This window comes from Fictibacillus sp. 7GRE50 (genome assembly GCF_015903875.1).
Lineage (GTDB): Bacteria > Bacillota > Bacilli > Bacillales > Fictibacillaceae > Fictibacillus > Fictibacillus phosphorivorans.
In genome coordinates this window covers 513,024-570,152 of sequence record NZ_JACZDW010000004.1, presented here as the reverse complement: position 1 = coordinate 570,152, position 57,129 = coordinate 513,024, and the positions used below count along the sequence as shown (strand labels likewise).

Genomic DNA, 57,129 nt, shown 5'->3' with positions numbered 1-57,129 from the left:
ATTAAATGGAATATAATGTTAGAATAAATTCATGCAGTTAAAGTGGATTTTTTGTACCGGAAAGTAAAGGATTGACCACATATTATGAAAAGGATGAGGAGCAAATATGAAGAATACACCTTCAAGCATTACGGGTGAAACATTTGGGGCTAGCTTATTAAAAGGCGATTTTCAAGAGATCTATGAACAAACTTTAAAGAGCTTCAAAGAAATGGTTACGTTAGAACAATTTATTGATTTATCGTCTTCGTTTAATTTAGATGTCCAACACTACACTCTTGAAAACAATACACTTCTTACCAATCATCTAAGGCACTTTTTATGGGTAGACAACGAAAGAGAAAAAGCGATCAGTGTTGTTTTTGATGAAGAAAATATCATCCATGGTATTCTACTTGCACCATTTATCACCTTCCCTGAAACGGACGACGAACTAACTAAAAACACTTACATGATGCCAATAAATGAAGAATGGTTTGTTTTTTGGGGAGGTGCTAACCAATTTATCAATTATCACTATGAGGTTGAAGAACAGCGCTATGCTTACGATCTCGTCATTGTTAAAGATGGACAATCTTTTAAAGACGTATCAACATCCAATGATAATTTTTACGCGTTTAATAAAGAAGTAATTGCTCCACTTGAAGGAAGAGTTGTAAAAGTAGTAAACTCTATCGATGATAATATTCCAGAGAAAACGAATGCTTCTAAACCTGAGGGGAACTATGTGATCATTCAACATGCAAACGATGAGTATAGCCTGATTGCTCATTTTAAACAGTATTCAATCGTAGTTGAGGAAGATCAAGTTATCAAACAAGGTCAATTGCTAGGGTTATGCGGAAATTCCGGAAACTCTTCTGAGGCTCATATCCATTTCCAGGTCATGAACTCACGCGATCATAACAACGGTAAGTCTATTCGAATTCGGTTTCATGGTGATTATGAACCGATACAAGGAAATCTTGTTACCCCTATACAACGGTACTCTGCTACACAAAAATAGATTCTTGATATAAGTAAGTGGATGGATTTTCAATCATCCACTTTTTTGCGTTTTAGAAGCAACATTGCTCCTCTTTTCAATTACCAATACACTTTCTTCAAAATCAATTAATATTGAACATTATAGAGATATTATGGTAACATTTATAAAAATAAACAAATAAGTATAAGTATACATAATTTGGAATTTATTTAAGGGGTGACACGATGTCAGTTGTACTAAATAAATTTTACGACAACAAGAAAGGATATTTTCACCTCCCTGTTGTATGGCGAGAAGAGTTTCAGTTTCAAATTGGAGAAAAAGTAGGCGTAGATGTTGAAGACGGAAGAATTATCATTGATAAAACGGATGCAAGACGGTTTACTCCAATAATCGGAGTCAAAGGAAGACTTACAATTCCGATTGAAATTAGACAAGAATTAAAAAGCCATACATATCAATTAATCGCGATACAAGAAACCGAACAGTTTGTTTTAATACCAGCATAGTAAAAGCTACATCGCTAATATAGGATCGTAAAAAGTACATAGAAATACAAAACGGTTTCTATTATTGAAATCGTTTTTAGTTTGAACTATTTTGTAAACAAATTTTACTAATTAACGCGTGAGTATATTTTTGAAGTTTTGTATATCAACTATTCAATGATTGACCTTTCTCTCATTAAGTTTTAAAATCCGTTCACCAACGGAAAATAATTTTGCTTATTATCCGCATTCTATTGGTATAGTGTAAGAGTGGGAGTTGAAAGAATGTTTAACTTAGAATTGTTTAACAAGTTACCTGTGAAAATTTTAATTGTAGCCGTTTTAATTGTAGTAACCGCTTATTTTATCCGAAAATCTGTTCAGCTTTTCTTTGACAAGACGAGTTTTCTAGATGAAAACCGTGAAGAAACGTTAATGCATTTTACAGATCAAGTTCTGAAAGTCATCGGTTTGGTGTTCTTCTTCATTTATGTCCTAAGCCATTTTTATGATCTAACTAGACTTGTTACTGGTTCGGTCGTTGTAGCCGGTGCCCTGGCATTGATCTTCCAGCATATTATCCGTGATTATATTATGGGACTTGCTTATCTGTTTGAGAGACAGATCAACCTTGGCGATTATGTCATCATCAACGGCAACAGACAAGGGAAAATAGAAGAGATCAGCATGCGTCACCTGAAGATTCGTCAATACGACGGTTATCTCTATACCGTTTCCTACGGAAGTATCAATGAACTTCAGAACGGAAACCGTGGCATGCGCCGTGTGAACGAAAGTCTTATTCTAAACTATAGACAAAACCCTGACGAGGCTTTTAAAGTGATGGAAGAAGTCGCAAGAACGTGCAACGAGAAATATAGTGATTACCTCTTAAAGGATTTGAACGGTGAACCCGTTGAGGGTTTTAAGTTCAACCAAATTACCGAATTAAATGTAGATTATAAAGGACACCGATATTCACTTTCTGGTCTCGTAAAGGAAGCTTATTTTGTGGATGCAAGTAAGCGAGTAAGGTATGAATTAGCACTTGCCGCATATGTAAATCAGTTGGCGATGGCTGAGAACGGTGAAATGGAATTGGATAAACGCACCGATTCCCAAGCATCTCATTAAGAAAAAAGTTTAATGAATGCAGGCCTTAAGGATTGCAGCCTGCATTCATACCTATTAAATTTATATATCCTCATCATTAATAATGGCAAGTACCTGATGATCTTCCCACCTGCCATTAATCTTCACATTTTTCTTAGAAACTCCTTCTTTATGAAATCCGTTTTTCATTAATAATTTGATTGAGCCGATATTGTGAGGCATCACTTCTGCTTCTAGCCGATGAAGTTTAAGCTCTTTAAACGCAAAGTCTATAATAAGCGGAAGAGCTTCTGTCATATAACCTTTACCGTTATGAACCTTATCAAGAGAATAACCTACCATTCCTTTTTGCGCAGGTCCTCTTTCAATCTTGAACAGACCAATCTGTCCGATTAGTTCATGAGTTTCATGAAGAAAAATTCCAAAAGAGTACCCAAGACCGCTTTCTCTTCGTTCCTCAATTTCTTTTAAGCGTCTTTCTTGCCCATTTAACGAATAAAAATCTGAATCCCGCTCTGGTGCGTATTGTTGAAAAAATTCCTTGTTCCTACTTTCAATATCAAATAAAGCTTGTAGATTAATTATTGTTAGAGGCTTAATATATATGTTCTTCATCATGTGTCCCCCATGCTTGGTAGTTACCTTATTTACGTTCAACTTAGCTTAAATAAATCCTCTTAGTTTGAAGTTGATGCTTCGATGTTTAACACATGTACAAAATATGTAGAAGTTTAATTAAAGTAATGATATATTATTATAAACATAAAGACTCTATAGGAGAGACAATGATGACTACAAAATTAAATACGTGGATACTAAAACACAATCTAGATCTACAATGGCTGCAAGAAGCTAGTAAGTTTCCTTCCTATCAAGTGCAGAAACTGTTAAATGACCCCCTTTATAAACCAGACGGTACTACGATGAGAATTGTACTAAGTATTGTAAAAAAGAAAGAGGACACAGCGAAATTAAGTGATTTTTGGGATGTTTAAATAAATTTCTAACACATTTTGAGTAAAATAGTGACTTGTCTAGATCATTTTACCCTCCAACTGCATCTACTAAAGTATGAAATGTAGGAGGTGCTATCTTGGGTAAAGACAAGCATTGTAAGAAAAAGAAGAAAAAAGTAATCTGTTGTGATCCTGTTTATATCATTGAGGATTCATATACAGAGAAAGAAGTTACTTTCGTTCATCCGATCATACGTGTAAAACGTGAACACATTAAGTATGTTCGCCGTGACGTGTATGAGGAGAAAGTAATCAACGAAGTAATCGATCCTGGTTCTCCAACTAAATGCGATTGCAATAAAAAACACAAAAAATGTAAGAAAAAAAGCAAAAAGAAGTAATTTCTAAGTATAATTACTCTTTCTGAATGGAACCCCCGACATTATGTTTCGGGGGTTTTGCTTTGTTTTGAGATAGAAGTTTTTACGGTACGTGTTTTTATAAGTCTTACACGTTCGCCGATAAATGAGTTGTTACCACCTGTAAAATTGTCCCCATCACCTACGTTGTACAAAACTTCACCGGCAAATAAATCTTAACCACCTAGGCATTTGAGCTGACCACCTGAAATGGTACAAGTCACATAAAATAGACATTAGTATGCTACACTCTCCTGTGAAACACCTCACTAAAAATTCATTTTCTATAGAAACAAGTAATTCTTGATTTTGATATACTGTAAACGTACATAAAATTCGAATTTTCTATCAATTACAGGAGTTGAGAGAACAAATGAATGATAATTTTAAGGCGATTGTTGGTGAAGGTAATGCTGAGTTAGATCAACGACTTTCTGATGAATTAGATAAAGTGAACGCTGCAGCTACGGCTGGCATCTCTCCTGCTCGGGAGTTGACGGTACAAATTGTCGATCATTGTGGTCAGCTTGCAGCCGGTATGAGCGGATGGACGTGGGGCGTAGCTGCTGGTATCGCGATGACATGGGTCCGTGAAGATGTGAGAAAAGACGGTCTTGGCACAAAATTGCTACATGATTTTGAACAAGAAGCTCTAGAAAGAGGTTGTACACACGTATTTACTACTTCCTTCACATTTCAAGCACCTGGTTTCTATGAACGACATGGCTATGATGAACTGTTTCGTTGGGAAGGACTACCGACTCCAAATGCGGCAGACATTCATTTTCGCAAAGAGTTAGTCCCCCATAACAGAAAAAGGTAAGCTGATCTATCTCATAGGAAAATGATACCTAACTCGCTTGTTAGGTGTATGGTGAAAACCTATATCTTAGTGTTTATGAATTAAACTTTCTACCTCTTGCACAATTTTCTTGAATTTTTCCACTTCACTATACAAATTATCTTGTTTATTAGTAATTGATTCAAAAATATCATTAATGCGAACTTCAAGATTCTCAGGAGTATATCTAAAGCGACTTGCTAACTTGATAGCTCCTTTTTCATTTATAAGAAACGTTTCATTCAGAGCAAATAACACTTGAGTTAGACAAGAGGCACATCGAAAAAAGCAACCTGAGATATACGAAAGGTCATTAATAACGACCCCCTTCTTAGCATTTTCCAATGAGAAATTTGCTTCCCAAAAAAACTGATTAATGATCGCTTTCTTTAACGCTTTGGGATAAGGAACGGTATAAGACTTTAGCTTCTCTATTTTTTCATAGGGGTCCCATAAAGGTTTGCAAATGGCAATTTCTCCAAAGTAAATAGAATTTTGAAAGCCGTGTGGATGCCCAGGTTGATAATCTATTGAGATATTCCCAGCCATACAATCTTCAACAACGGTAGAAACCTTGTTTAGATCCCGATATAAAAAATCCACTGGCATATTATTCACCTTTAACCAACCACCACCATTGATCCAAGGTCCCCATCCTCCAATTGGAGTAACTAAACCTTCTCTATGGAAGTCATCGATTTCTGAAGCAATTTCATCTAGCTTTTTAATATCAAACGAATCAGCCGAACGATAATAGATTCCAATATCAATATCTGAAGCTTGAGTATGTGTGTCCTTCGCTCTAGATCCGCCAAGGACCATCGCTTCCACTCCTGGCACATCCTTCACACGGTCTACAATATCTTTAATAATCAAGTTTGTACTCATTTTTCACACTCCTATCAACAAAAATGAAATAGTAAAATAATTATTTGAACAAGGATAACTACATCAATTTAATTCTTGAACTTTAATTCTTTGGCACTTTACTTTTTCGATTTAGCTTTCTATACTCCTTTTAAAGTCGTGAATGGAACAATGAAACACACGAACATGCCACCTTGCTACTATAAATCTACATTAAGAAATGGTTTTGCCCTACATAACCAATACATAAACAAAAAACCAGGCAGCTAAGCAAATATAGACTAGCTGACTGGTTGCATAATTTTTGATTTGTGATTGAGGTAATTACTTACCAAAGTAAATCTGATTCATATCCTAATTCAATGAGTAATTGGCCAGCATTTTCCTTAAATGCAAGGGTAATCTCTTCGTCAAATTCCTCTTTCCAGTTGCCAATCGTTCCTTTTCTAAACGTAGCGGAGTCTTGAGTTGAAATGTTTTCTTTTGCACGTTTAATTACGGTATGATCGATGCTCTCTTTATCCTCTTCTGTAACAAACTGAACGATCTTCTGAACCGATTCGTCTAATGATCCTTCACTCCTTAGTAGATCTTCAAACTTAATGGAAAGCACGTTAGGTGCAGATAACCATCCTTTAAATTCAGAAAACCAATCGTGAATATCCTGATGACCCAATTCAGGAATTCCTCTTATGATAAATAGCATTCGCTCTTTTTTGGACAGCTGCTTATTCTTGAAATATTGATGAAGTGGAGCATTTACCTTCTCAATATAATAATTATAAGAGACCACAACATCTCGCAAGTCTCGATATAGAAAAATCTGTTTCATATTGAGAGCTTGTAGAAGACTTGCCCATGATTCGGAATAATAGATATGCCCTGACAAAAACTCATTATTGCTTAGTTTCTCTAACTCACGCTGATGTTCAGCCAATTGTGCAGAAACACCTTCGTAAAGATGCAGGTTTTGATCAAATGTTATTGAGTGAATACCTGTTAATATTTGAAACATAAGATGTGTTCCACTTTTTGGAAACGAATTAAAGAAAAAAGGACTTATTGTTTTTTTATTCATTTTTATAGATCACCTTTTCTATTTACATGACATGCCTTATATATCTTATTCGTTCGTCTCCTAAACGCTTGTACAAGTGCCTGAAATCTCATACTTCTATGCATGAAAAATAATTTTATACATACATACACTTTTACCGTTCAACGCACGAAAGATATAGAGCAAGACCTTAACCCCTAATTGTTAGCAAGATGAAACCATGTAAAAGGCAGGGATACGCTCCCTGCCTTTTTTCTGTGCACCTTTTATTTAGGATCTCTTAAAATCCATTTTGGCACTATTTTAATGTAGATTAGTTCTCCAATCAGCTCAACAATCGTTTGCGTCACAATCACTGCTGCCGCTAATGTTCTCCAAGACTCTGGTAACGCAAGCGCTAACGGAAGAACGACAAGAGAATTTCTTGTTCCCATGCTGAAGATTAGTGCTCTTCCTGCACCTATATCTAAAGTGAATACGCGTGCGATAAAGCGAGAAACAATTGGCATGATGATTAAGAAGAATATATAAATTGGTACTACTTGAACGATACTATTAAAATCATTGTAGACTTTTCCTATTTGTGAAGCGACTATGACGATTAAGACAAGAGCCATAAACGGGACGGGTAACCATGCAGTCAGGTTTAATGCTTTATCACCAATAGTCTGTTTTCTCGCCCATAGTTGTGTAAGAACCGCTAATAACAAAGGCACCACGATCAATAAGAAAAAGGCTTCTAAAAATGGTCCGATCTGAACGATTGACATCACCTCTTTACCGATAAATAACCATAGATAAAGAGGAAGCAACACCATCTGGACAACAAACAAAATAGGTGTTGCCGCTAGCATCAGTTTTTCGTTTCCTTTTCCTAGCTGAGTAAAGACGATGACATAATCAATACACGGAGTAAGAAGAACTAAGCAAATCCCCAATACGATTGTTGCAGGCAGTGGGAAAATGGAAATTAGACCCCATACTATGATGGGTACGATTACGAAATTTCCAATTAGCAAAGCTATCATAAATCTGACGTTTGAAACAGCTTCTCTTATCTTTAAAAAAGGAATTTGGGCGAACATCCCGTACATGAGGATAGCGATTAGTGGAGAGATTGTCCATTGAAGTCCAGCTCCGAAATTCTCAAAGGTAAGACCGGTAAAGCCACCTATTAGTAAAGATATACCATAAATCCATATTTGTTGATTTTCTAGACCTTCCCTCGTCATGTAATATCTCCTTCTATTCCAAAACTTCGTCGTAAAGTTTATGTAAATTACATTAAATACTCTTAAATTATTAATATACCATCTCCATTATCAATAAAAAAGAACCGCCTCATTTTAAAGACGGTTCTACGAATCAATTGATTAAACTTACTAAGCACGTTCCAGCACTTTAGCCAGCATACGGTGAATAACCTCGTGATCTCGTGAATCATGCAATTGATACTCTTCACCAGGTAGTGTATACCACTCTGCTGCCCCCGCGTATGTGATAGCGAGGTTCAGAATACCTTGTTCATTGCAGCTTGTCTTAAGCTCGAGCTCTCCGCTGATCACACCCACCTCTGTAGTCATTACGCCATGAGTTGCCGTAAAGACTGTTGATTTCTCTTCCATTGGAGCAGCTCCTTTCTATTAAACAAGTTAGTACATTGTTTATACTCTAAATTGATTAATACGTGCAAGTGTTAAGCATGCTTTGAAGTTGTGTTTTTTCTGCTGATTGAAGATTTAAGCCCCAGTTGTACTTTGTTTGAATCCACCATTTTGCGTATCCACAACCAGCTGCAGTCCGAGTTGGCTTCCATGTTGATGGATCTTGGTCACCTTTTGATCGGTTAGAACTTGCCGTCACGGCAATAAGTTGCGGACCAGTAAGATCGTTCGCGAAATCCTCACGTTTGTCTGTTGTCCAGCTACTTGCACCAGAACGCCAAGCCTCAGCGAGGGGTACAACATGATCAATATCAAGGTCAGATGGATTCGTAATCGTTACACCATCATAATAGCTGTACCAGCTACCGGATGTTACTGGACAATCTCCGCTAAAAGAGTCAGCATCACGCTTAAGAACAACTTGACGTGTATCACATCCTCCACCTTGACTCGACCAGTGTGGAAATAGATCGCGAGAATAGCCAGTCATTGAACCTTCTGTCTTAACCACTAATGCGTTCAACTGAGATTGTGCAGCAGATTTAGTAGGCGTTCCTGGCGGTAGCGCCCATGCCTTTTGATTATCATCAGATGATACGACGACAAAAGACATCACCAGAGTAAAAATAAACGAACACAACATCGATTTCTTCAACATGCTTAAATCCTCCAATATGTAGTTTTTTGAATCGTTATAATTTTATAACATCTCTTAAGAAAAAGGCATTACCTTTAAATCAATTAAACATAATCTAGACCTTAGATATAGGTGGATAGTCTGGATTTTCTACGACAATTCCACTCACGAAAAGCATTATAGTAAAATATAATTATCTCTTTGTGTTATTCCACTATTGCATCGCAGGCTGTTTTTCTCCTGGTAAAGGAGCCGGTTCCATGCTTTGGTCGTTTGGCGATAAGTCAATTCCATAATCTTTTGCAAACACCATGTGTGTCTCTTTAAGAACGTTTTCGTGATTCAGATCCAAGTTAAAGACACGCGCTCCACGGAGGCGATTCTTCTCTTCCCCAGGAAGTCCGTACGCTCCAAATCCAGCGCTTCCGCCATAACCTAACATAATGCCATAATAGTTTCCGGCATACGTGTTGATGTGGTCATGTCCACAAAAGACTCCTCTTACATCACCACGATGCTGCATCGCTGAGAATAATCCAGAATTGATCGGACCCGGACACTCATCTTCATTTCTCTCACCTGTAATCTGATGTTTGTTTTTAGCTCGAGTATGATCAGCTTCAGTTCGGCCATCTACACTCGAATACCACATATATCGGTGCTCCCATAACGGAATGTGTATGAACATGAGAGAAGGCACCTTAAATCCAAAACGGTTTTCGATCTTTTGAGACGTTTCATTGTACCAATTGACTTGATCAAAACGAACCCAGTCCCATGTTGGATAACCTTCAAAATTTTGACCCGCAATCTCTTTTGGTGCGTATCTTCCACTATCCATCAACCAGAAATTAAAAGCGGGCTTCTTTCCTTTCGTGTCCCAAACAAGAAGGTTCATGTTCCCTGTTCCTGTGATGTGTTTCGCTCCCTTATCGTTCACATTGTGTTTATAAGATTGGTAGAATGCTAGCATCTTACTCTCATCTACACCGCTTTTTGGGGTAGAATCTTCATCATGATTTCCGAATGTAATGGCCCACTTTATGCCTCTCTTCTCCATCGGCCCAGCAACATTGTTCATCGCCTGTTTCATTTCTAGTTCTGTGTCACATCCACCTGTAATTACGTCTCCGTTCAATACCACAAAGTCAGGCTTCTCAGCATCTAGCACTTTTTCCATCAGCTCAATCGTACGACGGTCGATCCGCTCATCGTCTTGCGTATCGTTAAACTGCACGACCTTGAATTTTCCATCCGAATGAAACTTTAGCACTTTTTCTTCCTTTCGATCTGCATGAGCTTTTTCAGTGAATAAGTTGGATGTATCACCGAGCGAACCTAGTGTTAATGCCAACGTGCTCGCTCCACCTATCTTAATAAAATCACGACGATTCACTTGTTTAGAACTCATTTTGCTACCCCTCCGTAATATGTATGTTGGATTGTTTGTTACAAGATTAAGAGTAGCAAGGCTATTTTTAGGAAGTGTTTGATTGGTGTAAATGTTGTGTGAGGGTGGTTGTTGAGAGATTTTACAATTTTAGGCCCCCACAAAGTTGAAGAAATGGATATATAATAGGCTTAACAATAAAATGTGTTTCATTTGGAGGTTTGTATGTTTAAATCTAATAAAAATATTCCGATTTCTGTGGGCAATGTTTATGCCGTCAAGTTACCAGATGGCCGCTATGGAGCAATCAGAATTATTGATAGACAAAATCGATCTACAACTCTCGTAACCACTCCCTATATTAGTGATAGACTTCCTAGCATTGATGATGAAAAATTAAAACAAACGCTAGTCCAAAATCGATTTTTCTTTGATGGGCAAAAGGCGGGATCGATTGTTGATGGTAAACCACCTAAAGAGTTAATTTTTATTGGTCATATTCAGATGAAAGAAGAACGCCGCTTTCCCAGTTATAGTGGCAATTGGGATATAGAAACGGGAATAGAATCTTATTATGAATGGCGCTGGGAACATGATCGAGAAAACTTTGAAAAAGAGATGCAGGAAGATAAAGAACGAATGGCGAGAGAATCACTCGCTGAAGTTCAAGCACGTAAGAAAATGATGAGTGAAGAGATGTTTTGGTTTATCATCTCTTTAGTAGATAGTGAGGATACAGAAGAAGCCATTCAGAAGTTAGCAGGACTAGGTGTACGGAATATTAAGCAGTTTGAAGAATCCTTGTCTTTTAAACTCTTCCAATTAGATACAGAAGAACACGCACGAAACATTGGAGTTTTTTCCTATAAGGACGAAAATGAGCATTTTTCGGTCGATTTATTTTTATATTTTCGATGCGCTGTCATTACCAAAGGAAAAGACTTTTATGAATTGGTATTACAGAACCCTATACATATGCCTGAAAACGATACGTGTGAGCCCCTACTAGATCTAGCTTCTGAAGCGTATGAGCTTCGCACCGGTAAAGACTTCGAATATGAAACGGGTTGTGATTATGAAACATTCTCCAATCGCAAGGGTTGGGAATAGCGTGACTAAGTGCTTTAGCTAAGGGGTATAATTTATGCGAAATTTGTCGAGATTTAGCAACTCGTCGATAAACGATTGAAACTTGTGGAATTATTATTCAAACTCGTGGAATTATTGACGAAATTTATGGATTCACGCTATAAATTCCTTGAATAAAGTGGTTGAATACCCTATATGGTATGTATTATTGATAAGAACAAGCCACTAAAATGGAGCATAATTACACATTTTCTTCTAGTTACAACTCACTGTTCTCTTTCAAACGCAAAAAGTGACTTTCTTCAACTCTTTTTCTCAAAAATAGTCGTTCACCATCACATTATAATCATATATCTTCGCTCTCAGCTTGTGTTTAACCTCAAACACAGGCTGTTTCTATTTCCAGCACCCAATCCTGTAACGGTGGACAGACTGTATCCATATTTTATTATGAGGAATTTGAGCAGAGATTCTCTACTCGTTCTAGATCTGACAAAAAACAAGGAGGTGTTTGTATTGGACAATAAACACCAATGGAATTTGGATGGATTAAGTACTGGAGACTTTCAAGTTAGTGGCGGTCAGCCACATCATCCCCAAGAACAGCAAGCACAAGACCCTCGTCTTATCGTTCCAGGCTGTGTAATCGGAATCTGTTTTAACTTTTGTGGAGGTTGCGCAGGTTGTGCTGGATGCGCTGGGTGCGGCGGTTGTGCTGGTCGTTGTGGAGGCTGTGGCGGTTGCGGAGGCTGCGCAGGACGTTGTGGTGGTTGCGGTGGACGCTGTGGCGGATGCGGCGGACGTTGCGGAGGCAGATAATCAGATAAATGCATTGTTCGAAGAATTTCAGGGGGCTTTGCTCAAGTTTTTGAGCATCAGTCCTCTATTTAATTTTTCCCGCCGCTACAATCACGTTTTCGTCTACCTCAAGTGGACAATTCCTACAAATGTATTTTTCAAAATGACACACATACATATATTCACGGTAATTCAAAATAATTTCACGGTAATCTCAAATAATTTCACGGTAATCCGCGATTTATTCACGGTAATTGGTTTTATATTCACGTTACTCAATTACTTATTAATCATATGACATAACGGACAAGCAGAATCCATAGGTATAGATGATGAGCATTAGGTTAGGAGGGGTATTATGCCAGGTGTCACTCTCTCGATGTGTTTGAAAATCAACCGAGACACGTTCGTCTATCCACAAAATAACGGCGGCGTTTATCTCCGTAATAACGTGACTTCTATACAAATGGACGGAAATACGATCGAGCAATGGCTGCAAAAATTAATTCCTATGTTAGATGGTAAATGGTCCATGGAGGAAATTACGGACGGGCTGCCTGATCCATATAAAGAGCAAGTCTTTAAGATCGCTGAAGTGTTATACAAAAATGGTTTTGTTCGCGATACAAGTCAGGACCTTCCACATCAGCTACCTCCTGCTCTTTTAGAAAAATATGCTTCACAGATTGAATTTATTGATCACCTTAGCCACTCTGGCGCGCATCGTTTTCAAAACTATCGTGAATCGAAAGTCGCTCTAATAGGCTGTGGTCCACTTCTCACTTCTCTCACAGCTTCACTTTTACAATCAGGACTCCCTGCTTTTACAATATTTCACAGTACGGTAAACCAAAATGAAACTAAAATACTGCAAGAACAAATAAACGCTGCAAAAAAGAATGAGCCTCAATCGGCCATTACACTCTTACCGTTTAATGAAAACAGCTCTAAAGAAGATCTATCAAACGTTGATTATGTTCTTTATGCAAACGGAGATGAGAACACAGACATACTCTCTATGATTCAAAATATATGCAGGGAACGATCGATATCATTTCTACCTATTACATTACAAAACAATCAAGCTTTTGTAGGTCCTTTTCTCTTATCAGATTCTGCAGCATGCTGGAAAACAGCTTCTTTACGCTTAAACAAAAAACGCAGCGAGAGAAACAAATCCATATCATCGCGAACAGCTTCAAGCCTGCTTGCGAACGTCGCTGTTTTTATGTTGTTTAAAAAGATAACCGGCGTACAGGAAAATTCCGAAAACTCCATCTATCAACTGAACGTGGAAACATTAGAAGGAAGTTGGCATCCGGTTTCTCCTCACCCTTTCATAAACAAAAAAATGAAGGTTGATCAGATCAATGACCCTCACTTGTTTTTAAAAGATTCACCCAACCGAGAACTTGATCTGCACTCGTTGTTTTATCAAATTACATCAAGGGAAACCGGATTATTCCGTTTGTTTGAAGAAGAAGATCTAAACCAGCTTCCACTATCACAGTGCAGAGTAAAAGTGGCAGACCCTTACGGTGAAAGTGAGCCAGAACTTATCACAGCCTCAGGCAGAACACACGAAGATGCCCGACTAGAAGCAGGTCTAACTGGACTTGAAACGTATGTGAAGAAGTTATTTCATCATTCTCCCGATAAAATGAGTGTTGGTACCGGCCGGTCTGCAGCAGAAGGAATGTGTAGAGCACTGCAAAACAAGCTACAAGAAATTTTCATGAAGTCTCATAACAAAATGCAAGTCTCTGCAGAAATTGATCCGAGATCCATTCAAGATTCATATTCCACGTTTTTGATTGGAGCACTATCAACTCTTAGTGATGAAATCAAGCTCTTTTTAGGAAAGAAAGTTTATGGTTTTCCAGTGGTATGGGCTCAGCAGCATGGTAAATGTTTCGGCTCTATCGGTCTAGATGAGAACCGTGCGTTACAAAACGCACTTCAAGGAGCACTTATGGATCGGCAAAATAACGAAGAAATTTCAAGTAAGAAATGCATAAAGTCGTCAGCTACCATTTCAACCACTGCACTTCAAACGATTACCCTCTCAGAAACAAAAGAAGTACCACTAACAGAAACATTAGCATCAGCTCTACAAACGTTAAAGAGCAACAACTGCAACGCAACGTTTTACACGCTGCATGCAGAACCCATTTTGAACGAAAATACTTCTGGCATGTTTGGAATCACACTCTCTTCGGAGGTTCAATCATGACTCAAAAAATCATTTTGATCGGAAATGGTAGTCTAGCAAACGAAGTCTACCAACAATTATATGAAACCTATCACATCTCTCGTTTTAAGACAGTGGAAGATGCTGAAATCAATAATGAAAAACTAGCATTAGTCCTTCATGATAGCTGGAATCCGGCTCAGCATGTTAAAGCAGAAGAATTGTTCCGAAACAGCAATATTCCATGGTTAAGAGGATTTGTATTCTTTGGTGAAGCACATGTTGGTCCACTCGTTCAGCCAGATCAACCAGGCTGCTCACAATGCGCGGATCTTCGTTTTTTCATGACCGGTCAAGATCGTAGAGAACATTTTCACATGAAAGACTATCAATGTTCAAAAGAAGAATTACCGCGAGATGTTTGGGCTACTAATCTCGCAATCAACCAGACAGCAGCCCTCATTTGTGATGAGGTCGAGCGTCTCATGCATGTTGGGACTCCTCTCATCCATGAACACGTATACTTGATGAACCTACAAACGTTCAGAATTACGAAGCATTTCTTTTTACCAGATCCGTATTGTGAAACATGTGGTGACATACTACTTGATACCGATGATCATGCTAAGGTTTCTCTTCAATCTAGTCCGAAAATCTCTCGAGACGTCTATCGTTGCCGTTCGATAGATGACCTTCAAAACGTATTAAGTCGAGATTATTTAGATAATCGTACGGGTCTTCTCAACTTTAAAAGATATGACTTGATCTCACCTTTCGCCGACACTGTTGTAAACCTGCCTTTGCTCTCTGGAAATGAACTGAATGCCGGCCGGACACATTCGTATGTGCATAGTGAACAAGCGGGTATTTTAGAAGGACTTGAGCGATATTGTGGTTATGCGCCACGAGGAAAACGAACAATTGTTTACGAACCATACAACAAAGTGAAAAATGTAGCAATGAATCCCCTATCGATCGGAACTCATGCACAGGAACAATACAGCCAGCACCATTTTCCTTTTCAACCGTTTGACCCAGACCGACCGACCCACTGGGTGTGGGGATATTCCTTATCTGAAGATCGCCCTGCATTAGTGCCTGAAACCTTCGCCTATTACAGCATGGGTGGAGGAGAAGGCTTCGTTTATGAGACTTCAAATGGCTGTGCAGTAGGTGGTAGTTTAGAAGAAGCCATTCTGTATGGCATCTTCGAGATCGTAGAACGGGATGCGTTTCTTATGACGTGGTACGGTGAACTGCCTATTCCGCGTCTTGACATGAAATCAATTAATGACTGGGAGCTTCAGCTCATGGTTCAACGCATCCAGCATGTAACGGGGTTTGAGGTTCAATTATTTAATGCTACTACTGAAAACGGAATTCCAAGCATTTGGGCGATGGCAAAGAATACGAAGAACGATGGCTTAAATTTGCTCTGTGCAGCTGGTGCCCATCTTGATCCACTTAGAGCAGCCAAAGGTGCTGTTCAAGAGCTTTCTGGCATGCTTCTTAATATGGAAGAAAGCTTTCTGAAAGACCGTAAGAAATACGAAAAGATGTATAAAGACTCTAGTCTAGTTCGTCATATGGAAGATCACTCGATGGTGTACGGCTTAAAGGAAGCAGAGAAACGATTATATTTTTTACTAGATAAGCGGAAGGTGCGTGACTTTGAAGAAGAGTTCAAACCGGTTCGTCAAACTGACGATCTTTTAGAGGACCTCAATAGTGTGCTGAAAATCTTTAAGAAACTAAATCTTGAAGTAATCGTTGTGGATCAAACTGGACCAGAATTAAAACGGAACGGCCTACATTGTGTAAAAGTTATCATACCTGGCATGCTGCCGATGACGTTTGGTCATCATCTCACACGATTACAAGGATTAGACCGCGTGCTCACGGTACCGATGAAGCTCGGATATGTGAAACAACCGTTATCACCGAACGAATTGAATCCACACCCTCACCCGTTTCCTTAAAACTGTAGGATAGAAAGAAAGGGGCATTGTACACATGAACCTCGATGATTTTTTATACAACCTTCATTACGAGACTTCTAAGATTACGCCGCCCGATTGGGAAGTGAACTGGGAAGATGCCCCGCTTCCCTATAAACTGTACACAACAGATCTGCCTGAAGTTGAATTAACCAGAAATTTTTCTGACACGCACTCACCTAGTACTCATCCAACTCTAGCTGATCTAAGTCAATTTCTTTGGTATACCTATGGAATTACGCAATTGAGTGAGTCATATCTTTCCATGGATTCAGTGGAAACGTGGATGACTAATCGCCGCTACGTTCCTTCTGGGGGTGCACTCTATCCGAGTGAAGTTTATTTGTATTTGAAGCTCCAAGAAATACCCACTGGCATCTATCATTACGATGCTGCACATCATTCGTTAATTTGTTTGCGTGAAGGCAACTTTGATGAGTATTTGGATCATGCTTTAGGAAATCGCTGCGATATGTTGAAATGTTTTGCAGCTGTATTTGTATCGACTTTTTTTTGGAAGAACTTCTTTAAATATCATAACTTTTCATACCGTCTTCAAGGACTCGATGCTGGCTTTTTGCTCGGTCAGATGTTAGAAATCGGAAAACGTAAGGATTTCGAGACTGGCGTTTATTATCAATTTTTAGATGGGGCAATCAACCATCTACTTGGGGTTCATGAGGATGAAGAAAGTGTGTATGCTGTTCTGCCTCTCTCCATAGACAATGAAATGAAATGGTTTGAGGATATAAAAGACGTTCAGATTACCTCAGCAAAACTATGTGAAAAGCTTGAGCCCATACATCATCAACATTACATGAAGTCAAAGGTTATACGTCCTTATCCCATGCTGCGCAAAATGAATCAAGCATGTATGTTGCATGCTTTAACTAATAATAAAAAGCGTTCAATCAATAATGATTCTTCTCTTGTAAAGGTACCGCAAACCAACGATTTAACTCATTCGTTCTCAAAAACATGCAAAGATCGATATTCCCCAGGACAAGATTTTGTATTAATACCACTACAATTCGAAACTCTAACACACCTTTTAAATGAACTTACTTTAATGAGTAACTATCGAAACGATATTGATCAAGACCTTTCACTCTTAACGTCCCGTGTTTCCTTACGCTTTACATCGTATGGTGTAGTTGGACTTTCTAACGGTATGCATGAAGTCTGCAATTCTACTCATAAGATAAAGCAAATCTCACACGGAGATTATCGGATGACTCAACAAGATGGACTGCTTTCCGATTTTGTTAACATGGCGCAGATCCCTCTTTCTTTTAATTTTAGCGGCAGCAACAACCACTACCAGGAACTGTACGGTTATCGAGGGCATCGGATTCAGCACATGGAAGTGGGTATTCTATCTCATAAATTACTTCTCGCTGCCTCTGCACGAAACATGAACGGTCATCCTGTTCTAGGGTTCGATGTTCCTTGGTATGATGGCTTGTTCCAACTAGGAGAATATGAAAGAACGAGTTTGCTTCAGATTCCAGTCGGTTACCACCTGCCCCCAGCACGACTACAAAGTCCGTTAAATATGTAAAAGCCTGTGGCGATTGAGCTGCAGGCTTTAGCGTTCTATAGTGACAGATTATAGCTGATTTGGACACACCGTACCGATCGCAATACCAAAAGGCTCAAGACCTACAGTGATCTCTCCAACGAATGTATTTGTTGTAAGATCAAGAACAACTACTGTAGTACTACCAAAATTATTGTTAGTTATATAAGCAAATTTATCGTCTGGAGTAATCGCGATATTTGCTGGAAGATCTAAATCAGGACTCGTAAGTAACGTCGTTTCACTTTTCGTTAATGTATCTATGATAGAAATTGATGGATCACTTAAATTCACGACATAAGCAGTGCTACCATCTGAAGTAATGGCTATTCCTAAAGGAGCACTTGTTCCTGGTACAATTCCTACTGGTATTAGAGTTTCAGCTAGTGTCGTTGTATCAACTGCGGACACAGAGCCCTCAAAACTATTCGTAACATAAACTTCTGCACCATTAGGAGTTACTGCAACCCCAAAAGCACCAGCAGGAGGAATTGCACCAACTGTAATAACTGTCTGTGTGGTGGTAACAAGATCAACAATAGATAGTGTTCCTTGTGTTTGATCAGTCACATATGCTGTTAGACTATCAGGAGAAATTGCTATATTAACTGGATTACTAGGTGCATTTCCTACGGGAAATACGTTAATTATAGAGTTTGTGACTGTACTGATTGCAGTAAGTGTTCCATCATTTGCATTTGTGACATAAACAGTCGTTCCATCTGGAGTCACAGCAACTCCGGTGGGACCTCCAGGTACATCTATGGTTTTAATTACTGTATTAGTTAACGTATCAATAACTGAAACGGTATTGCTAGTAAAGTTAGTTACATAAGCTCTTCTTCCATTAGGTGATAGCGCCACAAGTAATGGTAACTCTCCAACTGATATCGTATCAATCGTTGTATTTGTTTCCGTATCAATAACAGATACTGTGTTATCACCTGTATTTGTAACATAGGCTAACACTTGGCATGCTAGTGGCGGAACCGGGCTAAGAAATATGCCTGCGATACAATCACAGTTAGTGACAAATACTCTGCCATCTCTTAAAATTCCTGAAACACATCCTGTTCGATCATCATAATTTTGAAAGTTTATCACGATGGGAAGGGATGTGTTTTTTAATAGTATGGAAATTGAAGTGCCCGTTTTCAGTGTTTTCAATAACGCGCACGTACAATGCATGCTATGATTCGGTTCGTTCATGTTTTTCTCCTCTTTACCGTTCAATTTAGAACAAACATATATGTGTTTATTCTATGCATGTACCCCTAAATGCGTTAAGAGCATGTAAAAAGACACCTTCACTTGAAGATGTCTTCAATATCTAACTCTAGTTGTTATCTACATTCTTATACCGATTGAAAAAAACATAAGATGCAATAGTTGCGATGAGAACCGTTGATAGAACCACAACGAGCATGCCCGTAAATTTATAAATGCCTGGCAAAAAGGAGATAGCGACAAGCAGAATTCCTGCAACTACAAAGAGCTTCCCGCTCAATTGGTGCGTCTTTCTCCATGTCTTTTCGTTCGCAAGCGTCCACGGTGTGCGTACTCCGATAAAGTAGTTGTGTTTGATTCGTGGCAAATAATTTCCGAGTACGATAAAAAGTAACCCGATACCTAAGTTCACAACCAATGAGATGTCTATATTAACACCTAAACCATAGCTTATGGTCATGGATTGGAGGAGTAAGAAGAACACGTTCATAATCGTAATAAAAATCGTATAACTGCTAGAAAATTTCTTGTAGTTTTCTTTCTTCGGATCAATTCTTGGCATGAAGATAAACAACGCCATCAAAACAATCATTAACAGTGGTGGAAAGAATGCAGCATATTGCTTATCCCAATATCCATCCACCTCACCATGAATGTTCCAATGCATCGGCATTTGTTCAGGCAGGTAAGGATATGCGAATACACCGATCAGTATACTAAGTGCAATAAGAAGGTAACTCCATCCATACTTTTTCATCATTTTTCCTCCTTCGTTGTAAACGTAAAATACCAGCTCATTAATTCATGAAACACTGTTGTGTTTAAAGAATAATAGATATGCTGTCCTCTTCTCTCATCATCAATTAACGAAGCATGTTTTAAGATTTTCAAGTGATGAGATACACTTGGCTTTTGCATGTCAAAATGTGATGCAATCTCTCCTGCAGTTAGTTCATCTTCTTTTAACAGCGTTAAGATCTGTCTTCGGGTTGGGTCGGATAATGCTTTAAATGCTTCATTAAGAGACATCTTGTCACCTCAGGATGATTTCCCATTATTAGATATTTAGATAAATGTCTAACTATCTAATTACATATTATGTTTATTCTGCCTTTGTGTCAATCATTTCAGTAAAATGTGTTCAATAAAAATAAGCACATTTATTAGTTTAATAAATGTGCCTACTTCAAGGAATATTCTTCTGATTTAACGATGTGATGGCCAAGATCCCTGCATTTTTCTCAACAGCATAATTTGACCAGTATGATAGGCATCATGAAGAAAGATATCAATGAGATCACTTTCTAATCCATTCTCTTTTAATTCTTCAGAACTCATCTCACTTAGTAATCCTTTGAGCTTGTTGTGTACGCTTTCTGCGCGATTAGTGGTAAGATACCAGTCATCATCGTCTTCTGTTTGTTTGGTGATAAAAAAGGTATCGTTTCCATCAATTCGCGTCCATTCTTGTCCTTCCAACGTGGCAACAAGTCGTTCTTTGTAATAAATGAGATGATTGACGTTCTCCCAGATGGATTTCGTTGCTTCGCCAGGCGGTCTAAAGCTCGCTTGCTTAGCCGTTAATCCCTCTATAGCTGGTTTGAGCGGGGCATACCAGCTCTCTTTATCAAATGTCGAATCCAGTACATCCAGTAAGAATTCTGCTCGGCTCATGTGCAAATGACCTCCTAATGATTTGCCGGATTTTTTATCATAGGCTCAACGAGATCTGTATCTGGCGGGGCGTATCCAAGTTGTCTGCCAATCTTTACAATCTGTCCTTTGTGATGGAATTCATGAGTCATCGTGTGCGTAAATAACCACAATGCTGTAAAGTCTGCTTGACTGCCATTTCTAAATGTCACTTCTATTGTGTGATCCCAATTGTCTTCAAATTTGTCGAGAAATTCATAGACCAACTCATCTGTTTTTCTGAAAAGCTCACGCATCTCTTGAACGTTATGTATGGACTCGGGCGTAATATCTGGAAGTGACTTTCCAAGAGCACGATCACCGAGCCATCCTTGATAACAACCTGCTACGTGGGCATGTAGGCTGAGAACAGATTCACCACTAAATCCTTCAAGTTTCTTTTCATAATCAGCTGGATCTAATGTCTCGCAATATTGAAAAAGAGTCTCTCTCGTTGAACGTACCCAATCATACTGAGTTTTGAACAAATTCATACTCTCACTCTCCTTTTTGAACTTACGAATACTTCCCTATCGTTAAGTAGATTTCCTTCTTAAAGGGTTTAAGAATATGACGTTAACCTCGTTAAAAAAGATGCATTCCTTGTGCTAGGAATGCATCTTCGATAAAGAAATGCTTATAACGTTTGTAAAAACCGGTCAATTCGGCGCATTGCCTCTTCAAGCTTTTGAACAGAGGTCGCATAGGAACAGCGAACATGCCCCTCTCCACTCTCTCCAAAAACACTGCCTGGTACAACTGCCACCTGTTCTTTCATCAGAAGCTGTTCGGCGAACTCTTCCGATGACAGTCCTGTCTTTTCAATGGATGGAAATACATAAAATGCACCACCTGGAACATGGCATGATAAGCCCATCTCCTCTAGAGCATGAATGACTAAACTACGGCGCTGCCGGTAACTTTCTTTCATTTTCACTACATCTCTCTGCCCATTAACGAGTGCTTCAAGAGCAGCATGCTGTGCCATCGTAGGAGCGCACATCATCGTATACTGATGTATTTTTAGCATGGCTTGCAAAATAGCTTTAGGACCACAGGCAAAGCCCAAGCGCCAACCCGTCATGGCAAATGCTTTTGAGAATCCAGAAATTAAGATCGTGCGGTCACGCATTTTGTTCACTGCAGGAAAACTCGTATACGGTTCATCGTACGTAAGTTCAGCATATATTTCATCTGAAATAACGAGCAAATCATGCTTCTCCACTACCTCCGCAATCCTCTCCAAATCACTTTTAGATAAAACAGTACCTGTTGGATTATTCGGACTGCACAACATAAGAACTTTCGTTTTGTCAGTGATCGCCGCTTCGATTTGCTCTGGCTGAAGCTTGAAATCATCCTCGCTGTACGTATTTACAGGGACAGGGACTCCGCCAGCCAATGTTACTGTTGGTGCGTAGGAGACAAAACTTGGTTCTACAACAATAACTTCCTCTCCTGGGTTAAGGACCGCTCGCAATGCTATATCAATCGCCTGTGAAGCACCGACAGTAACAACTATTTCTTCTTCCGCACTATACATAACACCAAAACGTCTTTTCATATATCGAGAAATCTCTTTTCGGAGCTCAAACAACCCAGCGTTAGCTGTATAAGCCGTATAGCCTTGTTCTAACGAGTGATAACTTGCTTCAATCACATTCCATGGTGTAACGAAATCCGGCTCACCGACACCAAGGGAAATAACGTTTTCCATAGAAGAAGCAAGGTCAAAGAAACGACGGATACCAGATGGCTGGATGGATTGCACGGTATTTGATAGATATTTAGAAGTGGGTTCAGTAATCATGGTGACACCACAATTCGTTTATCCTCATCATTATCACTAAATACAAGCCCGTCATGTTTGTATTTTTTTAAAATGAAATGAGTGGTTGTTGAAATGACTGAATCGATAGTCGAGAGTTTTTCCGAAACAAATCGTCCAACTTCCGCCATCGTTTTCCCTTCGATCGATACTGACAAATCGTAAACGCCGGACATGAGATATACCGCTTTAACTTCAGGAAAACGGTAAATTCGCTCCGCCACTTTATCAAAGCCAACACCTCGTTTTGGTGTGACCTTTACATCGATCATAGCTGTTACAGCACCGTCTTCGGTACCTTTCGTCCAGTCGATAATGGCCGAATAGCCTAGAATCACTTTTTCTTTTTCAAGCTTGTCTAGTATTTGTTTTGTTTCATCCTCTGTAATTCCCATTAACCTTGCGATTGTTGCTGTTTCAAGACGTCCATTTTTTTCAATGAGTTGCAATAATTCACGTTCTGTAGAATCCAAATCAATCACTCGCTTTTAGTAGAATATGCAGACCATTATAACAAACCCTATAATTTAATCCACTTGGAAATTATTTAATAAATGGATATCTGTTAGATTTTCTAGTTACGATACAAATACTCCGTATCATACATTGTAGCTCTGTAAAGCTCTTACCCTGGTTCTATTTAAAGCCATTCATAGCAATCGTCAGCTAAATGCTGTAACTCTTCTATGAAAATACTAGCGTGATATCCGTCACATACCGCATGGTGCACTTGTAAGGAATCATGGATATCGGAAATGTATTTGGTGGTTCATTCTGTTTCGTGAATAACCCCTTTATACTAGAATATCGCTCTATATCACCATTATAGTTTTTGTAAAAACGATGAAAATGATCGGAATACTCTGTCCAAATGCTCGAGAACGATTTGTTATCACTATGAAAGATTGTATAGCTCGGCAGCATCTCTTCCCAATAACCTAGTGTTCCATCCTTAAAACAGGTGCGGAATTCTTTATGAGAATTAACAACTTTACTAACCATGTGAATGAAAGTCGGATAAAACGTAATGCCTTTTTTCCGAATCTGTTCAAGTAACCTTGTAATGTTAATATTTGCGGTCAAGCTAAAGGTGCATTTTTGACGTAAATAATGTTCAAAATACGGAGTTCTATCCCAATTCTCTTTATTGATTGCATGAAATGTCATGTATTTCGCCTCCTGAAATATTTTTCTAAGTTTCAGGAGGCTTACTTATCTGCTTTCACCATTTTTCTCACCTCTCAAATTTCACTGAGTGCACTAGTTATTCTACTTTAATATTAGCAACGAACTCTGTATCACCTTGATCAGAATCAAAGTCTATCTCTAGAACATAATTACCCTTTTCTTTAGGAAAATAGAAAGTCTTGTCAGCATCATTTAACATTGTGAGATCCTCACCTTTTCGAGCTACTACACCAATACTTACTCCCGAATATGGATTCATTCCTTCGATCTCATTTTGTTCAATGATTAAAAACCCGCTACTTCCAGGGTTAACGGAAATTTGCTTTTCTTTTGCAGCAAGTTCTTTTAAATTTATGTATTCTTTATCATATTCACCTTCCGTAAAGTTCCACTTTCGATTTCCTTCTTTAAGTTTATATAGCTCATCGCCCACCTGAAGAAATGCTTCTGGAGGACTTTCATAATACTCTTCACCAATACAGCCTGTTAACAAAAAAGGAGCAAGAAGCAGTGTTGCTAGAAAGGTTACGTTTTTGGATTTATTCATATTTAATATTTCCTTCCTTTACTAACCTTTAACAGTAATGAATTATTAGAAAGTATTTTTCTTTACCTAAACCGTTTAAAACGATTAAAAAGTTTGTAACTACGAAGTCAAGTTTCTTTAATGATTCTGTACATATGTTTAACAACATTCAATAAAAAATGCACTTCTCCTTCTTGAAGAAATGCACCCGCAGTGGAATATATAATTCGTTAATTATTATGCACTTTAACATAAACTGAACCAAACAATTTATCATCAACGTACGCATTCAACTTCCACATCCCTGAATGAGGCAGTGACATCATCGAAGGGATATGTGCATCAGCTCCATTGTTTGATCCGCCTACAAATGAATCTACAAGAGACACTTCTTCATCTGTTTTTTGTGATGTGGCAATAACTTTAAACGGCTTACCAGGTAAGTCTTTAGATCCCCACAAATGCCACATATACTTCTGCTCTTTGTTAGGGAAAAATTTAGTGACTTCTGAGTCATCGTAAATAAAACCTATCTTATCTTTTTCACCAATCATCGTATAACTACCAGACTCAAATAAGGTACTTTCTTTCCAACTTTCTTGATTACATGCCACAAGGACTAAGATACATATAATTATAAAAATGACTTTTCTCAGACAAGATTCCCCCTTTCTTTACGGATAACTGCTTTTTCTAAAGTCTCTCCTGTTTCCACAGCACCGCCTGGTAGAGTAACCATATAAAACTCGAACATTCTTATTGTTCTAGTTTTCAATACTTAAGTTTGATTACAATTTATGTTCATTGTTGATATATTAGTTATCATAGATTTATTATTTGAAAGAAAATACCTAATAGAAAGAGGTTGAATTTTTATGAAATCGTTGAGCAACATATTTCGTTCATCCACTTTTAGAAAAATTGTCCCTGTTCTATTTCTTTCTAGTGCAACTCTTGTAGGTTCAATCAGTCATGTTGATGCCAAAGTAACAAGACCCGATGAACAAGGAACTGCAAATCATCATGTTTTTTCCAAACTTGAGGAAAAATTTGATGCGAAACTTGGAATCTATGCTTTGGATACTGGTACCAACCAAACCGTAAACTATCATCCAGACGAGCGTTTTGCTTATACATCTACTCATAAGGCTCTAGCTGTAGGAGCACTATTACAACAGAAATCAATAGAAGACCTTAATCATACAATTACCTATACACGTGGAGATCTTGTTACTTATAGTCCGATTACAGAAAAGCATGTTGATACCGGGATGACTCTTCAAGAGCTTTCGGATGCTTCTCTTCGATACAGTGACAATACTGCTGGAAACCTTATTCTTAAACAACTGGGAGGACCGACTGGATTTAAAAGATCACTGGAGGAAATTGGTGATTATGTTACCTACCCTAAACGCTATGAACCTGATTTAAATGAAGTTAATCCCGGTGAAATTCACGATACAAGTACACCAAGAGCACTTGCTACTAGTCTTCAAGCCTATGCACTGGGAGATATACTCCCAACAGAAAAACGTGAACTATTAATAGATTGGATGAAGAGAAATACTACTGGAGATGCTTTAATTCGTGCTGGAGTTCCTAAAGGGTGGGAAGTAGCTGATAAGACTGGGGCAGGATCATATGGTACGCGAAATGACATTGCGATCATTTGGCCGCCAAAAAGAGACCCTATCGTTCTTGCTGTACTTTCCAGTCGTGATCAAAAAGATGCTGATTATAACGACAAGCTTATAGCTGAAGCAACTAAAAAAGTAATAAAGATTCTTAAAGTTAAAAAATAACAAAGGTTACGTCCAGAGGATGAAATAAATAAACGTTTTAAAAAATGCAGGATAACTTTTATCTTGCATTTTTCTCTGCTCTCTTAAACTGTGTTGTACGAATAGAAGAGTTCATAAGATACTTTCTGTTTCGAAACGAAGGAGGCTCTTATGATAAACTTTTTTTCTATCAATCGTTTAAAAGGGTACCAGAAACTATTATTTATCATAATCCCACCTTTCAAATTAATTATTAACTACAGTATTATAATGGTGCATTTTACTCTTCTAGAATCGCACCCTAATGTTAAATAAGAAATGACTAAGCTAAGAAACTATGTTCATTAAGCCACAGTATTCCTAGAAATATTCTTTTATTCCGTTTTCAAAGGCACGTTTATCGTTATTTATCAAACCATGCAACGCTTCTTGTAAAGCAAACGTGCTCTTATAAAATGTAACACGCTTAGCTATTTCTGAACCATTTGGATAAAGGTCTATACACTTGTTAAAGAAATCCTCACCATAACTTGATAGTATTCCTGCAAAATCAAAGGCAGGATCACCTATACGGGTACCACCAAAGTCTATGATCCCTGAAATTTCACAATTTTTGGAGTTCCATAAGATATTCGAAGCTCCAAAATCTCCATGTATAAGAGTCGTTTTTAAATGTTCTTCATTATTAAGGAAACTCTCAAATGAAAAAACGATATCCTTTTGATCTTTTTCATTGATAAAAGAAAAGAGCTTGTCCTGTATATTATTAAAGAGTTCTTTCATTTCTTCATAAGGGTTACGATCTTTTAATTCTAGATCCCTATTCAACTTCTGTTTTGATATGGAATGAATTTCAATTAAAAAAGTTACGAGTTGTTTTGCAAGTTTTATTGAATCCACTTTATCAACTTTAACAAAATCTTCATTCCAAAAAGGATCACCTTCAATACGTTCATAACCAGTAAATACTTTACCAGGTTTTAATAGCTCAAATGACTGATATGTTGGACATGGAATTGGGATGGATATTTTGCCCCTAATATGTTCTAAGATTTTCGTTTCTTCTTTTAAACTTACAATTCCTTTATCGTACTTGGGAAATCTGAATACAAGAGAATTGTTAATTATTAAAACATCGTTATTTTGACCAATATCATTTGGATAAACATCTTCAATTAAAAGTTCAGGATAGACTGCTTGAATACGTTCAATATAATCATTCATTGGTATACTCCTTGTTTTTCAACCTAACATTTATTATTTAGTGCTTCTTTTAAGCACCCTTTTCTTGAAGACTTGAATTAATTACCTTTAACTCAAGCTGGTTCATTTGTTTTAGAGTAAATACAAGTGTCTGTCAGCATGCTGCCATCTGCCGATAGGTCATCATTCCTTAACGTACCTTCAAATGTAAAACCAAGTTTTTCTGGTATAGAGCGACTTTTAACGTTTCTTGATTCACACCTTATTTCAATCCTCATAAATGCGAGGTGATTTAACCCAAAGTTAACTAACTCCTTTACAGCTTCGGTCATATATCCATGTCCGCCATGTTTTGTATGAATCCAGTAGCCCATCTCACATTTTGGAATATCCCAGTCAATCCTGTGTAGGCTAGCTGTTCCAATAAAGTCCTTCCCTCCATCTTTATCAAACATAAGAAAACGAAAACCTTCTCTTTTTAAAAAATGTATATGAGCATTTCTTAATAGTATTTCAGTTTCTTCAACAGTAGGGATTTCTTGAAAAAGTGAAAGCCACGCTTTTAATTCATCAAACGAATCTTTTATGGCTTGGTGCACAATCTCTCCATCTCCAGTTTGAAGTGGTGCTCGAAGAATTAGTCTTTCCGTTTCTAATTGTAAAGGAATATCTAATAACAAGGGGTTCATTTTATCTTCCTCGCCTTAATGATTTTTGATTAATCATAAGAGTAGAGCATTTGAACTTCTTAAAAAAATGCACATGATAGCGGAAGAACAAGGATCTTAGTTTTCTTTCCAGATAACCGCTTTCTTAATTAACTCATCAACAAATACTTCTTTAACTTCTTGATATTTATGCGTATCATCAGGGAACTGTTTTGCCAACACCTTTTTAAGATCTCCGTATTTTTTTGCATCTTCTGGATTGTTGTTTAGGTAATCTTTGAATGTTAAATGTGTTTCAATGTTTTTATTTCCAAGTTGAAAAATATGAATGTGATGAGATCTTTTACGTTTCCCTTTTGTAAAATATCTTCTTCCTGTTATTCCATGTTCATTCCTTGGTTCATATCCTAAAGAAAACATTTCCTCATTGTATAAATGAACTTTCTCGATATCTTTTACAACGATTAAGATATCAATGATTGGTTTTGCATAACCAACAGAAGGTAATGATGTACTACCTATATGATAGATTTCAATCAGCTCATCTTTAATAATTCCTTTAAGTTTACTTTCTTCTTTTAAATAAGCGTTCTTCCATTCTTCAGTCCATGGAAGTATCTCTGTCTTTCTCACCAGCATTTACTCCTCCCACATAAAATCCCACTTCTTCACAAGCGCCTTCCTTATTCCCATGCCTCTGTAATTTTTATAATACGACGTTTAATGATAGTTTCCTTTCCAACAATCTATTCAAGTTATGCTAGAAACAATTCAGCCACATAAAAAAACGCAACGAATTTCGTTGCGAGCTTCAACCATATTTTACGAAAAATCCCTTTTATATTGAACGGCCAAATAAATGCCACATGCTAGAATGGCTAGTGCGTATTTGTATAAGAAGAAGATGTTCGCCATATACTCAGTAGGAAAAACGATGTCACATAGAATGATAGTCAACAGCATAAAGTAGCTGCTCTTCAGATAAATGTTTTTTGTCCGTTCATCTTCATTCCCCATCTTCTTATAAAACACATAGGCTAAAACCATACTAACCATTAATAATAAAAAACCAATTCCTAAGAGAATGTTCCAATTGCCAGTAGACTGTTCAGCCCATGACTTCAAAGGATAAAAAGTTGCACCAGGGATATCTGAGATCGACTTAATTTTCATTTTCATCAATTCCTTTCTTATAAGTAAAAATATCGTTTACATCCACTTTAAAGAATTCAGCAATTCGAAAAGCTAACAACAGAGTGGGTACATAATTTCCCTTTTCCATTACAAAGATGGTTTGTTTGGAGACCCCGACTTTTTCTGCTAATTCTTGCTGCGACAATCTGGCAAGTACACGATATTCATAAACCTTATTTGAAATGGAATCACCAAAATCTTTCTTCATGACATCACCTCTTCTATTTAATTATAAACTAATTTCTTACAAAAAGTAAAGTAAACTTATACTTTGTTTTAAATTACTTTAATTTTTAATCAAATTACTTTGATTTTAATGAAAATCTCTATTATAAAAAAACCTGAAAGAAACATTAGTACATTAAGTTATATATTTTTATGGGATTTTCCATGTATCCATATAAAGCACGCCTAACTTCATTTGCCGTATGTTGAAATAGATGTTGATTAATTACCCACAACAACGAAAAAAGGCCGTGGTTTATTTAACCACAACCTTTTAACTAACACTATCTTGTTTATCTATCTTGTCCAAGGAGCATTTTAATGACCTCTAGTGATTTACCATGATAGCCTTCAAGTTCGAGGACCTTAAAGCAGTAATTTTCTACGAATGCCTCGTCTCCCTTTGCAATGTCCAAGTTTTCTAATAGAATTCATCCACCAATCGTATCTACATCTTCATCACTCAGGTGGAGACCAAAAAGGTCATTCACCTCACTGAACAATACCTTACCATGAAGAACAGTCTTATCTGACCCAATTGACACGCAGAAATATATTCGTCTAGGTTTCGGATTACAAGGAGTTGTGTCTTTTTCAGAAAGGTCGGTAAGTGAATATGAAGAAAAGGCTTTCCTTATGAAATAGATTGAGTATTTAATTTTCAGTGAGTAGAATTAAGAGATGCGGCAATCATGACTGCTATGAAGCTAAAAAATGTAATCTATGTGCTAATTCCTTCTATATTATCAAACTTCTAAATGATAATGTTATGAGGGAATCATAATGTTTAAACCAGCTTACGAAAATGTAATTAAAAGGAAAAGAAAGGATGAGAAAAATGGCATGTTTTACTATCGATGAACAAGTGATTAATGGCGAGTCGCTTCCCTTATTTTCCCTTACCGTCAACGATTCGCAGGCAACATCAGTTTACAGTGATGCTGATGTGCAGGCTAAGTTGGTGAAAATCCTACGCAGCAATACTAGCATCCCCGTTCTTGATCTACAGGAGGGGTTATACATGCGCCTGTCAGTAGAAGACAATATCGCTTTTTTTAAAAAATGGTTCGAATGTAAAATGCCATTACCTCAAATTCTGGTGGAGTTTGAACTGCATACATGTGCAAAGAAAGCTTTGGACAAATGCTCCGAATCTGAAATTCGACGAGTATACTTTGCTAAATATTTTATAAGCGGATACAAGAAAATGGCATTCCTGGAGCCGATACACGGTGTTGATGTTATAACAGTTAATACGTTTATTAATATGCTTCAAAAAATAAAGCATCTACAGATACCTGTGCTTATTTTAGTATCCAGCATGGAACATGCAGTTTTACTTGGAGATAGTGTGTACAAGCTTCAACAAAATGGGTTGCAAGAAGTTGAAGTTGATGAAATGGCCACAGTACAGCCTGAAATGGAAAGTTCCACAGAACCATTTGTTGCAAATCTATTCAAAATTTCTGCACGTGTAGGAGATAAAATAATTCTATTTGATCCGACAGAGATCGATTATATCGAAAGTCAGGATGGAAAGACAATGATTATTATTAATGAGGAATCTTTTGCGATGGAATACACACTGGCTGAAGTAGACAAGAAGTTAGAGGTTTTTGGATTTTATCGTTGTCACCGGTCCTACATAGTAAACCTGCAAAAGGTACGTGAGATTATTACATGGTCAAAAAACACGTATTCACTCAGAATTAGCAATAAGGTTCAGTCAACTATTCCCCTGTCTCGTTCTAAAATTCAAGATATCCAGGAAAAATTAATCCTCAAATAGACACAGTTCACCTTAACTAGAAGGTCTTTTTAAAGATACTTTAACTTGATATAAGTACAGTTCAATCTCCTTTTCGTACATTTCAGCCTGATATGACTGCATTCAGTAATTCACTCCTTTACGATAAAGGAAATCGTCGAAAGGAGTGTTTTAGTTGGAACATGTCATTGAAGTAAAAGGAATGCAGAAAATTTTTGGCGCACATACCGCCATTAAAAATGTGAGTTTTAATGTGAAGCAGGGGGAGATTTTCGGATTTCTTGGTCCAAGTGGATCCGGTAAAACAACGACTGTTAAGGTATTAACCGGAGAGCTGAAACAAACTGTGGGTGATGTTAAAGTACTTGGTATTGATTCAGCAAATTTCGGAACGTCAGAGTTCAAATCCCAGATCGGAATATTATCAGATAACAGCTCGTTATATGAGCGACTGACGATCTATGATAATCTGAAATTATTTTGTAAATTATATCGTGCACCACTGAAGCAAATCGATGTGGTACTGCGAGAAGTTAATTTGCATGATGAACGATCCAAAACAGTATCGATGTTGTCAAAAGGAATGAAGCAGCGTGTACTGCTGGCCAAAGCGCTTATTCACAATCCTAAACTGGTATTTCTAGATGAACCAACATCTGCTCTGGATCCTGGAAATATGGCACATATTCACCGTGGACTTCAAAAGCTGAATGAAGCAGGTACAACCATTTTCTTGACTACTCATAATATGGAGGAAGCGACTGAGTTATGTGACCGGGTTGCGTTTTTGCATAATGGAGAACTGCAGGAATTAGACAGCCCGAATTCACTCCGCTATAAATATTCCACGCACGCATTTCATGTGGAAACCTTTAAAGGCAATCGGTTGGTCATCAGTAATCAACCGGATAAGGCAGAGCAAATCAGGGAACTGATCTCAAATGGAGAAGTTAAAACCATGCATACGGATAATCCGACACTTGGTCAGATCTTTCTAAAAGTTACTGGAAAGGAGTTAGAATAATGAGTGTTCAACGAATACTTGCAATTTTTGAAAAAGACATAAAAGATTTCCCAAAAAATATGGCGCTGTTGATGTTGCCAGTAAGTAATGCGTTACTCGCATTAATTTACTCCCTAACTTTTGACGGAGAACTTCCGATTAAACTTCTATATGTAATTATTGGGGCAACTTTATCAATGGTTACGTCAGGCATCATGATGAGCATGATAGCCGAAGAAAATGAGAAGAACACAATGAGAGGTTTGATACAATCTCCTGCTTCGCTATTAGATATCATTATTGGGAAAAGTCTTGTTACAGGGATCATCACAGTTATTTCCCTAATGGTTTCACTAATAATCGTGGGCATTGAACCGTTTTTGAACTTCAGGGCGATCATTGGACTAATCTTGTTGTTCCTATTCTTTCTTTTGTTAGGTATCGGTATTGGACTATTTTCAAAATCGCTTGCTGCCACATCCGGTTATCTGATGCCAGTCATGTTCCTGTTTGGTTTCACGCCAATGATTGCTACATTTCAGTTTGCGGAAGACAGTATGATAGTTAGAGTCACTAATACGTTTCCCATCATGCAAGCAATCGAATTGTACCAAAAAAGCTTTTGGCTACCATTATGTATAATCGCTATATGGATAATCGGAGCAGCATTGTTTACGTATGTTAGTTTTCGAAAAGTCATGACTGATGACTAATCGGGTAAGTTTGGCTGGTTATCGTTATTCATACATTTAAGTTCAGATCAGTACAATTCAGCTCCAAATATGTACATTAGAGCTTGTTATGACTGAATTAATGATTAATCCATTGTAAGGTTGGTACAACTCAATTTAATGGAGGTGTTCTGAAAAAAGTATTTATGAACAATTAGGAGTTGTAAAAGGTAACAGTGGGTATATGAAGTATTAACGGTCTAAACGAATTTGACTGCTATTGCTAGTTTACTGAACGCACGTGACAGGTGAGTATCGGATAATTAATTCAGGGAGTGATAATCATGTTCGGAAAAAAAAATGACAATGATAAAAGGTTTGTTGAAAAATCCGTGCAACATTATCAGTACGGAATGATCTTAGTACTCGTCGATACAGCAACAAATGTCCATTACCTGCATACCTGGTCTGCACAGGGAACTTCCCTTACACCATTATTAGACGAAAATGGTGATGTGGTTATAGAAAAGGATTCCAATTAATGTTTTCATCGTGAGATCACAGAGACCTGGGCAAAACCCGGCATAGAATGTCCCCTAACAATAAACTATCACAAACACTAATAATATATTCTTAAACGTCTAACAAATTTTACAGCGACCTGTTAGACGTTTTTGAACCAATTTATTAATAAACTAAAAGAAATAAAGAATAACTTAATGCAAAAAAATTACATTCAAAGCAAAATTTTTATCAGCCTGAGCTTCCAAAGTCTATTCATTTTAACATTTTCCACCTTTTTTCCTAGCGGATGACTTGCCTAGTAGAATTATTTGATTCAATTTATAACAAATTTGGGAACCTATCTTTTTGTTAGCCAGGCATCGTTCAACTTACTGAGAACGGTATTGTAAAAAATTAAGTTTGGAACAACACCCCATTCAGCGCATCAACGTACCTCTTCGCTGATCGTTGAACGGACTCTGAAGCATCTTCTTTAATCACTCGGTTAAAAGCATCATAGATACGATTAAAGTTTAGTTCTTCCATACGCTGAGCGATCCTCTCAACCGTAGCACCTGGTAAAGGAATAAAGTTTGGATAACTATACATAAAACTGACCCAATCCCGGTCCGCTACAATACGTACAATATCACCACAAAGAAGAACACCTTGTTGTTGGTTCCCTTCTTTCCATTCAAGGATGGTGCCGCCCTTAAAATGACCACCGATTCTCTGAAGAACGATTCCTTCACTTAGTTCGAGTGTGTCACCTGACCAGTACACGATTTTTTCACTCGACCTCGTTACCCACTTCTTATCATCTTCGTGAATATAAAGTGCAGCATCAAATGTTTCAGCCCATTCCACTTGAGTGGAATAATAATGAGGATGTGATAGTGCGATCGCATCAATTCCACCGAGCTGCTGAATCGCTCCAATCGCACCTTCATCTATGTAAGTCACACAATCCCATAACACGTTATACCCCTTGCCCTTTATGAGGTATGCCGTCTGGCCGATTCCAAAGCTCGGGCTCGTCTGAACACGATACAGATTCTCTTCTTCAACACTAACTTCTGTTTTATAGTTGCCGCTTTCTACCATCGCTTCTAATGTTGTCCACGATTGCCCTTTTGAGCTCACATACTGTCTTTCTTCCTTACAGATGGAACATGACGATGGTTCATGTAATGTTGCTTCAAATTGAACTCCACAAGTCTTACAAATATAGTAATGCACGATATTTCCCCCTTCTATCTCTCTAACTCAAATTATAATAACTGAAGGAAATAATTAGAAATTTTATGCTTGTAAATAGGATCACAACAAAAAAACCTTACGAAAACATAATCTCGTAAGGTTAAAAAACCGTAATCATTCAAAAGTAATTTATAGTAGTTCCTTATTCTTCAGATAGGATCGCTTTAATGAAATATAAGTGGATAAAAACTTTACTACACTAACACTTACTAACAACCCCGATATTTCTATCCATTTGTTCAAACTCGTAGGTACACCAATAAATAATAGATAGATTGTTAAAAAGATAGCAATAAAACCAACCGTTTTCATGATTGTAGCTTTTAACTCTTTTTTGTAGGCTCTCTCTGTTGAAATATCTGTGTATTCAATGCCAGATAAGATATATCTGGCCGACACATAAAAAAGGAAGATACCCATAGCTACCAGTAAGATTGTTTGTGCATCTAAATGGAAAGACTTGTTGCCGATAAGCATAACAAATAGGGAAAGAAAAAGAAGGATTGCACCCTCAGAGAAAAAATATAACATCTTTCTTTCTTTGTATTCATCATCCGGTAGTAAAAAAGACATCCAAGATTTCATTTCGCATCAACCTCCCAAAATAATTCATCCAACGTTTTCTGCAGTTCTTTAGCTATTGCAATACACAACTGAAGACTAGGATTAAACTCGCCCTTTTCTATAAGACCGATCGTTTGTCTAGTCACACCAACTTTTTTCGCTAATTGTTCCTGAGTGATGGCAGTATTCATTCTAGTTATTTTAACGTTATTCTTCATTTCTCACCCCAGCTGGATGTTAGATATAGTTTACATATGCAATTTATATATTACATACGATATAAGAAAAAGTCAAATTTTTCATAAATTTAACAAATTAATTTAAAAAAACGTATCCTTGAAACCAGCTATCCTTCGGTCGTCTTCTATAACATTAAATTCTTAAAAAATATTTCTTTCCTACGGATTTGATGAATATTAAACCCTTGAACACAAACATCCTCACCTTATCAGTGAGGATGCCGAAACGTAGAACAAACCGCTTTACAATTTTAGTTATAATGGGATTTGTCTACATATTGAATTTAGTTAATAAGTTTGAAAAGTGGTTAATCATATATAACATTCTTACCTTGTTCAGTTAAAGTCTTCAAGTGAGTAAGCATGTGATTGATTTCTTGCTCTGAATGTCTTTCCCATGATTTTAATTCAGCTATGATTCTTAAAGGCGATTTAGATCTGTAAGATCTTGTTGGGTTACCGGGAAATCTTTTATCGGTCACGTTCGGGTCATTTTCAAATTCACCTAGTGGTTCTACGATATAGATTCTCTCTTTCGCTTGAGATTTTGCTAATTCAGCTCCCCATTTAGCAGCATCTAATGTAGCGGTAAAATAAATATAGTTAGATTTTTTGTCTTGGTAATTTGATTGGTATAGCGGTTCTAATAAGTCTCCAATCTTCAGCTCTGCTTTTGTTCCATGAAAGAAAGGACCTTTATCTAAGACTTCTTTTTTATCATTCATCCATAGACACCTCTAACTTTTTTATGATTTGTTTAGAACAGTATATAAGCAAAATGCAAGAAAGAGTAGTCTATAATTTTTTTAGCATTCGGAGTATAATTAAAGTAGAAAGAGTGATATAGCGTTATTAAGTTTACCCTTCTTAGAGAATTCACGATTTTACAGAAGTTACTAAAAAGTACATAAAATAAAAAACATAGGAAGTATATCACTTCCTATGTTTTCATCCTATTATTTATCTGTTTGTTTTTGCTTCTTTTTCAAAAACTCCATGCGTAGTTTTTCAAGATGCTTCTTTTTATCAAACCTGGCAGGCGTCTGTTTCTCATGAAACTTTGTCACAGCTACCTGAGCTTTGTCATCCAATTGATATTTCCCCACATTGTTCACCTACTTTTTTATCTTCAATTCATCTTATATACTATACCTTAGTTTGCTAAAAGAAACCTTATAATTATTTGGAAAAACAAATCAACTACGAAAGATTATTGCTTCATTAAATATAAAATTCTACCCAATTCATTTATTGTTTTTAAAATAATGCACAGGACGAATTTCTATGCGCCAGCCAAACTGTTCACCTTTGCTCACTTGAGTCGTTGGATGTAAAGAAGCAAGTTGAATTGCTTCATCCATGTTTTCTGCTTCAAAAATGAAAATACTTCCTATCATTTCTTTAGTTTCTGTATATGGCCCATCTGTTACGATTATCTTGCCGTCTACACGGCGCAAGCTTTTAGACTCTGTGTCAAGACCGGCATCAAGCAAAACCTCACCGCTATTATAAAAATTCTCAATGTGTGGTTGACATTCACTCATAATAGCTTCAATCTCTGTCCTTGGACGTGCATCCATCTTTTCAGGGTTGTAATAGCCCATACATAAAAATATCATGATCCTCTCTCCTCGATTACTCAAAATTTTGTATACACTCATACGACGATCAACAATCTGTATAATCGACAAGATGTTAAATTTTTTTAGAAAACCTTTAATCTCTTATTTCAATAAAAAAGAGCGCATTCCTTTAGTTAAAGAAATGCACTTGATTGCAGAGATTTTTTTAAGGAGGTTTTCTTTTTATTTTGGAGCCAATATAATTCTTTCATCTTTCTGTTCAATAATGATCTGAAAGGTATTACAGATCAACTTCTGCCTTAATGCGTAAGGAATGGTAAGATATCCTTTATTGGAAATTATCTGTTTAAATTCTCTTTTTGAAGACTTATCAATGACTCCTAAATAAGACGTATCTCTAGGTCTTACCGTATTTCTTTATAAAAGTTATACACTTTTACGTTTTCAAGCAGTCCTATCCTACGGTAATATTTCAAACTTAACTATTCCATAGAGTTCATTAACTGAAAAAAGTATTCAGGCTTTTGAGTCTTATTGAGCTTATACCACGATTGTAAGGTATTCGGTGTAAATACATCTAATCTATTAATCACTTCCCTCGCAAATTCAAGAGAAGCTACTCCTGATGACGTAACTAAATTCTCATCAGCAACTGCTGGTCCCTCCTCATATAATTTTTCTCCTTCATAATTTGGACAGACCATTTTCAAGTAGTCTAAGTTATTACTCGTATGCTTTCTTGTATCGAGGTAACCCCTATTCGCAAGTGCCACTGTTGCACCACAAATTGCCGCAACAATCGTACCCTGCTTTAAAGCGTCGCCTGTTTTTTCCATGATGGGTTGATGAATAACTTCTCCCCATGTATTACCCCCAGGTAAAATTAAAAGATCTTTACTCTTTAGGCTACACTCCTCTATAGATATATCTGGTTGTATACTTAGTCCACCCATCGTAGTGACCATTTCTTTATCAGCCCCTACAGTTACTACGTTTAAAGGTGCTGTATCTTTTTTAAAGTACCTCCCTGTATGTAGCTCAGCAATTAAATAACCATACTCCCAGTCTGACATTGTATTAAATACATACAGATACACTCTTCTTGTTTCCATCCCATAACACTTCCTCATCACATGTAATATAGACAATTATAAAATAACTTCCCTGACAGTTAACGTCAGGGAAGTTATCATACTTGATGAAAGTTTATTAGATCAGACAGAACCTCAATAATCCTTTTCTTAAGACTTATAGGCTCAATCACTTGAATCGAAGTACCGTATGGTAAAAGCATGTGAGGAACATATGTATGTAAAATATCTTTTTCCAGAAGAAATGTTACTTGATTTGATGATTGACTCTGTAAATAATGTCCCAAAAACCAATGTTGGACAATATCTCCCAAGGCATTTGTACTCCCATTAATAACTAAAGTGGTGCTCTTATCTTTATCTTTAAGAGTTGGCAGTAGGCTTTTCATAAAAAAGTCAGAAGCTGAAAAATCTTCTGGCCGAATAAACTTGTCTTCGGTTTGAATGAGCCTTTCGATTCGATCTATTCTAAAACTACGGACTTCCTTCCTACGATGACAAAAGCCAATCACATACCATTTCCTATTCCAATAGATGATTCTGTATGGATCGATCAATCTATCACTTGATTGGTTCTCTTTACTGTTTTGGTAGGTAATCTTTACAGAGTACTCATCAGCTACTGAAGTCTCCAACTCCTTTAACGTAGATTCTGCAAAGAACGAAGGTAAGTGGCTGATTACTTCTAGACTCGATAAATGTTGGTTTCTTTTTGTTTCCTGTTCTTGATTTGAGTGTCTACCTAGTTTAGATACGGCTCTATTTAGTGCTTCACCTCCATAATAGCCCGCTTCACCTGCAAAAACAGCTGCGTGAAACAGTGACGTCTGCTCTTCAATATCAAAGAAAAGAGGAGCCTCTATAAATTGGTTCAATAGAGAGTATCCACCGTTATGTCCCGAATCTGAAATGATAGGTACACCACTTGTTGAAAGGGTATCAATGTATCGATACACCGTCCTAATATTGAGCTCTAACTTCTCTGAGATTTGTTTGGCAGTGACTTTTTCACCTGACCGAAGCATCCATAAAACGGCTAGCATATTGTCGATTTTAGGCATAAGAAAACTCCACTTCTTCATAAATCATATTCTATAGATCCAATCTCTAGTATAGCTCATCACAAAAGAATATTTTCTGTATTTAGTGTTCTTTTTTAATGTGATTTCTACATTTTTAAGATTACCAATATACCTTTAACAGAGCTCAATAAAGAAGAGTTTGCAGACATATAGGTGTCTGCAAACTCACAGAATTACTTTTAGTTATAGAAATTAAAAAATAGTCGGTACCATTCCCCCATCCATACGTATGGGAGCTCCTTTAAACGCGGATGCATAAGGACTGCATACAAATGTAGTTAATCTACCTATTTCAGAAGGTCTGATAAATCGCTGAATTTCAGATTGAGGTAGGTTTGTAGTCATAAATTCTCTCTCTTTTTCTGAAAAATTCATGTCTTCATTTGGGTAGATCCCTTCAATGATTTGATATACATTTTCAGAGAGCGTTGGTCCTGGCATGATTGTATTAACTGTTACTTCTGTTCCTTTTGTTAATTTAGATAAGCTTTTTGACAATGATAATAGCATTGATTTTGTTGTACAATACTGAGGCATTTGTCCTGAAGGCATCATTGCTTCTTCACTCGCAATGAAGATAATGCGGCCATAATCATTGTTCAGCATTTTAGGTAAATAAAATTTAGATAATCCATTTGCAACAAGAAAATTAGTGCGGAAATATTTTTCCCATACTTCATCGTCTACATCCTCATATTGCATGATTTCATAAATCCCCATATTATTAACCAAAATATCAATATTGGGATATTTTTCAAACAAAACTTCTCTCTGTTGAATATCCACTAAATCAGCTGTAGCATTTTGAGGAGATGTAGCTGGGAAATCTGATTTAATTTCATTTACAACTCGTTCTACTTCTTCATAGTTTCGTCCATTAATTAGTACATGAACACCTTCTCTAGCAAGTTCAATGGCAATTGCTTTACCTATCCCTTTCGTCGACCCGGTAACTAATGCTGTTTTATTGTGTAATTTCATATCCACAATTCATTTCTCCCCTGTATTTAATTAGTGTGAAAAATATTATTCTTAAAGATAGTGCCTATTTAACGAGTGTTTACCTAGATGTTCATTACGCCAATTTGAAGGAGTATCGCCTTCCCAAAGGCGAAAGGCACGGTAGAACGAGTTCTGGTCTTCATATCCAATCAGGAATGCCACTTCTTTAATATCGAGGGAGGGGTCTGCCAAGTACTCTCGTGCCTGCTCATGTCGGACCTGTGTCAGCAAATGCTTGAAGTTTGTCCCTTCATCAGTCAGTCTCCGCTGCAAGGTACGATCGCTCATCCCTAATTCGCTAGCGACAGTCTGAATGTCAGGGCGCCCCCCTGTTAAGCTCCGTTTCGTAATCCACTTAACCATCTCGGTGATTGAGCGACTTCGTTGCTGCTCGTTTAACGATTGGTCTAGTATGGGAGTGAGAATCTCCAGTAACTCCGCGTTGTACGAAACAAACGGACGATCCAGATCTCCTCTATATAATGTCAACCTGTTATAATTTGCACCGATCTGAATACGGCAGCCAAAGTAATCTTCAAGTACCTGTACATCGCCCATAGCGTGTGAAAATTCGACGAACCTCGGCGTTAATGGTTTACCAGTACCACGGCGTCCTAGCTCCAGAAGAAATGCTAGCGTAATACCAACCAGCAGGGGCGGACCAGGTTGATCGATATCCAACCAATCCAGTTCAATTGTACAGATCTCACCTTCCTCGATGATACGTAAACTTTCAGGGGGGCAAAGTTGTTTGTACCGGGCCATTCGCTTTAGAGCGTCGCGGTAGTCACGAGCGTGGTAAGTAGCTAAAACGCTAGGTGGGTAATGAGCTGTTTCAAAACCGCTCGTAAGTTCGATAATTCCTTTTGCATTGTCATCAATGAGATCGGAATAAGCTTGCCAGATCGCCAAATATTGGGCGGTGGTGACATCTGGTTCAGTAATAATGGTGAGCGGAAGTCGTGCTTTTCTAACCACATCGTGGGAGGCAATCCCCAATTGATTTAATCCTGTCCAAAATCCTGCCGGGATTTTTATTCGAGAATGAGACGTCATACATATAGGTCCTCCCTATTACTATTTACACAATCACTATTATTGGATATGACTAGCAGTACAGTTTATACATTACCTATCCAATGTCACTCTGTAACTAGTAAAGAACGACATTTTACTTGCTGATTACGTCGAATAAGTAGTGTTAGTATTATGTAGGATAACTTCCGTAGTATAGGCTCCATAAAAACACCACACCCATTAGAGTTTTTGTTATTAACCTTTTCAACAAATAGTAAATTCTTAAAATCTTAAATGATAAATGTTGGACCTTTAAAGCCTCCAACCATTTCTTCTAACTCATTGACTTTCTTTCAACCTATACCAATTCAGCTAGGATATGATCACAGAGTAGCATCGTACGAACATTATCACGTCCACTCGAACATGCTTCTCTATCATTTTGACAACTCTCTATAAAATGAGCCATTTCTCCAACAAAACCACGCAAATAAAGATCCCTGTAACCTCCAGACATGGGAGATGCTGAAGGCGTAAATACTGTATCATTCTCTGCAAGTGATTTCCAAGGTAGTTGGTCAAAAGACTGAGATTTATGGACAGTAAGTGTATGAACTTCATCTGCAATTGCAAATCCGTTATCGAATGTTACTGCCACATTTTCGCTTTCCCTTGACCAAGCTGTCATTCCTGTAAAATAAAGGCTACCCACGACTCCATTTTCAAATTTTAATGAAATACTCTGAGAGATAAATTCACTGTGACTGTTTTTAAAACCGGATATTTGAACAACTTCACCAAACAAAAAGCGGACTAGATCAACTATATGTATAGCAGCGAGCTTCATAAACTGCTCATCGTCTTTACAAAAAGGGGTGCTGTCTACAGCAAATCTCGCTTGAAAAGAGCGAGCTTGTCCAAGGGTAGCACTATTGATTAATTCTTTTAACTTCTTATAACAGGGCGCATAGCGTTTCATAAATCCTACCATTAATATGACCCCTGCTTCTTCAGCAGCATTCGCGATTTCCTCAGCTTCATCAGCATTCATGCCAAGAGGTTTATCTACATAAACATTTTTTCCCGCTCTAATACAGTCCATGACTAAAGAGAAATGATCTTCAGGTTGAGCAACTACTACAACGCCATCACACTCTTCAGATTTGAGCATAACTTTATAATCATCATACGGTGTTCCATTGCTTCCGAAGCGTCGAAGTGCATCTTTCGAACGATTAAGATTTCTTGTAGAAATAGCTTGAATTTCCGCTCCAGCTTCAATAGTAGATGGATAAATATTTGTAGATGCATGGAACCCCGCACCTATAAAACAAAGGTTAGCTTTCTTCACTTTTCTTACTCCTCTTTATTCAAATTTATATGAAATTTGATCTTACCAAAATAGGGTTATTCAGCACATAGTAGGGTATGCTCATGTAAATTTAACACCTGTCCAATGAATTAAAAAACCACAAAACCTTACCCGTTTGTGAAGTAAACAGATATCGTAAACAAATTATAAATCCTTCTTTATAACGATTCTATTCTCATTTATGGTGTAGTTATTTTTGAGATAAAACGCTTCTGCAAGTCCTCCATTAGCAGTTAATAAATAAAGGCTTGAAATGTCTCTTTTCTTTAATTCATCTTCTAAATACAGAAGAAGTTTCGAACCGTAACCTTTGCCTTGGATCTGATTACTAATACAAAATTCAGCCAAATAAAAAGTGAACCCTGCATACGATTGTTTACTATTTCCGGCAATGAATCCTATTAAAGCATCGTTTTCATATAACAAATAGCCAAGACATTTAGGTGTATGCATTAAATCCGTTAGTCTTTCTTTAGCATCTCGATCTGTCCAGGTCTCATTCCATGGTTCTTTGTTAAAAACATTAATATATAATTCAACACATTGTTCTATTCTATCAAATGTCATTGGTACAATTGTTTCAGTCATCATAATCTCTCCCATTGACGATATGTACATTTTATAACCTAATCAGAAATCCTTTTTGTTCTCTTGAATCTATTACAAATGCACCCATTAATACAAAAAGCTCCCTATAATATAGTAAACATAATTTAAATAACTAATTATGACTAAGGAAATGGAGCTGAGATTTATTAAACTTGAATACCCCATATTTTTAAAAATACGGTAGAGTAAATAGAATGAACATAGAATAATAAATTGTAAAATCAATGTTATATAAATATAAGTATGTAAAGACTCTCCAATCCCAATAAAAATCCCTGTACCCACTAAAAAAATGCCTGATAATCCAATTATCCCAACCATATTATTTAGAGTACTTCTTTTAAATTCTACTATTTGAGCTGGAATCAATGCTATTCCTAACACCATGAAACTTATCAAAATATGAAATATGAAAACTAACAACATTATATCCCCTGTCTTCTTCCAAACATCATTTTACATCCTAATTGACTCTTTAACATATCTTGATTTTTCAGGGATTTGTACTATCGATATCCTTTTATCCCGTTTTCAAATACAGCATTATCGTTATTTATTAAACCAATGATGGCAAGATAAACTGTTTTAAAAATTAACCCTTTAAAGAACCAAATAAACCATGAAGTAGTATATACATCAATAAACTGAGATTCGTGTAATCCCCCCACTTTTTCAACAAAAACTCTAAACAATAGGATACATAACTACCAAAGATTAAGATCATACCGGCATATAAGAAAAATATAATAAAAGAAACTATAATTTTGGACCTAGTGTCTCCCCTCGAAAAAAGGAACTATCAATAAAATGATACTGACAAATAGAGTGGCACAAAATGTTGCTACTCTCTTTTACCTCCAGGTACATTCTTTATTTTAAATCTCCTTAAATTGTTCTATTCCTATTTAAACGTTTATTACCTATTTTTGTTGTACGTTTTCAAAAAACAAAAAGCCACCAATTTTGGCAGCCGATCTTAGATTATAGCACTCGTTAGTGGAATAATAGCTGTTTAGAATAAAGTTAAAAAAGAGAATAGAAATATCAACAAAACAACTTATAAGCCGTAATTGACGATTTCTTCTTTTTTGTATCATTTCTGATATCTGCCGTTAAAAAAGAAAGTAGTACAATTATTAAAGTATATGTAATTGCTTCTTTGATTGATGTTAGCCCAGTAAATAGTGATATAAAAAAAACAATAATTATCAATACCATTAACAATATAGTAATTTATTCGGTCCTAAACCTTGTAACCTTTCGCAAATTATTCAACCTCCTGAACTTAACGAACATTTTGTCTTGCTTATTCCACAATGTTCAATAGGTTCCATAATAAAGGCGTTAATTCTTCCTGGATCAACGCGCCAGATTGTTGTATATATATTAATCCCACCAAAAAGAAATTTTTTTACATCCTCCAATTCACTCTACTCAAGAAAAAAGGGGCGGCTTTCCTTTTGCAAATACTATAGAGAGTTATAAAGTAACTCTAAGAGAAAGAGGTATTGCTAAGTTTATTCATAAAGGTTCTCTTTAATCTTTATATCCTCATTTTTTCACCTGTACAAATTCCATAAAAATAGTATTTCTCCTTCTTGAAGAAGGATTAGCCAAGATTCGGATGTATCCAGCAACAGGTCAGGATATAATGAGAAGTGGATGAGAATAGTATACGAAAAAAGTATCAAAGTTAGAGGTGTTCAAATGAAATCGGAATGGATTCATCATTTAAAAGAAAACATGTTAGGACCAGAAAAGTACTTAATTAGTAAATGTAAGGAATATCCTATCGTTCTATTAGCAGAAAGGCATGCGGTGAAACAGAATCTAGATTTTGTTAATAATATGATTCCTGAATTGTACCGTTGTGGCGTTTATCATTTAGGAATGGAATTTGGTGCAAGTGAAGACCAAGATGCTTTAGATGAACTGATAACGGGTGAAAGATTTGATGAAGAAATAGCAAGACGGCTGATTTTCAATTATAACGTGAAATGGCCATATAAAGAATATTGGGATTTGTATCGTGCTGCATGGGAGCTTAACTCTAAGCTTGAAAAAGGTGATCGGAAGTTTCGAATCATTAATCTAAGTTATAAGTACAATTGGAAAGATTTCTCCGGAGTTCGCACACCAGAAAGTTGTTCGAAGGTTTTTTACAAGGGAAATACAGAAAAATATCGTTTTCAGATTATTGAAGATGAAATCATTAAAAAGAACGAGCGTATCGTAATTCTAACTGGAACCGTTCATGCATTTACAAGGTATCACTACCCTCAATATGATGAAACAGCGTCTAACTTTATTCGTTTCAATGATGGCTTCTTAGGTAACTTAATTTATCAAAGTTATCCGCATGAAGTTTTTTCTATTCTGTTACATCAGCGCTTCTCACATAAAGAAAGTCTAGCTGAAAACCAATCTCCAGCAAATGGGCAGATTGAAGAATTGATGGCTGAATTTGATCATACTCCAATGGGATTCGATCTATTGGGTACCTGTATTGGAGATCTGAAAGATGCTAGCTATTATTCATCGGGTTATACGAATTTTTGTTTAAAAGATCTTTTTGATGGTTACCTTTTCTTTTCCCCAATAAGCGCGTTAAAAGGTTGCACAGTAGATCCTCACTTTATTAACAATCATCGTTTTTCGGATGTACAAGCACATTATCCAGATAAAGATTGGGCAAAAGTTCCTGAAAAGGAGACGGATTATTGGGAGGAAGTAAAACGCTATGTAACAAAAGTGTAAGTAGATTCTCGGTACATTATGAAGAAGACACACCCAAAAGAAAACATTATAAATGAAAAAGAACAAGTGATAATATATTAAAGGGTTTCGTTTTGAGGTTCTTTTTCAAAATTATTAAGGGAAATAACATTGATTTTGTAGGTTAAATATAAAAGATTCGTCATTTGACGAGTATTTTATATTTAACCAGATCTTCAATTAAAGCACCCGATAACGGAATAACACTCATTATCTTTAATATGCAAAATGGCATTTTGAACACATCTGCACTCCGTTTTTTGCACGAACTGAACTATGGCTACACTTAGGGCAAATTACGAAATTTGTAATATCGTTAAATAACTGACTTCGATTAAATAAGTATTTTTCTCCCATCCGATATGAACGAATGAAATATAAAAAAGAGATAAAGCCAATTACTCCTACAATAAGTAATAGAATGACAACCAACACGTATCACCACTCCTAATTTTAAAAATTTTTATCTTTTTTTATTGCAATCAACCTTAACTGCTCTTATTCAACAATCCTGCTCGATTGTTCAATAACTTCCTTTAAAAGTGCGTTAATCCTTCTTGGATCAACGCACCCGATTGTTTAATAGTGATTAAAAATGCTTTTTATTAATCGGAACATCACTCTTGGAATAAAAGTTAAGATGTTCCATAGCAACTCAAATAATAATTCACTTCTAGTTTCCCTGTATATACCTCTAATAGATCTCCTATATCTGCCTTTGCTCATTTTCATACTTTCTCCTACTACATATGTCATTTTCTTACCTTTTATCGACTCATACTTATTCCACTGATTAACTCACCAGTTTGTTGAATAAGACGAATTATTTTTTCTGTAATACCAAGTATATGCCCTTTCCAATAACAGCTATCAATAAAACAAATGCGAATGTAGGCATTCCCAAATCATTACCCCAGCTCAATGATCCTTCTTTAGTTGTTATATAAGCTGCAGAAGCTTTAATGGAATCGGCTAATTGAGTCATTGCGTAAACTATAATCCCTGTTAACACTGCTTGAGCAATAAGAAAATACCCTAATATTTCTTTCATATCCTAACCCCTTAGAATTTAGTTTTCTTCATTTTCTCTATTCATTGTTTAACTGACCTTCTTTTAATTCCATAAAAAAGGCACTTCTCCTTCTTGAAGAAATGCACCCGATTGTTGAAAAACGAAAAACCAAATATGATTTACTTTATGTCCAAGCGCCAATTGTTACAATGTATGAAATTACCGGGTGGGTATTCAAATTCGCAATCTGATATAAATGAAAAGTTGAGCTTTCGACAAATCGTATTTGAAGCAGGATTATCAACAGAAGGGAAAGCGTGTATGTATTTATATTTCTTTTCCTTAATTGCTTCATTAATTGCAAGTCTAACGGCATGTGTTGCTATCCCTTTCCCCTGAAATTGTGGTAGTATGCTCCACCCTATTTCATAAACACATTCATTATTCCAAGTTGATTGCCAATATACAACTGATCCAACCGCTACAAAATCAGGACTTAGGGTAATGCTAAATACTTTTCCCTTTTCACCAAGTTCAAGATACCTTTTATGACGCATTAGAACCTGTTCATTACTTTCAGACCCTCCGAGATGTTCCATCATTTCTGGTGCGTTTAATTTAACAAGTAGATCAAGGTCTTTGTCTTCCCAATTATTAATTTGTATTTGTCGTTCTTCACTTTGTTTTGAAATAACGTCCATCTCCTTAAAATTATTATTCTATATCCTTCTACTCATAATAAACTCCTTATTCCACAATCCTGCTACGTTTGTTTAGTAAATTCAATAAAAAAGTGCATGTTTCCTTGTTGAAGAAAAGCAACCATTTGTTGAATATGGAATTAAGTAAGAGAATATTTAGTTGCTAAATAAATTAATTGTTTTTCGCTCTAGCCTTTTGAAACAGTTTTACAATAAATAAAGTTAGGAAAAATGTTACCAGATTAAGAGCAACTCTTTCCCATCTTTCTAATCCCTCACTAAAAACAGTCATTACAGTTGCTGTTACAGCTCCTGCCATAAGTATTTGAACTATATTCATAGTTTTTCTCCTTCTTTAAGAAAAGCACCCTTTAGTTGAATAAACCCCATATAGTAAATGTATCTTGGTATTCCAGTATTTCGATACAAATACCATATTCTAATTTAGGTTCGACAATAATAAAATCAAATTCTTCTTGTGAATAACCACTAAAACTGATCATCCAATTAATTTCCTTAAAAACATTCCCAATATCTACGATAATAGCACCTGTTTCAAGATAGGTTTGGTGAAACAAAATAACATTTTTATCTTTAAACGGCATTCTCGATTTAAAATCACTAATGTGTTTTATTGCTGTTTCATGGCTGTGTTCAAATTTAATTTCAAGTTTATCTTCTTTTAGTTTATTAATTTTAACAAATAGTGACTCGAGTAAAAACTTAGAAGACTGAATATCTAAAAAGGAATCAAGTGATAAGCTGATACTTTTAGTTCCCATTTTCTTAATAATATTTTCTCTTCTGTTTTTTATTTGAAGTGATCTAACCCGTTCTTTGCGGTCGTTTACTTCCACTTATTAATACACCCCTATTTAATTGCGGTCAGCACATTAACGTACCCAATTGTAAAATTACTTATTTCAGGAATGATACCATTTTTTTGAATAAAAAAGCACTCCCCCATTTCAGGAATGCCTCATATATATTTAGCTTAATTCTCCTATAATCCAAACTTCACCTTCAAGATAATAGTCCTCGTCAGAAATGATTTCCTTATATCCCTTTACTTCCAGATTAGAGGGAGCTTTGAGACGCCATTCTTTTAAAAGGTCTCTGTCTTTGTCTAAAGGAATCCATTTCTGTTCTTCTGAATTCCTTTCAAAAAATCCTTCAAACCAACTTTTATCGGGTAGGACTGCAATTTGAGAGTCAAACAAACTAGGTAGAGAAATGACCGTATATATTCTAAAATCTATTTGTTCTTCTTTTTTAATGCTTATTAAATGATTGACTTGATCAATTAATGTTTGCATAATACCTCTTCGTATACTATTTGGAGTCTTCTTTGAATCTACATATTCTTGATTAAAAGGTAAATGTTCATGCCAATATCCTAGACTGCTTTCGTTCAAATCAGGCATTATTTTCATTGAATTCTCTATTTGTTTAATTAATGTTTTGTATCTTCTCTTTAGTCCCCTAAGTTTCTTTTTCGATCCATTATCAAATCTCCAGTTATTCATATTAATCATCCTCTACTTAACATAAATTTACCATATCACTTATTCAACAATCTGGACCATTAGTGGAACATAATTGAGTAAATTCCATGGAAAAAAACACTATTCACTTTATAAAGTGAACAGTGCTGGATTTCAGACTAGTTATATGCCAAAATTTGTTCAGTGTAGGTTTTAAAATCTATCTAATGCTTTTCAATAATCTTTTGCACAATCTCAAGGTTTACTTCTTGATAAGCAATGTTACGAAATCCCACCATTGCCTTTAGTCCCTTACATAAATCTGTTGTGATGATGTCATTTTGCTGAAGCAGATCAAACGTCTCTCGACTTGTTTGAGGAATTCCCAGTTTCTTTTCTGCTACCACATGCATACCGAGATCAATAGCCGCTTCACAAGCACGCTGGATATTCAGAATGATGGAATCTTGTTTTGTAAAGTTTTCTAATTCAATGGAGTATCATCATACTCTTCATTTATCCGCTTTAAGCATCGTTCGATGATGCTAATCTTGTTTAGTATCACATCATTTCTCATAGATTGATCCACTCTCTTCGATTCTTTTGATCACGATCTCTCGTTCTTCGTTTAATTTCGCATACATCTTTAATGTCTTCATCTCAAATTCCATTCTGCGTTTATCATCTTTACAAAGTATCGTGTTAAAAGATCCTGCTCTTGAAATCCATAAATATATCTAACAATGATAATGTACTATACTATTAACATTTCAAATGCATTTTTTCTTGCAGCATTTTATCTGCTAATCTGATGTTTTCCTTTAAAAAAAGGGTGAATTTGCATGTGCTAGAATCTCAGTAGTAGTCATCCAAATAACCTCATCTACCTCTTCTTTGCTTTTTGCATATGGTTCACCTGATTTATAGTGACAAAGAAAAACAATATCAATGACATTTATCCCTGATTCAGTGACAAAGGAAGAACTATTTACTTATCTTAGATCTGCAACTTCACTACCTACTTCTTCAAGAATTTAAAGTCCTCTCAAGAATACACTGTTAATTTCAAATAACAGTGTGTTAATGGTTCAATTTTATTGTGAGCTAACATTTTGAATTAAAGTGTAATAATAATCGGACCATCTTTAGTAAGGATAATTGTATGTTCTACTTGTGCTACATAGCTTTCTTCAGTAGCATAGGTCCAACCGTCTTCTTTTTGGAAAACTTCTTCTTCTAACGTTGATATAAATGGTTCGAATGCGATAACCATCCCATCCTTTAATAATTCGTGATCCCATGGGTCATTATAGTTTAAAATATGGTCTGGTTCTTCATGTATTCTTCGTCCCACACCGTGTCCTGTAAGGTTTTTGATAACCGTGAACCCATGCTGTTTCGCTGTTTCATATACGGCTTTTCCGATTCTGCTTTTTTTGGAACCCGGTTTAGCTTTCTTAAGACCTGCTTCAAATGCCTTTTTCGCAACGTCGCATAATTTCGTTAATATTTCTTCTCCTTGTCCAACTACAAATGAGATTCCAGTATCAGCGAAATAACCGTTCTTTGAAGCAGAAACATCAATATTTACAAGATCGCCTTCTTGAATAACCCTAGGACCGGGAATACCATGAGCCACTTCATCATTAATACTGATGCACGTAAACCCTGGAAAGTCATATTCACCTTTAGGAGCTGAAACTGCACCTGCTTTTTCTAATAGTTCTCCGGCAATATCATCAAGTTCTTTCGTCGTAATGCCTGGAATTGTTCTTTGTACTAAATCATCTCTAACTGAGGCAATAATTCTGCCAATTTCCTTCAATCCATTAAAATCTTCTTCTGTTTTTGCAATCATTTTTATCCTACCTTATTATTTTTTATCATTATTCACTACATATTGTTTATAGTAACTCTACTTTCTCAAAAAATTATACCCATGTAAATTATTTGATACTCCCTTATACGCTTAATAACAAAAAGTACATAGGATTAGATGCGGATATACTTGCTGGCAGTTTCAATATTACTAATCACTAGCAGTAGAGTTGACGATAGTCTAATTAGACCTTATTATAGTATACAAGTCTAATTAGACTATTATGTAAAGGAATGAAGATGAAATGATTAAATCTTTTTTAATGTTAGGGCAATCAAATATGGCAGGTCGAGGCTTCTTGCATGAGGTAGAACCTATCTATAATGAAAAAATAAAAATGCTGCGCAACGGACAGTGGCAAATGATGACAGAACCCATTAATTATGACCGTCCTGTTGCTGGTGTAAGTCTGGCTGCATCCTTTGCAGAGGAGTTTGCAAAAGCCAACCCACATGATGAAATTGGTTTGATACCTTGTGCGGAAGGTGGCAGTTCCTTGGACGATTGGCATCCACAAGGTACTCTTTTTCAACATGCCTTGTCTGAAGCACGATTTGCTCTGGAAACCAGTCAAATTTGTGGCATACTTTGGCATCAAGGTGAAAGTGATAGCCATAATTCTCTACATGAAACGTATTACGAAAAGCTATCTCTGATCATTGAAACTTTACGTAAAGAATTAAGCCTTCATCATGTCCCAGTAATGATTGGGGAGCTTGGCGATTTTTTAGGAAAAACAGGTTTTGGAAAGTACTCATCAGAGTTTCAAGAGATCAACAAACAATTACGGCGATTCGCTCATGAGCAGCAAAATTGTTATTTTGTATCGGCAGAAGGCCTCACTCCCAATCCGGATGGTATTCATTTAAACGCAGTTTCCCAACGAAAATTCGGTTTTCGCTATTACGCTGCATTTTCGAGAAAGTCTCATATCTTAGAGCCTCTTTCGGATGAAGATCAATCCCTAAAAATAAACAATAACTATTCCAAGACGGAACAGATTTATATTCATAGTATGGATTTAGCTCTAGGTAAAATCACATACGCTGAATTTGAAGCAAATATGGCGGTGGTGATGCAATCTTGATTCCCTTGCTAATCCTTGGCTTACTTATACAAAACCCTGGCGCTCATGGATACGAACTATTAAGTTTAATGGAAAAACGACATTATCAATATATCGTTAACTTTACGAAAGGATCATTTTATTACAATTTGCAACAACTTGAAGAAAAAGGTTGGATTGAACAAACACAACACATACGTCCGAACAACGGTCGTGACATTCACACCTTTAAAATCACGTCTTTGGGCTTAGAAGAATTTGATCAATTAATGATCAAATATGGAACGAAATCCGAATATGTAAAATTACCAATCTATGGGACGTTACTATTTGCAGATATATTCGATACAAATAAGTTGTTAGGAAATATTCAATCTCAGATTGAACAAACTGAAGCCAGAATTGCCCTCCTTGATGAATACTTAGCAAACCATAAGGAACTACCTGGAAAGATTGATTATTTTCGCCGTATGAACGAAAATTCTCGTTCTCACCATTTAGTAAACTTAAAATGGTTTCAAGAAATAAAGTCAGACATAGAGAACGCTACTATATAAAGCAAAACTAAAAATCACCCATCCAGATTTCTTACCAAAAATGGATGGGTGATTTTTAGTAGTCTGTTTTTTAACGAAGTACTTCTTTCCGTTCAACAACTCCCTTAAATGCATTCAATATCACGTTGTTCCCCACTACGCAAACATAGGTGTTACCTTTTTCAAAGGCTTGCTGTGTTCCTTTGCTATCGGCAGCTACCGTTCCGATGGGCATTCCTTTGACTAGAACTTTTTGGTATAGGTGTTGCAATGTTTGTTGAACGTTTGGGTGTTGGGCGCCTTGTTGTTTGTAGCCCATGTCGACAGATAGGTCTGTAGTTCCGATAAAGATGGCATCGATGCCGTCGACACTCATGATATCCTCGATGTTTTCCACTGCATGATGGGTTTCGATATGAGGGATGACTAGGATGTTTTCGTCTGATTGATTCAGGAATGACTCCCCTCCTTTATGTCCATAGTGGGCGGCTCTGTGTGAGTATGCGACGCCCCTCGTTCCCAATGGCGGAAATTTGGCCCGTTTTACAGCGGTAATAGCATCTTCCTTTGTGTTGACCATCGGAATTTGCACTCCCTTCGCTCCACGGTCCAGTGCTTTCTGGATACTGGATGGGTCATATGAGACGCGGACGATGGGGACCAGGTCAACTGATTCGGCAGTCCTAATCAAGTTCTCCAGTTCGGTTTGGCTGAATGCGCCATGCTCGTCGTCTATGACGATGAAGTCGAATCCAGCATAGCCCATGATTTCGACTAGATTGGGAGAATAGAATCCTATGAAACTACCAAGGACTTTTTTTCCGCTCTTAAGTTTTTCCTTTACACGATTATGCATGGCATTTCCTCCTCAGCCAATTTTGAAGGGCATCCGTAACGGCTTCAGGCTGCTCTAGGGTACTTAAATGTCCACATTTATCCACCACTACTAATTGTGATTTTTTAATGAGCGCACTCATTTCTTCATGCAGATACGGGGGACAAACGGTGTCGTCTTTCCCTACCAATAATAGCGTGGGAACAGTAATATCCCGTAAACCTTCCCGATAATCTGACCTCAATGATACAGCATGTAGCTGCTTAAGATAGTAGTTTGGACCTATCGTTTCTGCCATATCCATGATTGTTGATACGAGCATATGATCTACTTGTCTGCTCGGATGGATGAGGTTCGGCAGCAGACGTTGTTGTACCACTTGTTGAAAGTGTCCCGCCTCAACCATTGCACGGAGTTCTGCCCAACTTTTCCTTTGTTCCGGTCTCGGTCTGGTGGGGTTGGAGTCTAAGAGTGCTAGCCTTGTTACTCTTTCCGGTTGCTGGCGTATGATTTCCATCGCCACAATTCCACCGAGTGACAATCCAGCGAGGGCAAAGCGGTATGGGGCTTCGTCTAAGACCCTCTCAGCCATTTCTTCAATCGTTGCTTCTTTGTTCAGAACACATACTATGGGGTTGGAAACATCAGTTAGATGTTCTAACTGATGTTTCCACAGTTTCTCGTCGCATAACGTACCAGGCAGTAAGACGAGTGCTTCCTTTTCCATCTATTTTTCTCCTGCTCTGAGTTTCTCAGCCATTTGTTTCTCAAGGCTCGCAAAGTTGTCTGGTTTAACCATTTTTCCAAACTCATCTGCATGAAAACCGTGCTCTGCCGCTTTTTTAACGACCTGAGGCGACCAGTATGGATCTTTTCCATCAAATACTTCATGCTGCTCTAATACAGCAAATATCCACGCATCCTCATCGCTAATGTTTTCAAACCCTCTCCATAGGCCGGGTGGAAGAGAAATCAGATCCCATTCTTCAATAATGGTTTCTCCTTCAATTTCATCTTCGCTATTCCCCCAATAGAATCTCCATTTCCCAGAAAGTGGAAGGAACGCTTCAATATAATCATGTGTATGGTAGGCCGGGCCGTTGCCTGGAGGTGCCTTGACCATTCCAATTTGAAAGCCGTGAGGCTCTGTGATCTCAGGGGAATATTTGTCGTTTTCACTTGCCGTGTCCCCAATGAGTGCATAATTAAGACGTTGGTGCCCGGGGATGATACTGTCTATGAACATGAGTGGGATGGCTTTTGACTTTAGGTCATTGAAACGGACAATCCAGTTTTCCTCCATCTTTTCATTTGAAACGTGTCTTTTAACTTTCGGTTGTTGAGTAGGCATAGATAATCTCCCTTTCTAACTTTAAAATTTGATGGTGACGAGCTTCAGTTCGGTCATTTCTTCGATTGAATATTTGATGCCTTCTCTACCGGTCCCGCTGTTTTTCACGCCGCCATAGGGCATGTGATCGACACGGAATGTCGGAACATCGTTGACCATAACGCCTCCAACCTGTAGGGCGGCTATCGCGTCAAACGCTTTATGAATGGAGGTCGTATAAACGCCTGCCTGCAATCCATATTGAGAGTCATTCACACAGGTAACCACATCTTCCAAATAATCGTAAGGTGTAATTGTAACGACGGGGGCAAAGGCTTCTTTACAGCTGATGGATAATGTGGACGAAGCACCTGTGATGATGGTAGGCTCAAAAATCGCTCCTATTCGTTTTCCACCAAGTGTGATGTTGGCACCTGACTCTGCTGCTTCCTCAATCCAGCGCTCGACTCTCTCTGCTTCGGTTTCGTTGATCATCGCTGAGAGGTCAGTTCCTTCAGATAGAGGATCCCCTATAACAAGCTGCTTTACTTTTTCGACGAAGCGTTCTACAAATGTTTCATAGAGTTCTTCTTGGACATAAATTCGTTGAACGGAGATGCAGACTTGACCGGAAAATGCGTAAGCGCCTTCCACACATCGTTCGACGACAGCGTCAAGATCATCTGTCCCATCGATGATGACAGCTGAATTCGATCCGAGTTCAAGGGTGATTTTTTTCAGTCCAGCTTTTTCTTTAATGCCAAGACCGACCTCCACGCTTCCTGTAAATGTCACCATTTTGACTCTGGAGTCCCTCACGAGCTGATCTCCTATGACGCTTCCTCTACCCGTCACAACGTTCAATGCTCCATCCGGCAAGCCTGCTTGCTCAAATAATTCCGCTGTAAATAGGGTACTGAGTGGTGTTTGATTCGCAGGCTTTAGAACGATTGAATTCCCCGCTGCAAACGCCGGTCCAAGCTTATGAGCGACCAAGTTGAATGGAAAATTAAACGGTGTAATCGCGGCAATTACCCCTAATGGCTCACGGATGGTGTAGGCGAAGCGACCCTTCCCACTTTTGGCCGCATCCATCGGAATCGTTTCGCCATGGATGCGCTTCGCCTCTTCACTAGCGAACTTATACGTTTCTATGGTTCTTGCAATTTCTGCACGTGCCGCTTTGATAGGTTTTGCACATTCAAGAGCTAGAATCTCCGCTGCTTCTTCTGATCGTTCTTCAAAAAGCTTAGAAACGCGTTCAAGGACATTTGACCGTTCCAACGAGGTCAGCTCTTTCATTTTCATAGCACCGATTTCAGCACTTGCTAATGCATCTTCCACTTCCCTTTTGTTCGCCAGTGGGACACTGGCGAGGAACTTTCCGTTATAAGGGGATGTCAATTGGTAGTAATCTCCTGCTTCTTGCCACTTGCCATTTATAAAAAGGTTCTTTTTAGAAGATTGCTTTAACATCATGCTTCAACTCCCTTCCATGCATGTTGGTAGATCTCTAGAATTTTTGATTCGGTGAGTTGATACGGTGTATTGGATAAGAGTCGATCGATTTGCGACGATTGTTTGGCAAGGGTTGGTAAGTCCTCTTCTCTCACCCCAAGCTCACAGAGCGATATAGGAAGCTCCAGTGTTTTAAGCAAATCAAACAAGTAGCCTACGACTGCCTGGAGGGCCTGATGCGGCCGGTCCGTGTAATCCCCGAGATCTAGATAGCGTGCTACCTCGACCATCTCTTTCGTGCACGTTACTCCAGTCACTTTGAAAACATATGGCATGAGTAAGGCATTTGCTACACCATGTTCAATGTGATATCTTCCGCCGAGTGGATAAGCCAGTGCATGAACGGCTCCCACTCCAGCGTTCGCGAGCGATACACCGGCCAATACGCTGACCCAACTCATACCGATGCGTCCCTCTAAATCCTTGCCATTATGAACGGCCTTCGTAATCGACGGAACGAACAACTTCATCGCCTTCTCTGCATACATTCTCGTAAGAGGGGTTGCTTTTGAGGCGACATACGATTCAATTGCGTGCGTGAAGGCATCCACTCCAGAAGCAGCGGTCACCCTTGGCGGGCATGAAAGTGTCAGAGCTGGGTCGATGATGGCCACGTCTGGAA

The 57,129-nt window shown here is 37.3% G+C and carries 65 protein-coding genes and 3 pseudogenes (1 of these 68 cut by a window edge); 19 read left to right on the top strand and 49 right to left on the bottom strand.

The genetic code is table 11. The features are described from left to right. Positions 1-106: 106 nt before the first annotated feature. The 3 genes from IHV12_RS18185 to IHV12_RS18175 all read left to right on the top strand — a co-directional run bounded on the left by IHV12_RS18185 (position 107) and on the right by IHV12_RS18175 (position 2,610). On the top strand, positions 107-1,006 hold the full coding sequence (locus tag IHV12_RS18185) for a M23 family metallopeptidase (RefSeq protein ID WP_197191735.1): 900 nt from the start codon (positions 107-109) through the stop codon (positions 1,004-1,006). A 206-nt stretch (positions 1,007-1,212) separates the two neighbouring features. Continuing rightward, positions 1,213-1,497: an AbrB/MazE/SpoVT family DNA-binding domain-containing protein gene (locus IHV12_RS18180; RefSeq protein WP_197191734.1), complete on the top strand. Its 285-nt coding sequence runs from the start codon at positions 1,213-1,215 to the stop codon at positions 1,495-1,497. Positions 1,498-1,761: 264 nt separating this feature from the next. Further along, positions 1,762-2,610, top strand: a complete 849-nt coding sequence (locus tag IHV12_RS18175) for a mechanosensitive ion channel family protein (protein WP_197191733.1) — start codon at positions 1,762-1,764, stop codon at positions 2,608-2,610. 60 nt (positions 2,611-2,670) lie between these two features. Here the strand turns inward: IHV12_RS18175 and IHV12_RS18170 are convergent, their stop codons facing one another. Further along, positions 2,671-3,207, bottom strand: coding sequence for a GNAT family N-acetyltransferase (locus tag IHV12_RS18170; protein ID WP_197191732.1), 537 nt, complete (start codon positions 3,205-3,207; stop codon positions 2,671-2,673). A 167-nt stretch (positions 3,208-3,374) separates the two neighbouring features. On the opposite strand from IHV12_RS18170, the gene IHV12_RS18165 reads away from it, so the two are divergent. The 3 genes from IHV12_RS18165 (at position 3,375) to IHV12_RS18155 (ending at position 4,787) form a co-directional block, all read left to right on the top strand. Continuing rightward, positions 3,375-3,584, top strand: coding sequence for a hypothetical protein (locus IHV12_RS18165; protein ID WP_197191731.1), 210 nt, complete (start codon positions 3,375-3,377; stop codon positions 3,582-3,584). 98 nt (positions 3,585-3,682) lie between these two features. Then, complete coding sequence (locus tag IHV12_RS18160; protein WP_197128120.1) at positions 3,683-3,946, top strand: hypothetical protein; 264 nt, start codon at positions 3,683-3,685, stop codon at positions 3,944-3,946. A gap of 391 nt (positions 3,947-4,337) precedes the next feature. Then, a complete protein-coding gene (locus IHV12_RS18155) occupies positions 4,338-4,787 on the top strand; it encodes a GNAT family N-acetyltransferase (RefSeq protein ID WP_197191730.1) in 450 nt (149 codons plus the stop codon). 66 nt (positions 4,788-4,853) lie between these two features. Here IHV12_RS18155 and IHV12_RS18150 read toward each other — a convergent pair whose 3' ends face one another. From IHV12_RS18150 to IHV12_RS18125, 6 genes are all read right to left on the bottom strand, one after another. After that, a complete protein-coding gene (locus IHV12_RS18150) occupies positions 4,854-5,681 on the bottom strand; it encodes a nucleotidyltransferase domain-containing protein (protein WP_231620790.1) in 828 nt (275 codons plus the stop codon). 319 nt (positions 5,682-6,000) lie between these two features. Beyond that, a complete protein-coding gene (locus IHV12_RS18145; RefSeq protein WP_197191728.1) occupies positions 6,001-6,750 on the bottom strand; it encodes a sulfotransferase domain-containing protein in 750 nt (249 codons plus the stop codon). 245 nt (positions 6,751-6,995) lie between these two features. Beyond that, positions 6,996-7,961, bottom strand: coding sequence for an arsenic resistance protein (locus IHV12_RS18140; RefSeq protein WP_197191727.1), 966 nt, complete (start codon positions 7,959-7,961; stop codon positions 6,996-6,998). Positions 7,962-8,111: 150 nt separating this feature from the next. After that, positions 8,112-8,354: a hypothetical protein gene (locus IHV12_RS18135; protein WP_197191726.1), complete on the bottom strand. Its 243-nt coding sequence runs from the start codon at positions 8,352-8,354 to the stop codon at positions 8,112-8,114. A gap of 55 nt (positions 8,355-8,409) precedes the next feature. After that, positions 8,410-9,051: an HNH endonuclease family protein gene (locus tag IHV12_RS18130; protein ID WP_197130073.1), complete on the bottom strand. Its 642-nt coding sequence runs from the start codon at positions 9,049-9,051 to the stop codon at positions 8,410-8,412. A gap of 193 nt (positions 9,052-9,244) precedes the next feature. Beyond that, positions 9,245-10,441: a metallophosphoesterase gene (locus IHV12_RS18125; RefSeq protein WP_197191725.1), complete on the bottom strand. Its 1,197-nt coding sequence runs from the start codon at positions 10,439-10,441 to the stop codon at positions 9,245-9,247. A gap of 204 nt (positions 10,442-10,645) precedes the next feature. Here IHV12_RS18125 and IHV12_RS18120 point away from each other — a divergent pair, with 204 nt between their 5' ends. From IHV12_RS18120 to IHV12_RS18100, 5 genes are all read left to right on the top strand, one after another. Beyond that, the gene (locus tag IHV12_RS18120; protein ID WP_197191724.1) at positions 10,646-11,530 is read left to right on the top strand and encodes a DUF4240 domain-containing protein; all 885 of its coding nucleotides are present in this window, start codon (positions 10,646-10,648) and stop codon (positions 11,528-11,530) included. Between the two features lie 495 nt (positions 11,531-12,025). Beyond that, the gene (locus IHV12_RS18115; protein ID WP_197130085.1) at positions 12,026-12,328 is read left to right on the top strand and encodes a hypothetical protein; all 303 of its coding nucleotides are present in this window, start codon (positions 12,026-12,028) and stop codon (positions 12,326-12,328) included. Between the two features lie 337 nt (positions 12,329-12,665). Continuing rightward, positions 12,666-14,540 carry a bacteriocin maturation protein gene (locus tag IHV12_RS18110; RefSeq protein ID WP_197191723.1) on the top strand — a complete coding sequence of 625 codons (1,875 nt, stop codon included), beginning with the start codon at positions 12,666-12,668 and terminating at the stop codon, positions 14,538-14,540. Beyond that, positions 14,537-16,477, top strand: coding sequence for a TOMM precursor leader peptide-binding protein (locus tag IHV12_RS18105; RefSeq protein ID WP_197191722.1), 1,941 nt, complete (start codon positions 14,537-14,539; stop codon positions 16,475-16,477). The genes IHV12_RS18110 and IHV12_RS18105 overlap by 4 nt, the downstream gene beginning before the upstream one ends. Before the next feature lie 34 nt (positions 16,478-16,511). Beyond that, positions 16,512-18,056 carry a SagB family peptide dehydrogenase gene (locus IHV12_RS18100; protein WP_197191721.1) on the top strand — a complete coding sequence of 515 codons (1,545 nt, stop codon included), beginning with the start codon at positions 16,512-16,514 and terminating at the stop codon, positions 18,054-18,056. A 48-nt stretch (positions 18,057-18,104) separates the two neighbouring features. On the opposite strand, the gene IHV12_RS18095 is transcribed toward IHV12_RS18100, so the two are convergent. The 10 genes and pseudogenes from IHV12_RS18095 to IHV12_RS18050 form a co-directional block, all read right to left on the bottom strand. Next, on the bottom strand, positions 18,105-19,283 hold the full coding sequence (locus IHV12_RS18095; RefSeq protein WP_197191720.1) for a hypothetical protein: 1,179 nt from the start codon (positions 19,281-19,283) through the stop codon (positions 18,105-18,107). 127 nt (positions 19,284-19,410) lie between these two features. Further along, positions 19,411-20,061, bottom strand: coding sequence for an SdpI family protein (locus IHV12_RS18090; RefSeq protein WP_197191719.1), 651 nt, complete (start codon positions 20,059-20,061; stop codon positions 19,411-19,413). After that, positions 20,058-20,330, bottom strand: a complete 273-nt coding sequence (locus IHV12_RS18085) for an autorepressor SdpR family transcription factor (RefSeq protein ID WP_066394788.1) — start codon at positions 20,328-20,330, stop codon at positions 20,058-20,060. The genes IHV12_RS18090 and IHV12_RS18085 overlap by 4 nt, the downstream gene beginning before the upstream one ends. Positions 20,331-20,507: 177 nt before the next feature. Further along, entirely contained in the window at positions 20,508-20,975 is a 468-nt protein-coding gene (locus tag IHV12_RS18080) for a DinB family protein (protein WP_197191718.1), read from the bottom strand. A gap of 14 nt (positions 20,976-20,989) precedes the next feature. Continuing rightward, positions 20,990-21,487 carry a DinB family protein gene (locus IHV12_RS18075; RefSeq protein ID WP_197191717.1) on the bottom strand — a complete coding sequence of 166 codons (498 nt, stop codon included), beginning with the start codon at positions 21,485-21,487 and terminating at the stop codon, positions 20,990-20,992. 143 nt (positions 21,488-21,630) lie between these two features. Beyond that, positions 21,631-22,803, bottom strand: a complete 1,173-nt coding sequence (locus IHV12_RS18070; RefSeq protein WP_197191716.1) for an aminotransferase — start codon at positions 22,801-22,803, stop codon at positions 21,631-21,633. Then, a complete protein-coding gene (locus tag IHV12_RS18065) occupies positions 22,800-23,294 on the bottom strand; it encodes an Lrp/AsnC family transcriptional regulator (RefSeq protein WP_197130106.1) in 495 nt (164 codons plus the stop codon). The genes IHV12_RS18070 and IHV12_RS18065 overlap by 4 nt, the downstream gene beginning before the upstream one ends. Before the next feature lie 167 nt (positions 23,295-23,461). Continuing rightward, positions 23,462-23,988: pseudogene (locus tag IHV12_RS18060) on the bottom strand (CatA-like O-acetyltransferase). Positions 23,989-24,085: 97 nt separating this feature from the next. Further along, entirely contained in the window at positions 24,086-24,556 is a 471-nt protein-coding gene (locus IHV12_RS18055; protein WP_197191715.1) for a hypothetical protein, read from the bottom strand. A gap of 209 nt (positions 24,557-24,765) precedes the next feature. Next, a complete protein-coding gene (locus IHV12_RS18050) occupies positions 24,766-25,149 on the bottom strand; it encodes a DUF4871 domain-containing protein (RefSeq protein ID WP_370568838.1) in 384 nt (127 codons plus the stop codon). A 261-nt stretch (positions 25,150-25,410) separates the two neighbouring features. On the opposite strand from IHV12_RS18050, the gene bla reads away from it, so the two are divergent. Next, on the top strand, positions 25,411-26,337 hold the full coding sequence (gene bla / locus IHV12_RS18045; RefSeq protein ID WP_197191714.1) for a class A beta-lactamase: 927 nt from the start codon (positions 25,411-25,413) through the stop codon (positions 26,335-26,337). 339 nt (positions 26,338-26,676) lie between these two features. Here the strand turns inward: bla and IHV12_RS18040 are convergent, their stop codons facing one another. The 7 genes from IHV12_RS18040 to IHV12_RS23100 all read right to left on the bottom strand — a co-directional run bounded on the left by IHV12_RS18040 (position 26,677) and on the right by IHV12_RS23100 (position 30,151). Continuing rightward, positions 26,677-27,540, bottom strand: a complete 864-nt coding sequence (locus IHV12_RS18040; protein ID WP_197191713.1) for a phosphotransferase family protein — start codon at positions 27,538-27,540, stop codon at positions 26,677-26,679. Positions 27,541-27,632: 92 nt separating this feature from the next. Then, positions 27,633-28,208 carry a GNAT family N-acetyltransferase gene (locus IHV12_RS18035; RefSeq protein ID WP_197191712.1) on the bottom strand — a complete coding sequence of 192 codons (576 nt, stop codon included), beginning with the start codon at positions 28,206-28,208 and terminating at the stop codon, positions 27,633-27,635. A 96-nt stretch (positions 28,209-28,304) separates the two neighbouring features. Then, positions 28,305-28,820 (bottom strand): GrpB family protein, encoded by a 516-nt coding sequence (locus IHV12_RS18030; RefSeq protein WP_197191711.1) that lies wholly within the window; start codon positions 28,818-28,820, stop codon positions 28,305-28,307. 189 nt (positions 28,821-29,009) lie between these two features. Continuing rightward, positions 29,010-29,360: a DUF2178 domain-containing protein gene (locus tag IHV12_RS18025; protein WP_197191824.1), complete on the bottom strand. Its 351-nt coding sequence runs from the start codon at positions 29,358-29,360 to the stop codon at positions 29,010-29,012. Continuing rightward, on the bottom strand, positions 29,350-29,589 hold the full coding sequence (locus tag IHV12_RS18020) for a helix-turn-helix transcriptional regulator (protein ID WP_197191710.1): 240 nt from the start codon (positions 29,587-29,589) through the stop codon (positions 29,350-29,352). The genes IHV12_RS18025 and IHV12_RS18020 overlap by 11 nt, the downstream gene beginning before the upstream one ends. 310 nt (positions 29,590-29,899) lie before the next feature. After that, entirely contained in the window at positions 29,900-30,022 is a 123-nt protein-coding gene (locus tag IHV12_RS22940; RefSeq protein WP_255552637.1) for a hypothetical protein, read from the bottom strand. A gap of 15 nt (positions 30,023-30,037) precedes the next feature. Further along, positions 30,038-30,151 carry a transporter associated domain-containing protein gene (locus tag IHV12_RS23100; RefSeq protein WP_370568837.1) on the bottom strand — a complete coding sequence of 38 codons (114 nt, stop codon included), beginning with the start codon at positions 30,149-30,151 and terminating at the stop codon, positions 30,038-30,040. A gap of 284 nt (positions 30,152-30,435) precedes the next feature. Between IHV12_RS23100 and IHV12_RS18010 the strand changes: the two genes are divergently transcribed. From IHV12_RS18010 to IHV12_RS17995, 4 genes are all read left to right on the top strand, one after another. Then, on the top strand, positions 30,436-31,395 hold the full coding sequence (locus IHV12_RS18010; protein ID WP_231619545.1) for a response regulator transcription factor: 960 nt from the start codon (positions 30,436-30,438) through the stop codon (positions 31,393-31,395). A 154-nt stretch (positions 31,396-31,549) separates the two neighbouring features. Further along, entirely contained in the window at positions 31,550-32,398 is an 849-nt protein-coding gene (locus IHV12_RS18005; protein ID WP_197191709.1) for an ABC transporter ATP-binding protein, read from the top strand. Beyond that, positions 32,398-33,090 (top strand): ABC transporter permease, encoded by a 693-nt coding sequence (locus IHV12_RS18000; RefSeq protein WP_197191708.1) that lies wholly within the window; start codon positions 32,398-32,400, stop codon positions 33,088-33,090. Before IHV12_RS18005 ends, IHV12_RS18000 begins: the two co-directional genes overlap by 1 nt. A 302-nt stretch (positions 33,091-33,392) precedes the next feature. Then, positions 33,393-33,590 carry a DUF6440 family protein gene (locus IHV12_RS17995; RefSeq protein WP_144699736.1) on the top strand — a complete coding sequence of 66 codons (198 nt, stop codon included), beginning with the start codon at positions 33,393-33,395 and terminating at the stop codon, positions 33,588-33,590. A 376-nt stretch (positions 33,591-33,966) separates the two neighbouring features. On the opposite strand, the gene IHV12_RS17990 is transcribed toward IHV12_RS17995, so the two are convergent. The 12 genes from IHV12_RS17990 to IHV12_RS17935 form a co-directional block, all read right to left on the bottom strand. Next, complete coding sequence (locus tag IHV12_RS17990) at positions 33,967-34,791, bottom strand: MBL fold metallo-hydrolase (protein ID WP_197191707.1); 825 nt, start codon at positions 34,789-34,791, stop codon at positions 33,967-33,969. Positions 34,792-34,941: 150 nt separating this feature from the next. After that, a complete protein-coding gene (locus IHV12_RS17985) occupies positions 34,942-35,397 on the bottom strand; it encodes a DUF3278 domain-containing protein (RefSeq protein ID WP_197191706.1) in 456 nt (151 codons plus the stop codon). Beyond that, positions 35,394-35,594: a helix-turn-helix transcriptional regulator gene (locus IHV12_RS17980; RefSeq protein ID WP_197191705.1), complete on the bottom strand. Its 201-nt coding sequence runs from the start codon at positions 35,592-35,594 to the stop codon at positions 35,394-35,396. Before IHV12_RS17980 ends, IHV12_RS17985 begins: the two co-directional genes overlap by 4 nt. Positions 35,595-35,923: 329 nt before the next feature. Next, positions 35,924-36,340: an NAD(+)--rifampin ADP-ribosyltransferase gene (arr, locus tag IHV12_RS17975; RefSeq protein WP_197191704.1), complete on the bottom strand. Its 417-nt coding sequence runs from the start codon at positions 36,338-36,340 to the stop codon at positions 35,924-35,926. A 231-nt stretch (positions 36,341-36,571) separates the two neighbouring features. Next, entirely contained in the window at positions 36,572-36,721 is a 150-nt protein-coding gene (locus IHV12_RS17970; protein WP_186320498.1) for a hypothetical protein, read from the bottom strand. A gap of 138 nt (positions 36,722-36,859) precedes the next feature. Continuing rightward, positions 36,860-37,234: a YciI family protein gene (locus IHV12_RS17965; protein ID WP_197191703.1), complete on the bottom strand. Its 375-nt coding sequence runs from the start codon at positions 37,232-37,234 to the stop codon at positions 36,860-36,862. 446 nt (positions 37,235-37,680) lie between these two features. Beyond that, positions 37,681-38,310: a type 1 glutamine amidotransferase family protein gene (locus tag IHV12_RS17960; RefSeq protein WP_197191702.1), complete on the bottom strand. Its 630-nt coding sequence runs from the start codon at positions 38,308-38,310 to the stop codon at positions 37,681-37,683. A gap of 77 nt (positions 38,311-38,387) precedes the next feature. Next, complete coding sequence (locus IHV12_RS17955; protein ID WP_197191701.1) at positions 38,388-39,350, bottom strand: helix-turn-helix transcriptional regulator; 963 nt, start codon at positions 39,348-39,350, stop codon at positions 38,388-38,390. Positions 39,351-39,563: 213 nt separating this feature from the next. Next, complete coding sequence (locus tag IHV12_RS17950) at positions 39,564-40,358, bottom strand: SDR family NAD(P)-dependent oxidoreductase (RefSeq protein WP_197191700.1); 795 nt, start codon at positions 40,356-40,358, stop codon at positions 39,564-39,566. Between the two features lie 45 nt (positions 40,359-40,403). After that, positions 40,404-41,429 carry an AraC family transcriptional regulator gene (locus IHV12_RS17945; RefSeq protein WP_197191699.1) on the bottom strand — a complete coding sequence of 342 codons (1,026 nt, stop codon included), beginning with the start codon at positions 41,427-41,429 and terminating at the stop codon, positions 40,404-40,406. A 319-nt stretch (positions 41,430-41,748) separates the two neighbouring features. Beyond that, entirely contained in the window at positions 41,749-42,741 is a 993-nt protein-coding gene (locus IHV12_RS17940; protein WP_197191698.1) for a Gfo/Idh/MocA family protein, read from the bottom strand. 165 nt (positions 42,742-42,906) lie between these two features. Next, entirely contained in the window at positions 42,907-43,353 is a 447-nt protein-coding gene (locus IHV12_RS17935; protein ID WP_231620789.1) for a GNAT family N-acetyltransferase, read from the bottom strand. 1,725 nt (positions 43,354-45,078) lie between these two features. On the opposite strand from IHV12_RS17935, the gene IHV12_RS17930 reads away from it, so the two are divergent. Further along, positions 45,079-46,128 carry a hypothetical protein gene (locus IHV12_RS17930; RefSeq protein ID WP_197191697.1) on the top strand — a complete coding sequence of 350 codons (1,050 nt, stop codon included), beginning with the start codon at positions 45,079-45,081 and terminating at the stop codon, positions 46,126-46,128. Between the two features lie 841 nt (positions 46,129-46,969). On the opposite strand, the gene IHV12_RS17925 is transcribed toward IHV12_RS17930, so the two are convergent. The 8 genes and pseudogenes from IHV12_RS17925 to map form a co-directional block, all read right to left on the bottom strand. Beyond that, on the bottom strand, positions 46,970-47,197 hold the full coding sequence (locus IHV12_RS17925; protein WP_197191696.1) for a hypothetical protein: 228 nt from the start codon (positions 47,195-47,197) through the stop codon (positions 46,970-46,972). 140 nt (positions 47,198-47,337) lie between these two features. Continuing rightward, positions 47,338-47,850 carry a GNAT family N-acetyltransferase gene (locus IHV12_RS17920; protein ID WP_370568844.1) on the bottom strand — a complete coding sequence of 171 codons (513 nt, stop codon included), beginning with the start codon at positions 47,848-47,850 and terminating at the stop codon, positions 47,338-47,340. 181 nt (positions 47,851-48,031) lie between these two features. Beyond that, on the bottom strand, positions 48,032-48,199 hold the full coding sequence (locus tag IHV12_RS17915) for a hypothetical protein (RefSeq protein ID WP_197191694.1): 168 nt from the start codon (positions 48,197-48,199) through the stop codon (positions 48,032-48,034). 31 nt (positions 48,200-48,230) lie between these two features. Next, on the bottom strand, positions 48,231-48,716 hold the full coding sequence (locus tag IHV12_RS17910) for a YxiF family protein (protein WP_197191693.1): 486 nt from the start codon (positions 48,714-48,716) through the stop codon (positions 48,231-48,233). Positions 48,717-48,848: 132 nt separating this feature from the next. Continuing rightward, entirely contained in the window at positions 48,849-49,385 is a 537-nt protein-coding gene (locus tag IHV12_RS17905) for a DUF3916 domain-containing protein (protein ID WP_197191692.1), read from the bottom strand. Positions 49,386-49,567: 182 nt separating this feature from the next. Continuing rightward, positions 49,568-49,920, bottom strand: a pseudogene (gene hepT / locus IHV12_RS17900) (type VII toxin-antitoxin system HepT family RNase toxin). Next, positions 49,910-50,044 (bottom strand): annotated as a pseudogene (locus IHV12_RS17895) (type VII toxin-antitoxin system MntA family adenylyltransferase antitoxin); the annotation flags it as partial. The pseudogenes hepT and IHV12_RS17895, both read right to left, overlap by 11 nt. A gap of 416 nt (positions 50,045-50,460) precedes the next feature. Beyond that, positions 50,461-51,201 (bottom strand): type I methionyl aminopeptidase, encoded by a 741-nt coding sequence (gene map / locus IHV12_RS17890; protein ID WP_197191691.1) that lies wholly within the window; start codon positions 51,199-51,201, stop codon positions 50,461-50,463. Positions 51,202-51,466: 265 nt separating this feature from the next. On the opposite strand from map, the gene IHV12_RS17885 reads away from it, so the two are divergent. Continuing rightward, on the top strand, positions 51,467-52,309 hold the full coding sequence (locus tag IHV12_RS17885; RefSeq protein WP_197191690.1) for a sialate O-acetylesterase: 843 nt from the start codon (positions 51,467-51,469) through the stop codon (positions 52,307-52,309). Next, on the top strand, positions 52,306-52,845 hold the full coding sequence (locus IHV12_RS17880; RefSeq protein WP_197191689.1) for a PadR family transcriptional regulator: 540 nt from the start codon (positions 52,306-52,308) through the stop codon (positions 52,843-52,845). The genes IHV12_RS17885 and IHV12_RS17880 overlap by 4 nt, the downstream gene beginning before the upstream one ends. Positions 52,846-52,915: 70 nt before the next feature. Here the strand turns inward: IHV12_RS17880 and IHV12_RS17875 are convergent, their stop codons facing one another. The 5 genes in view from IHV12_RS17875 to IHV12_RS17855 are tightly spaced (at most 21 nt apart) and all read right to left on the bottom strand, a layout consistent with a single transcriptional unit that may run on beyond the window. Beyond that, complete coding sequence (locus IHV12_RS17875) at positions 52,916-53,680, bottom strand: HpcH/HpaI aldolase family protein (RefSeq protein WP_197191688.1); 765 nt, start codon at positions 53,678-53,680, stop codon at positions 52,916-52,918. Beyond that, positions 53,673-54,386 carry an alpha/beta fold hydrolase gene (locus IHV12_RS17870; RefSeq protein WP_197191687.1) on the bottom strand — a complete coding sequence of 238 codons (714 nt, stop codon included), beginning with the start codon at positions 54,384-54,386 and terminating at the stop codon, positions 53,673-53,675. Before IHV12_RS17870 ends, IHV12_RS17875 begins: the two co-directional genes overlap by 8 nt. After that, a complete protein-coding gene (locus tag IHV12_RS17865) occupies positions 54,387-55,010 on the bottom strand; it encodes a cupin domain-containing protein (protein ID WP_197191686.1) in 624 nt (207 codons plus the stop codon). Positions 55,011-55,031: 21 nt separating this feature from the next. Further along, positions 55,032-56,468 carry an aldehyde dehydrogenase family protein gene (locus IHV12_RS17860; protein WP_197191685.1) on the bottom strand — a complete coding sequence of 479 codons (1,437 nt, stop codon included), beginning with the start codon at positions 56,466-56,468 and terminating at the stop codon, positions 55,032-55,034. Next, positions 56,465-57,129 carry the 3' portion of an iron-containing alcohol dehydrogenase gene (locus tag IHV12_RS17855; RefSeq protein ID WP_197191684.1) on the bottom strand. Its footprint extends 541 nt past the window's final position, so 665 of the gene's 1,206 nt are visible here — the last part of the coding sequence; its start codon lies beyond the right edge, outside the window; its stop codon occupies positions 56,465-56,467. The genes IHV12_RS17860 and IHV12_RS17855 overlap by 4 nt, the downstream gene beginning before the upstream one ends.

Bases quoted from the DNA above. Each gene is read 5' to 3' on its own strand.
- IHV12_RS18185 (WP_197191735.1), top strand. From the start codon at position 107: ATGAAGAATACACCTTCAAGCATTACGGGTGAAACATTTGGGGCTAGC.
- IHV12_RS18180 (WP_197191734.1), top strand. From the start codon at position 1,213: ATGTCAGTTGTACTAAATAAATTTTACGACAACAAGAAAGGATATTTT.
- IHV12_RS18175 (WP_197191733.1), top strand. From the start codon at position 1,762: ATGTTTAACTTAGAATTGTTTAACAAGTTACCTGTGAAAATTTTAATT.
- IHV12_RS18170 (WP_197191732.1), bottom strand. From the start codon at position 3,207: ATGATGAAGAACATATATATTAAGCCTCTAACAATAATTAATCTACAA.
- IHV12_RS18165 (WP_197191731.1), top strand. From the start codon at position 3,375: ATGATGACTACAAAATTAAATACGTGGATACTAAAACACAATCTAGAT.
- IHV12_RS18155 (WP_197191730.1), top strand. From the start codon at position 4,338: ATGAATGATAATTTTAAGGCGATTGTTGGTGAAGGTAATGCTGAGTTA.
- IHV12_RS18145 (WP_197191728.1), bottom strand. From the start codon at position 6,750: ATGAATAAAAAAACAATAAGTCCTTTTTTCTTTAATTCGTTTCCAAAA.
- IHV12_RS18140 (WP_197191727.1), bottom strand. From the start codon at position 7,961: ATGACGAGGGAAGGTCTAGAAAATCAACAAATATGGATTTATGGTATA.
- IHV12_RS18135 (WP_197191726.1), bottom strand. From the start codon at position 8,354: ATGGAAGAGAAATCAACAGTCTTTACGGCAACTCATGGCGTAATGACT.
- IHV12_RS18130 (WP_197130073.1), bottom strand. From the start codon at position 9,051: ATGTTGAAGAAATCGATGTTGTGTTCGTTTATTTTTACTCTGGTGATG.
- IHV12_RS18125 (WP_197191725.1), bottom strand. From the start codon at position 10,441: ATGAGTTCTAAACAAGTGAATCGTCGTGATTTTATTAAGATAGGTGGA.
- IHV12_RS18120 (WP_197191724.1), top strand. From the start codon at position 10,646: ATGTTTAAATCTAATAAAAATATTCCGATTTCTGTGGGCAATGTTTAT.
- IHV12_RS18110 (WP_197191723.1), top strand. From the start codon at position 12,666: ATGCCAGGTGTCACTCTCTCGATGTGTTTGAAAATCAACCGAGACACG.
- IHV12_RS18105 (WP_197191722.1), top strand. From the start codon at position 14,537: ATGACTCAAAAAATCATTTTGATCGGAAATGGTAGTCTAGCAAACGAA.
- IHV12_RS18100 (WP_197191721.1), top strand. From the start codon at position 16,512: ATGAACCTCGATGATTTTTTATACAACCTTCATTACGAGACTTCTAAG.
- IHV12_RS18095 (WP_197191720.1), bottom strand. From the start codon at position 19,283: ATGAACGAACCGAATCATAGCATGCATTGTACGTGCGCGTTATTGAAA.
- IHV12_RS18090 (WP_197191719.1), bottom strand. From the start codon at position 20,061: ATGATGAAAAAGTATGGATGGAGTTACCTTCTTATTGCACTTAGTATA.
- IHV12_RS18085 (WP_066394788.1), bottom strand. From the start codon at position 20,330: ATGTCTCTTAATGAAGCATTTAAAGCATTATCCGACCCAACCCGAAGA.
- IHV12_RS18080 (WP_197191718.1), bottom strand. From the start codon at position 20,975: ATGAGCCGAGCAGAATTCTTACTGGATGTACTGGATTCGACATTTGAT.
- IHV12_RS18075 (WP_197191717.1), bottom strand. From the start codon at position 21,487: ATGAATTTGTTCAAAACTCAGTATGATTGGGTACGTTCAACGAGAGAG.
- IHV12_RS18070 (WP_197191716.1), bottom strand. From the start codon at position 22,803: ATGATTACTGAACCCACTTCTAAATATCTATCAAATACCGTGCAATCC.
- IHV12_RS18055 (WP_197191715.1), bottom strand. From the start codon at position 24,556: ATGAATAAATCCAAAAACGTAACCTTTCTAGCAACACTGCTTCTTGCT.
- bla (WP_197191714.1), top strand. From the start codon at position 25,411: ATGAAATCGTTGAGCAACATATTTCGTTCATCCACTTTTAGAAAAATT.
- IHV12_RS18040 (WP_197191713.1), bottom strand. From the start codon at position 27,540: ATGAATGATTATATTGAACGTATTCAAGCAGTCTATCCTGAACTTTTA.
- IHV12_RS18035 (WP_197191712.1), bottom strand. From the start codon at position 28,208: ATGAACCCCTTGTTATTAGATATTCCTTTACAATTAGAAACGGAAAGA.
- IHV12_RS18025 (WP_197191824.1), bottom strand. From the start codon at position 29,360: ATGAAAATTAAGTCGATCTCAGATATCCCTGGTGCAACTTTTTATCCT.
- IHV12_RS18020 (WP_197191710.1), bottom strand. From the start codon at position 29,589: ATGAAGAAAGATTTTGGTGATTCCATTTCAAATAAGGTTTATGAATAT.
- IHV12_RS18010 (WP_231619545.1), top strand. From the start codon at position 30,436: ATGAGAAAAATGGCATGTTTTACTATCGATGAACAAGTGATTAATGGC.
- IHV12_RS18000 (WP_197191708.1), top strand. From the start codon at position 32,398: ATGAGTGTTCAACGAATACTTGCAATTTTTGAAAAAGACATAAAAGAT.
- IHV12_RS17995 (WP_144699736.1), top strand. From the start codon at position 33,393: ATGTTCGGAAAAAAAAATGACAATGATAAAAGGTTTGTTGAAAAATCC.
- IHV12_RS17985 (WP_197191706.1), bottom strand. From the start codon at position 35,397: ATGAAATCTTGGATGTCTTTTTTACTACCGGATGATGAATACAAAGAA.
- IHV12_RS17980 (WP_197191705.1), bottom strand. From the start codon at position 35,594: ATGAAGAATAACGTTAAAATAACTAGAATGAATACTGCCATCACTCAG.
- arr (WP_197191704.1), bottom strand. From the start codon at position 36,340: ATGAATGATAAAAAAGAAGTCTTAGATAAAGGTCCTTTCTTTCATGGA.
- IHV12_RS17965 (WP_197191703.1), bottom strand. From the start codon at position 37,234: ATGATATTTTTATGTATGGGCTATTACAACCCTGAAAAGATGGATGCA.
- IHV12_RS17960 (WP_197191702.1), bottom strand. From the start codon at position 38,310: ATGGAAACAAGAAGAGTGTATCTGTATGTATTTAATACAATGTCAGAC.
- IHV12_RS17955 (WP_197191701.1), bottom strand. From the start codon at position 39,350: ATGCCTAAAATCGACAATATGCTAGCCGTTTTATGGATGCTTCGGTCA.
- IHV12_RS17945 (WP_197191699.1), bottom strand. From the start codon at position 41,429: ATGACGTCTCATTCTCGAATAAAAATCCCGGCAGGATTTTGGACAGGA.
- IHV12_RS17935 (WP_231620789.1), bottom strand. From the start codon at position 43,353: ATGATGACTGAAACAATTGTACCAATGACATTTGATAGAATAGAACAA.
- IHV12_RS17930 (WP_197191697.1), top strand. From the start codon at position 45,079: ATGAAATCGGAATGGATTCATCATTTAAAAGAAAACATGTTAGGACCA.
- IHV12_RS17925 (WP_197191696.1), bottom strand. From the start codon at position 47,197: ATGAAAGAAATATTAGGGTATTTTCTTATTGCTCAAGCAGTGTTAACA.
- IHV12_RS17915 (WP_197191694.1), bottom strand. From the start codon at position 48,199: ATGAATATAGTTCAAATACTTATGGCAGGAGCTGTAACAGCAACTGTA.
- IHV12_RS17905 (WP_197191692.1), bottom strand. From the start codon at position 49,385: ATGAATAACTGGAGATTTGATAATGGATCGAAAAAGAAACTTAGGGGA.
- map (WP_197191691.1), bottom strand. From the start codon at position 51,201: ATGATTGCAAAAACAGAAGAAGATTTTAATGGATTGAAGGAAATTGGC.
- IHV12_RS17885 (WP_197191690.1), top strand. From the start codon at position 51,467: ATGATTAAATCTTTTTTAATGTTAGGGCAATCAAATATGGCAGGTCGA.
- IHV12_RS17875 (WP_197191688.1), bottom strand. From the start codon at position 53,680: ATGCATAATCGTGTAAAGGAAAAACTTAAGAGCGGAAAAAAAGTCCTT.
- IHV12_RS17870 (WP_197191687.1), bottom strand. From the start codon at position 54,386: ATGGAAAAGGAAGCACTCGTCTTACTGCCTGGTACGTTATGCGACGAG.
- IHV12_RS17865 (WP_197191686.1), bottom strand. From the start codon at position 55,010: ATGCCTACTCAACAACCGAAAGTTAAAAGACACGTTTCAAATGAAAAG.
- IHV12_RS17860 (WP_197191685.1), bottom strand. From the start codon at position 56,468: ATGATGTTAAAGCAATCTTCTAAAAAGAACCTTTTTATAAATGGCAAG.